Source organism: Actinokineospora enzanensis DSM 44649, assembly GCF_000374445.1.
Taxonomy (GTDB): Bacteria; Actinomycetota; Actinomycetes; order Mycobacteriales; family Pseudonocardiaceae; genus Actinokineospora; species Actinokineospora enzanensis.
In genome coordinates, this window is sequence record NZ_KB894446.1 from 1 (window position 1) to 44,800 (window position 44,800).

At 71.3% G+C, this 44,800-nt stretch carries 44 protein-coding genes and 3 tRNA genes; 23 read left to right on the forward strand and 24 right to left on the reverse strand.

The annotated features are described in order from the left end of the window. Nucleotides 1-557 precede the first annotated feature (557 nt). Nucleotides 558-758, forward strand: coding sequence for a helix-turn-helix domain-containing protein (locus tag C503_RS0133285; protein WP_018683367.1), 201 nt, complete (start codon nucleotides 558-560; stop codon nucleotides 756-758). A gap of 536 nt (nucleotides 759-1,294) precedes the next feature. Further along, nucleotides 1,295-2,614: a tyrosine-type recombinase/integrase gene (locus tag C503_RS0133290; protein ID WP_026316953.1), complete on the forward strand. Its 1,320-nt coding sequence runs from the start codon at nucleotides 1,295-1,297 to the stop codon at nucleotides 2,612-2,614. 68 nt (nucleotides 2,615-2,682) lie between these two features. On the opposite strand, the gene C503_RS0133295 is transcribed toward C503_RS0133290, so the two are convergent. From C503_RS0133295 to C503_RS0133310, 4 genes are all read right to left on the reverse strand, one after another. After that, nucleotides 2,683-2,756 (reverse strand) — tRNA-Phe (locus C503_RS0133295). Between the two features lie 214 nt (nucleotides 2,757-2,970). After that, nucleotides 2,971-3,044, reverse strand: a tRNA-Asp gene (locus C503_RS0133300). A 31-nt stretch (nucleotides 3,045-3,075) separates the two neighbouring features. Then, nucleotides 3,076-3,148, reverse strand: a tRNA-Glu gene (locus tag C503_RS0133305). Nucleotides 3,149-3,597: 449 nt separating this feature from the next. Further along, nucleotides 3,598-3,843: a hypothetical protein gene (locus C503_RS0133310; protein ID WP_018686562.1), complete on the reverse strand. Its 246-nt coding sequence runs from the start codon at nucleotides 3,841-3,843 to the stop codon at nucleotides 3,598-3,600. Nucleotides 3,844-4,080: 237 nt separating this feature from the next. Between C503_RS0133310 and C503_RS0133315 the strand changes: the two genes are divergently transcribed. From C503_RS0133315 to C503_RS0133330, 4 genes are all read left to right on the forward strand, one after another. Beyond that, complete coding sequence (locus C503_RS0133315) at nucleotides 4,081-4,377, forward strand: metal-sensitive transcriptional regulator (protein ID WP_018686563.1); 297 nt, start codon at nucleotides 4,081-4,083, stop codon at nucleotides 4,375-4,377. 91 nt (nucleotides 4,378-4,468) lie between these two features. Then, on the forward strand, nucleotides 4,469-4,678 hold the full coding sequence (locus C503_RS0133320; RefSeq protein ID WP_018686564.1) for a heavy-metal-associated domain-containing protein: 210 nt from the start codon (nucleotides 4,469-4,471) through the stop codon (nucleotides 4,676-4,678). Nucleotide 4,679: 1 nt separating this feature from the next. Then, nucleotides 4,680-6,923 carry a heavy metal translocating P-type ATPase gene (locus C503_RS0133325; protein ID WP_018686565.1) on the forward strand — a complete coding sequence of 748 codons (2,244 nt, stop codon included), beginning with the start codon at nucleotides 4,680-4,682 and terminating at the stop codon, nucleotides 6,921-6,923. A gap of 259 nt (nucleotides 6,924-7,182) precedes the next feature. Continuing rightward, nucleotides 7,183-7,524, forward strand: coding sequence for a hypothetical protein (locus C503_RS0133330; protein WP_018686566.1), 342 nt, complete (start codon nucleotides 7,183-7,185; stop codon nucleotides 7,522-7,524). 85 nt (nucleotides 7,525-7,609) lie between these two features. Here C503_RS0133330 and C503_RS0133335 read toward each other — a convergent pair whose 3' ends face one another. Beyond that, on the reverse strand, nucleotides 7,610-7,813 hold the full coding sequence (locus C503_RS0133335) for a cold-shock protein (RefSeq protein ID WP_018686567.1): 204 nt from the start codon (nucleotides 7,811-7,813) through the stop codon (nucleotides 7,610-7,612). A 395-nt stretch (nucleotides 7,814-8,208) separates the two neighbouring features. Here C503_RS0133335 and C503_RS0133340 point away from each other — a divergent pair, with 395 nt between their 5' ends. Together C503_RS0133340 and C503_RS0133345 are read left to right on the forward strand one after the other, a co-directional pair. Beyond that, entirely contained in the window at nucleotides 8,209-9,432 is a 1,224-nt protein-coding gene (locus C503_RS0133340) for a L,D-transpeptidase (protein ID WP_051115005.1), read from the forward strand. 68 nt (nucleotides 9,433-9,500) lie between these two features. After that, nucleotides 9,501-10,262, forward strand: a complete 762-nt coding sequence (locus C503_RS0133345; protein ID WP_018686569.1) for a helix-turn-helix domain-containing protein — start codon at nucleotides 9,501-9,503, stop codon at nucleotides 10,260-10,262. Here the strand turns inward: C503_RS0133345 and C503_RS0133350 are convergent. From C503_RS0133350 to C503_RS0133370, 5 genes are read right to left on the reverse strand one after another with little or no spacing between them, the layout of a single operon-like run. Beyond that, on the reverse strand, nucleotides 10,259-10,801 hold the full coding sequence (locus C503_RS0133350) for a hypothetical protein (RefSeq protein ID WP_018686570.1): 543 nt from the start codon (nucleotides 10,799-10,801) through the stop codon (nucleotides 10,259-10,261). The two genes, C503_RS0133345 and C503_RS0133350, sit on opposite strands and share 4 nt — an antisense overlap. Beyond that, the gene (locus tag C503_RS0133355; RefSeq protein ID WP_018686571.1) at nucleotides 10,798-11,571 is read right to left on the reverse strand and encodes a spectrin repeat-containing protein; all 774 of its coding nucleotides are present in this window, start codon (nucleotides 11,569-11,571) and stop codon (nucleotides 10,798-10,800) included. The genes C503_RS0133350 and C503_RS0133355 overlap by 4 nt, the downstream gene beginning before the upstream one ends. Nucleotides 11,572-11,618: 47 nt before the next feature. Next, nucleotides 11,619-11,885, reverse strand: coding sequence for a hypothetical protein (locus C503_RS0133360; protein ID WP_018686572.1), 267 nt, complete (start codon nucleotides 11,883-11,885; stop codon nucleotides 11,619-11,621). After that, nucleotides 11,882-13,135 carry a WXG100 family type VII secretion target gene (locus C503_RS43870; protein ID WP_026316954.1) on the reverse strand — a complete coding sequence of 418 codons (1,254 nt, stop codon included), beginning with the start codon at nucleotides 13,133-13,135 and terminating at the stop codon, nucleotides 11,882-11,884. Before C503_RS43870 ends, C503_RS0133360 begins: the two co-directional genes overlap by 4 nt. After that, a complete protein-coding gene (locus C503_RS0133370) occupies nucleotides 13,135-13,590 on the reverse strand; it encodes a hypothetical protein (protein WP_018686573.1) in 456 nt (151 codons plus the stop codon). The genes C503_RS43870 and C503_RS0133370 overlap by 1 nt, the downstream gene beginning before the upstream one ends. Before the next feature lie 158 nt (nucleotides 13,591-13,748). Here C503_RS0133370 and C503_RS41840 point away from each other — a divergent pair, with 158 nt between their 5' ends. The 3 genes from C503_RS41840 to C503_RS0133385 are packed head-to-tail and all read left to right on the forward strand — an operon-like array spanning nucleotide 13,749 to nucleotide 16,924. Continuing rightward, entirely contained in the window at nucleotides 13,749-15,101 is a 1,353-nt protein-coding gene (locus tag C503_RS41840) for an MFS transporter (protein ID WP_245572647.1), read from the forward strand. A gap of 23 nt (nucleotides 15,102-15,124) precedes the next feature. Further along, nucleotides 15,125-15,700 (forward strand): PaaI family thioesterase, encoded by a 576-nt coding sequence (locus C503_RS0133380; protein ID WP_026316955.1) that lies wholly within the window; start codon nucleotides 15,125-15,127, stop codon nucleotides 15,698-15,700. A gap of 27 nt (nucleotides 15,701-15,727) precedes the next feature. Further along, entirely contained in the window at nucleotides 15,728-16,924 is a 1,197-nt protein-coding gene (locus C503_RS0133385) for a metallophosphoesterase (protein ID WP_018686576.1), read from the forward strand. A gap of 19 nt (nucleotides 16,925-16,943) precedes the next feature. Here C503_RS0133385 and C503_RS0133390 read toward each other — a convergent pair whose 3' ends face one another. The 3 genes from C503_RS0133390 to C503_RS0133400 all read right to left on the reverse strand — a co-directional run bounded on the left by C503_RS0133390 (nucleotide 16,944) and on the right by C503_RS0133400 (nucleotide 22,951). Next, nucleotides 16,944-19,322, reverse strand: coding sequence for a serine/threonine-protein kinase (locus tag C503_RS0133390; protein WP_018686577.1), 2,379 nt, complete (start codon nucleotides 19,320-19,322; stop codon nucleotides 16,944-16,946). Between the two features lie 1,299 nt (nucleotides 19,323-20,621). Then, a complete protein-coding gene (locus C503_RS0133395) occupies nucleotides 20,622-21,611 on the reverse strand; it encodes a glutamate ABC transporter substrate-binding protein (protein ID WP_018686578.1) in 990 nt (329 codons plus the stop codon). Then, nucleotides 21,608-22,951 carry a hypothetical protein gene (locus tag C503_RS0133400; protein WP_018686579.1) on the reverse strand — a complete coding sequence of 448 codons (1,344 nt, stop codon included), beginning with the start codon at nucleotides 22,949-22,951 and terminating at the stop codon, nucleotides 21,608-21,610. The genes C503_RS0133395 and C503_RS0133400 overlap by 4 nt, the downstream gene beginning before the upstream one ends. Nucleotides 22,952-23,145: 194 nt before the next feature. On the opposite strand from C503_RS0133400, the gene C503_RS0133405 reads away from it, so the two are divergent. Together C503_RS0133405 and C503_RS43875 are read left to right on the forward strand one after the other, a co-directional pair. Next, nucleotides 23,146-23,364 carry a hypothetical protein gene (locus C503_RS0133405; protein ID WP_018686580.1) on the forward strand — a complete coding sequence of 73 codons (219 nt, stop codon included), beginning with the start codon at nucleotides 23,146-23,148 and terminating at the stop codon, nucleotides 23,362-23,364. Nucleotides 23,365-23,372: 8 nt separating this feature from the next. Continuing rightward, the gene (locus C503_RS43875) at nucleotides 23,373-23,978 is read left to right on the forward strand and encodes a DUF5134 domain-containing protein (protein ID WP_018686581.1); all 606 of its coding nucleotides are present in this window, start codon (nucleotides 23,373-23,375) and stop codon (nucleotides 23,976-23,978) included. On the opposite strand, the gene C503_RS41850 is transcribed toward C503_RS43875, so the two are convergent. Beyond that, nucleotides 23,868-25,094 carry an MFS transporter gene (locus tag C503_RS41850; protein WP_018686582.1) on the reverse strand — a complete coding sequence of 409 codons (1,227 nt, stop codon included), beginning with the start codon at nucleotides 25,092-25,094 and terminating at the stop codon, nucleotides 23,868-23,870. The two genes, C503_RS43875 and C503_RS41850, sit on opposite strands and share 111 nt — an antisense overlap. A 135-nt stretch (nucleotides 25,095-25,229) precedes the next feature. On the opposite strand from C503_RS41850, the gene C503_RS0133420 reads away from it, so the two are divergent. The 4 genes from C503_RS0133420 to C503_RS0133435 are packed head-to-tail and all read left to right on the forward strand — an operon-like array spanning nucleotide 25,230 to nucleotide 27,853. Beyond that, complete coding sequence (locus C503_RS0133420; protein ID WP_018686583.1) at nucleotides 25,230-25,613, forward strand: hypothetical protein; 384 nt, start codon at nucleotides 25,230-25,232, stop codon at nucleotides 25,611-25,613. Beyond that, nucleotides 25,610-25,798 (forward strand): hypothetical protein, encoded by a 189-nt coding sequence (locus C503_RS0133425; RefSeq protein WP_018686584.1) that lies wholly within the window; start codon nucleotides 25,610-25,612, stop codon nucleotides 25,796-25,798. The genes C503_RS0133420 and C503_RS0133425 overlap by 4 nt, the downstream gene beginning before the upstream one ends. Before the next feature lie 16 nt (nucleotides 25,799-25,814). After that, the gene (locus C503_RS0133430) at nucleotides 25,815-26,498 is read left to right on the forward strand and encodes a response regulator transcription factor (RefSeq protein ID WP_018686585.1); all 684 of its coding nucleotides are present in this window, start codon (nucleotides 25,815-25,817) and stop codon (nucleotides 26,496-26,498) included. After that, nucleotides 26,495-27,853, forward strand: a complete 1,359-nt coding sequence (locus tag C503_RS0133435) for a HAMP domain-containing sensor histidine kinase (protein WP_018686586.1) — start codon at nucleotides 26,495-26,497, stop codon at nucleotides 27,851-27,853. The genes C503_RS0133430 and C503_RS0133435 overlap by 4 nt, the downstream gene beginning before the upstream one ends. Before the next feature lie 109 nt (nucleotides 27,854-27,962). On the opposite strand, the gene C503_RS0133440 is transcribed toward C503_RS0133435, so the two are convergent. The 3 genes from C503_RS0133440 to C503_RS0133450 form a co-directional block, all read right to left on the reverse strand. Further along, nucleotides 27,963-28,697 carry a maleylpyruvate isomerase family mycothiol-dependent enzyme gene (locus C503_RS0133440; protein WP_018686587.1) on the reverse strand — a complete coding sequence of 245 codons (735 nt, stop codon included), beginning with the start codon at nucleotides 28,695-28,697 and terminating at the stop codon, nucleotides 27,963-27,965. A gap of 29 nt (nucleotides 28,698-28,726) precedes the next feature. Further along, nucleotides 28,727-29,278: a hypothetical protein gene (locus tag C503_RS0133445; RefSeq protein ID WP_018686588.1), complete on the reverse strand. Its 552-nt coding sequence runs from the start codon at nucleotides 29,276-29,278 to the stop codon at nucleotides 28,727-28,729. Nucleotides 29,279-29,361: 83 nt separating this feature from the next. Continuing rightward, nucleotides 29,362-29,841 carry an Lrp/AsnC family transcriptional regulator gene (locus tag C503_RS0133450; RefSeq protein ID WP_018686589.1) on the reverse strand — a complete coding sequence of 160 codons (480 nt, stop codon included), beginning with the start codon at nucleotides 29,839-29,841 and terminating at the stop codon, nucleotides 29,362-29,364. A 138-nt stretch (nucleotides 29,842-29,979) separates the two neighbouring features. Here C503_RS0133450 and C503_RS0133455 point away from each other — a divergent pair, with 138 nt between their 5' ends. Next, a complete protein-coding gene (locus tag C503_RS0133455) occupies nucleotides 29,980-33,390 on the forward strand; it encodes an indolepyruvate ferredoxin oxidoreductase family protein (RefSeq protein WP_018686590.1) in 3,411 nt (1,136 codons plus the stop codon). On the opposite strand, the gene C503_RS0133460 is transcribed toward C503_RS0133455, so the two are convergent. Next, the gene (locus tag C503_RS0133460; RefSeq protein ID WP_156893689.1) at nucleotides 33,308-34,828 is read right to left on the reverse strand and encodes a hypothetical protein; all 1,521 of its coding nucleotides are present in this window, start codon (nucleotides 34,826-34,828) and stop codon (nucleotides 33,308-33,310) included. The two genes, C503_RS0133455 and C503_RS0133460, sit on opposite strands and share 83 nt — an antisense overlap. Before the next feature lies 1 nt (nucleotide 34,829). Here C503_RS0133460 and C503_RS0133465 point away from each other — a divergent pair, with 1 nt between their 5' ends. Together C503_RS0133465 and C503_RS43880 are read left to right on the forward strand one after the other, a co-directional pair. After that, complete coding sequence (locus C503_RS0133465) at nucleotides 34,830-35,558, forward strand: SMODS-associated NUDIX domain-containing protein (protein WP_018686592.1); 729 nt, start codon at nucleotides 34,830-34,832, stop codon at nucleotides 35,556-35,558. Nucleotides 35,559-35,570: 12 nt separating this feature from the next. Continuing rightward, nucleotides 35,571-36,689, forward strand: a complete 1,119-nt coding sequence (locus C503_RS43880; RefSeq protein WP_018686593.1) for a hypothetical protein — start codon at nucleotides 35,571-35,573, stop codon at nucleotides 36,687-36,689. Between the two features lie 127 nt (nucleotides 36,690-36,816). Here C503_RS43880 and C503_RS0133475 read toward each other — a convergent pair whose 3' ends face one another. From C503_RS0133475 to C503_RS0133485, 3 genes are all read right to left on the reverse strand, one after another. Beyond that, nucleotides 36,817-37,440 carry a hypothetical protein gene (locus tag C503_RS0133475; RefSeq protein WP_156893690.1) on the reverse strand — a complete coding sequence of 208 codons (624 nt, stop codon included), beginning with the start codon at nucleotides 37,438-37,440 and terminating at the stop codon, nucleotides 36,817-36,819. A gap of 55 nt (nucleotides 37,441-37,495) precedes the next feature. Next, a complete protein-coding gene (locus C503_RS41860; RefSeq protein ID WP_018686595.1) occupies nucleotides 37,496-38,215 on the reverse strand; it encodes a Crp/Fnr family transcriptional regulator in 720 nt (239 codons plus the stop codon). Nucleotides 38,216-38,393: 178 nt separating this feature from the next. Further along, nucleotides 38,394-39,257, reverse strand: coding sequence for an exodeoxyribonuclease III (locus C503_RS0133485; protein ID WP_026316959.1), 864 nt, complete (start codon nucleotides 39,255-39,257; stop codon nucleotides 38,394-38,396). Between the two features lie 27 nt (nucleotides 39,258-39,284). Here C503_RS0133485 and C503_RS0133490 point away from each other — a divergent pair, with 27 nt between their 5' ends. Then, on the forward strand, nucleotides 39,285-39,884 hold the full coding sequence (locus C503_RS0133490) for a nitroreductase family protein (protein WP_026316960.1): 600 nt from the start codon (nucleotides 39,285-39,287) through the stop codon (nucleotides 39,882-39,884). Between the two features lie 17 nt (nucleotides 39,885-39,901). Here the strand turns inward: C503_RS0133490 and C503_RS48270 are convergent, their stop codons facing one another. Both C503_RS48270 and C503_RS0133500 read right to left on the reverse strand, forming a co-directional pair. Continuing rightward, complete coding sequence (locus C503_RS48270; RefSeq protein ID WP_018686598.1) at nucleotides 39,902-41,458, reverse strand: methyl-accepting chemotaxis protein; 1,557 nt, start codon at nucleotides 41,456-41,458, stop codon at nucleotides 39,902-39,904. A gap of 92 nt (nucleotides 41,459-41,550) precedes the next feature. Further along, nucleotides 41,551-42,456 carry an NADP-dependent oxidoreductase gene (locus C503_RS0133500; protein ID WP_018686599.1) on the reverse strand — a complete coding sequence of 302 codons (906 nt, stop codon included), beginning with the start codon at nucleotides 42,454-42,456 and terminating at the stop codon, nucleotides 41,551-41,553. Nucleotides 42,457-42,673: 217 nt separating this feature from the next. On the opposite strand from C503_RS0133500, the gene C503_RS41865 reads away from it, so the two are divergent. Further along, nucleotides 42,674-42,937: an AMED_5909 family protein gene (locus C503_RS41865; protein WP_018686600.1), complete on the forward strand. Its 264-nt coding sequence runs from the start codon at nucleotides 42,674-42,676 to the stop codon at nucleotides 42,935-42,937. A gap of 206 nt (nucleotides 42,938-43,143) precedes the next feature. On the opposite strand, the gene C503_RS0133510 is transcribed toward C503_RS41865, so the two are convergent. After that, nucleotides 43,144-43,788, reverse strand: a complete 645-nt coding sequence (locus C503_RS0133510) for an NsdA family TPR-like regulatory protein (protein ID WP_018686601.1) — start codon at nucleotides 43,786-43,788, stop codon at nucleotides 43,144-43,146. A gap of 92 nt (nucleotides 43,789-43,880) precedes the next feature. Here C503_RS0133510 and C503_RS45235 point away from each other — a divergent pair. Beyond that, a protein-coding gene (locus C503_RS45235; RefSeq protein WP_425393540.1) for an IS5 family transposase occupies nucleotides 43,881-44,788 on the forward strand; the annotation gives its coding sequence in 2 pieces (ribosomal slippage) (nucleotides 43,881-44,243 and nucleotides 44,246-44,788; 906 coding nt in all). Nucleotides 44,789-44,800: the final 12 nt, after the last annotated feature.

Here is a 44,800-nt window from a genome sequence, read left to right on the forward strand (position 1 = left end):
CCGGACACGCGGGACCCCGCACGGGACCCCCGCCCCCGGTACGGGACTAGTCCCGCCCCGGTCCCGTACCGGACTCCCGCGCCCCGACCAGCACGAACACCGCCAACGGGACCCACGGGACCCCCTCCCGCCGGCCCGCGAAAACCGCCCCGAACAAGCCCTGGGCACCCCGCCCGACCGCTTCCCGCGCGCGGCTGCGCGTAGAGAACCAGGAGAACCCCGGATGATCTTGTCACGCGACTGTCACGGCACCCCTCACGCGAGTGTCACGTCCCCTGTCACGACCGGTGTCACGCACCTGTCACGACTCGTGACACCGCCCCTGACCTGTCACTCTCCACCCCTACCCCGCCCCCCGCGTGCCGGGCCGGGGAGAGCGCGCAGGAGCCGCTAGACCTAGCGGCCCGCCCCGCTAGACCTAGCACCCCCACTAGCGGCCCGCACCCGCCACCACCAGCGCCCTAGCACCTAGCGGCACCCCGCCGCGTTCCCCGGGCCGCACCACCCGCCGGACCGCTCGACACCCCCGCCCGCACCGACCGGAAGGAATCTCCACAGTGGACACCACTACCCCCGCCGCCCGCGTCCTGCACACCGTCGAAGCGGCCGCCGCGCAACTGTCCATCAGCCGCACCCGCATGTACGCGCTCATCAAGACCGGCGACATCCACACCGTCCGCATCGGACGCCTCCGCCGCGTCCCTCACGACGCCCTCACCACCTTCACCCAACGGCTCAGCCGCCAGCCAGCCGCCTGACACCACCCCGCACACAGCGGGGAAGAACACGGGGAAGCAGGTGGGGAAGCACCCGAACCGGGGGGAAAATCCCCTCCTGCTTCCCCACCCACCTTCCCCGCCCTCACCAGGCACAACACCACCCGGGGAAGATCAACACCATCTCCCCCGCCGCTGGCCGAACCCCCGAAAACCGGGGTTTGCTCCCCCGCCCGCTCCCTCCCCACGCCACCGCAACCGGCCCGCCGAACGCCCCGCACCCCCCAGGGACGTGACAGGGAGACCAGCAGGGAGCCACCAGGCAGACAGGGAGAACTCCCTACCCGCCTCCCTGCCCCTGCCTCCCCACCCTCAACAGCACAAACACCCCCGACAGGGAGGCCAGGGAGGCAGACAGCGCCCCCCGGCCACACAGCCCACCAGCCCGGAAACACGCCCCCATCCCCACTGCCGCGTCCCTCCCCGCCACAGCCGAGCGGACAGGCCCGGGAACGGCCCAAGCCGCTCCATCGCGCCCTCACGACACAGCAACGTCCAGACCAATCGGGAGACATCACATGCCACGCAGCCAGCGGCCAGAGGGGACACGACGTCCTAACGGCGCCTCGTCCATCTACCTAGGCAAAGACGGCAAGTGGCACGGCCGCGTCACCATGGGCCTCAAAGACGATGGCAGCCCCGACCGGCGCCACGTCGAGCGCAAAACCGAAGGTGAGGTGATCAAGGCGGTGCAGGCGTTGGAGCGTCAGCGCGATGACGGGACGGCGACCAAGCCCGGCAGGGACAAACTCGTTGAGGAATGGCTCCTGTACTGGCTTGAGTTCATCGTCAAGCCCTCGGTGAAGTACAAGGCTTACCGGGCCTATCGCACGGCGGTCGTGGTCCACCTCGTCCCGGGCCTGGGCAAGCACCGCATGAAGCGGGCCAGACCGGAGCACTTCGAGAAGCTGTACGCGCGCATGATCGCCAACGGCGCCAAGCCCGCGACCGCCCACCAGGTGCACCGCACGGCGCGTACAGCATTCGGTGAGGCCCACAAGCGCGGCGAGATCCCCCGCAACCCTGTCGAGCTGGCCAAGGCTCCCAGAGTCGAGGACGAGGAGATCGAGCCCTACGAGATCGAGGAGGTGAAGAAGCTCATCGCTGCGGCCCTGGAACGGCGGAACGGTGTCCGGTTCGTCTTGGGGCTGGCCATGGGGACGCGACAGGGCGAGTCCATCGGCTTCAAGTGGGCCCGGTTGAAGAAGTCGACCAAGACGCTCAGGGTGGCCTCGCAGCTGCAACGGCGGACGTGGGAGCACGGCTGTGGGGACCCGCACGCCTGCGGGGAGAGGTACCACAAGGTGAAGCCTTGCAAGGAGGAGTGCAAGCGTCACCAGCGCAAATGCCCTCCTCCTTGCCCGCCGGACTGCACGAGTCACGCTCGGTGGTGCCCGCAGAAGCACGGGGGCGGCCTGGTGGAAGCCGCGGTGAAGTCTCGGGCCGGTGTCCGCGAGTTTGTGCTCCCGGACCAGCTCTTCGACCTCCTGCTAGCGCATGAGGCCAGACAGGCCCAGGAGCGGGAGCTGGCAGGGACGGAGTGGCAGGAAGGCGGGTGGATGTTCGCTCAGCCCAACGGTCGCCCGATCGATCCGACGATGGACCGGAACGAGTGGTACGCGCTCCAGGCCGAAGCGGGCGTCCGGAAGGCGCGCCTACATGACGCGCGTCACACTGCCGCCACGGTAATGCTCATCCTTGGAGTGGACCCGCGCGTGGTCATGGAGCTGATGGGGTGGTCGAACGTGGCCATGCTCAGGCGCTACCAACACGTGCTCAACGTGCTCAAGCAGGGCGTGGCCACGCAGCTTGGAGGGCTGCTCTGGGGGACCAACTGAGACGGGAACTGAGACGCAAAACGCCCGCCCTGATCACCAGGGCGGGCGTTTTGCCTGCTCAACACACGTGGCCAGGGGCGGGGTCGAACCGCCGACCTACCGCTTTTCAGGCGGTCGCTCGTACCAACTGAGCTACCTGGCCAGGCAAAACACAAACAAACAACCAACGACCGGCACCACCAACCTAACCGGCACCAACTACAACGCGACCCCCACCAGTAGCTGGTCCCACCCGACCCAACACCGCTGGATCGAAAGGAGCACGCACCGTGGGGGCCTGGGGGGTCGCCCCCCAGAAACTCCTGCGAGCTTCTCATGCCCGCGCTTTTGCGGGCATGAGAAGTCGAAGAAGCTCGCGACCCTGACGGGACTCGAACCCGCGACCTTCGCCGTGACAGGGCGACGCGCTAACCAACTGCGCCACAGGGCCTTGCTGTCTAACCGTACCGCTTGTCTCTCCGTGCTCCCAACGGGATTCGAACCCGCGCTGCCGCCTTGAAAGGGCGGAGTCCTAGGCCGCTAGACGATGGGAGCCCGACCAATTCCGGGCGAACCGATCGACCGCGCTTCCAGGTCTACCGCCGGGCCGCTCGGGCTCGTCCGCTTCGCTGGGAGCAGGGATAGCTTAGGGCACGCGGCCCCTGTCCTCCAAAACGGCCCCTCCGTTTGTGGATCTACCTGCGGGAACGCCGCTCCCGGGCGGGCCGGGTCCGCGATCTTCGGCGGGTGGGTGGGCGGGCCGGCGGGGCCGACCCATAAAGGAAGCGCTGCGACCCGCGACCCGCGGCACCGGGTCGAAGATCACAGCGCGTGATCGTCATCGTGGAATTGTGGTCAGGTCCGAAAATCGGCTCACCGGTTCGGGACCGGAGCGGGGCGGGGGTCCGGAAATGATCTTCGCGAGATCCGCCTGTGATGTCCGCGGCACCGCTCGGTGATCCGGCCACGCCCTCACGCGCGGCCCGGGGAGCCGGGCGGCCGACTCAGCGGCGGACCGGTGGGACGCCGTCCTCGCCGTCGATGAGGCCGAGCATTTCCAGCAGTTCACGGCAGTCCTCGGGGGACTGGGCGCCCATCGCGACGGCCAGCCGGGCGCGCCGCACCTGGTCGTCGGAGACCCGGGAGGTCTCCCCGGAGCGCGGGGCCGGGACGCCGGTGGAGAACTGCGTCGAGGTCCCGAGGCTGTCTTGCTGAAGAAGAAAACTGCGCACTTCAAGCGACCCACTCATGGCTGCCTCCCCGGCTTTTGTTTTGCGTGAGGCTATGAGACAAGTCCCCGCCCACACAGCCCCCCGCAGAGTGAACCGCACCGCACGCTCGGTAGCCGTCGGTGATCAGTTTTCGGATGCCGGGTAACAGGTTGCCAGGAGTTTACCGATCATGTGCTCACCCGTTCGGAGGGCGCCCGAGAGTGATCGACACAACCTCGCCCGCGAACCCCTACCCCCTAGGGGTATGGTGATGGCATGGAGCACGAGCACGCCCCCGGCTACAGCGCCAAGAAGGACGCCCACCTGCGCCGACTGCGCCGGGTGGAAGGCCAGGTCCGCGGCCTGCAACGGATGGTCGACGAGGACGCCTACTGCATCGACGTCCTCACCCAGGTCTCCGCCGCGACCAAGGCACTGCAGGCGTTCGCGCTGGAGCTGCTTGAGGAGCACATGGCCGGTTGCGTGGTCGCCGCTGCCCGAGAGGGCGACGAGGCGGCCGCGGTGAAGGTCCGCGAGGCCGCGGACGCCATCGCCCGCCTGGTCAAGTCCTAGACCTCGCGGGCTGACTTAAGCGCTCGCGCCCCATATCGAGCCACCCCCGGCCGGGTGCGCCTACACCCGAACCCTGAGAGGAACCAGTTTCGTGTCTTCCCAGACCGTCTACACCGTGTCCGGCATGACCTGCGGGCACTGCGCCGCCTCCGTCACCGAGGAGATCACCGCGCTCGGCGGGGTCTCCGACGTGCGGGTCGACCTGACCAGCGGCGCCGTCACGGTGACCAGTACCGCCGCGCTGGACCGCTCCGCCGTGGCCGCTGCGGTGACCGAGGCCGGATACGAGCTCGCGAGCTGACATGACCACCGTTGAGCGTCCCCCCGACCGGATCGAGCTCGCCATCGGCGGGATGACCTGCGCCTCGTGCGCGGGCCGGATCGAACGCAAGCTCAACAAGCTGGACGGGGTGCGCGCCTCGGTGAACTTCGCCACCGAGCGCGCCACCGTCGAGTTCCCGCCCGGTCTGCCCACCACCACGCTGGTCGACACCGTCGCGCACGCCGGCTACACGGCCAGCCCGGTGCGGCCGGAGGCGCCGGTCGAGGACGACGACCTGTCCGCGGGCGACCTGCGGCTGCGGTTCCTGATCTCGCTGGCGCTGAGCCTGCCGGTGATCGCCGTATCGATGGTCCCGGCGTGGCAGTTCCCCACCTGGCAGTGGGCGGCGTTGGCGTTGTCCTACGTCGTGGTGCTGGTGTGCGCGTGGCCGTTCCACCGCGCGGCCGCGGTGAACCTGCGGCACGGCGCGGCGACCATGGACACGCTGGTGTCGATGGGGGTCACCGTCGCGTTCCTGTGGTCGGTGTACGCGCTGCTGTTCGGCGGCGCGGGCATGATCGGCATGCGGCACGAGTTCAGCCTGCTGCCGCGCGGCGACACCGGCACCGCCGACATCTACTTCGAGGTCGCCGTCGGCGTCACCACCTTCCTGTTGCTGGGGCGGTGGCTGGAGGCCCGGTCGAAGCGGCGGGCGGGCGCGGCGCTGCGGGCGCTGCTCGCCCTGGGCGCCAAGGACGTCGCCGTGTTGCGCGACGGTGTCGAGACCCGGGTGCCGATCGGGCGGCTGGGGGTCGGCGAGCTGTTCGTGGTCCGGCCCGGCGAGAAGATCGCCACCGACGGGGTGGTCACCGAGGGCGCCTCGGCGGTCGACCGGTCGCTGGTGACCGGCGAGTCGGTGCCGGAGGAGGTCGGTCCGGGTTCGGCGGTCGTCGGCGGCACGGTGAACACCAGCGGCAGGCTGGTGGTGCGCGCGAGCCGGGTCGGTGCGGACACGCAGTTGGCGCAGATGGCCCGGATGGTCGAGCGCGCGCAGACCGGCAAGGCCAGGGTGCAGCGGCTGGCCGACCGGGTGTCGTCGGTGTTCGTGCCGGTGGTGCTGGGCATCGCGGTGGTCACCCTGGTGGCCTGGCTGCTCTCCGGTGCCGACGCCGACGCCGCGATCACCGCGGCCGTGGCGGTCCTGGTGATCGCCTGCCCGTGTGCGTTGGGCCTCGCCACACCGACCGCGTTGTTGGTGGGGACCGGCCGCGGCGCGCAGCTGGGGATCCTGGTGAAGGGCCCGGAGGTGCTGGAGTCCACGCGCCGGGTGACCACGGTGGTGCTGGACAAGACCGGGACGGTGACGACCGGTCGGATGTCCGTGGTCGACGTGCTCCCGGCGGCGGGTGTCGACACCGCTCGGCTGCTGCGGCTGGCCGGTGCGGTGGAGTCCGCCTCCGAACACCCGGTCGCCCAGGCGATCGCGGCGCACGCGGGCGCGGACCTCCCCGCTGTCACCGACTTCCGCAACACCGAGGGCCTGGGTGTCACCGGCACCGTCGAGGGTTCGGCGGTGGTCGTCGGGCGGCCGCGGCTGTTGGCCGACCACGGGATCGAGCTGTCGGACGAGCTGGCCGCGGCCCGGCGGGCGGCGGCGGCCAAGGGCCGCACGGTGATCGCGGTCGGTGCCGACGGCGTCGCGCTCGGCCTGGTCGCGGTGGCCGACGCGGTGAAGCCGAGCAGTGCCGAGGCGGTGGCCCGGCTGCGCGGCCTCGGTCTGCGGCCGGTACTGCTGACCGGCGACAACGAGGCGGTGGCCCGCGCCATCGCGGCCGAGGTCGGCATCGACGAGGTGATCGCCGAGGTGCTGCCAGCGGACAAGGTCGCCACGGTCGAGCGGCTGCGGGCCGAGGGGGCCGTGGTGGCGATGGTCGGCGACGGCGTGAACGACGCGCCCGCGCTGGCCGCCGCCGATCTGGGCCTGGCCATGGGCACCGGGGCGGACGCGGCGATCGAGGCAGGCGACCTGACCCTGGTGCGCGGCGATCTCCGGCTGGCCGCGGACGCGATCGCGCTGTCCCGGCGCACGCTCGGGATCATCAAGGGGAACCTGTTCTGGGCGTTCGCCTACAACGTGGCCGGGCTGCCGCTGGCCGCGCTCGGCCTGCTGAACCCGATGATCGCGGGCGCGGCGATGGCGTTGTCGAGCGTGTTCGTGGTCGCCAACAGCCTGCGCCTGCGCGGTTTCCGGCCCGCGGCCGATAGCGGTGGAAAGGCCACATAGCAAGGCGAACATCAGGTGAACATTCTCAGCAATTTTTCCGCCTCGGCCCCTCCCCACAGACGAGTGCACGTGCAACAATCGTCTGGCTGACACACCCCCGGTCAGCGCCTGTGGAGATCCCCTCCGGCCCCCGCGTTCCTCCCCCTGGCGCGGGGGCCTCTCCATATCTCCGCAGGTCAACGGTGGTGGGACGGTCCAGGTTGCTGTGTCACCAGTCACACCCCCTGCGGCCGCGCAACCGAACCGTTATCGTGTCCCGGTGCCTTTTCCCTCTTTCGGACGCAGCCGCACCGACCTCAAGGCGGTCGGCACCAACACGGGGCGCCACCGCACCGTCGGGCGAGAGCAGGCCGAGGACGCCCTGCCGGACCGCGAGCTGGAGTCGTACCTGGCCGCGCTCGCCCCGGAGGCCGACACCGAGACCACCGCGTCGGGCCGCCGTTTCGGTGGTGCCGAGGTCTACCAGCTGCGCCTGTCGCTGATGGCGAACGAGCAGCTGCGCGAGCTGGCCGCGTACCGCCAGACCTCCCCGATGGCACTGGCCCAGGAGTGGGTCATGCAGCGCCTGGAGTGGGAAGCCCAGCAGCTGCAGCGCTCCTGAACCACCCCGACCACCACGAACATCCGACGGACACCAGTGAGCCCCGACCGGCGTGGTCGGGGCTCACTGACGTCTCGACGCGGGATTACAGCGGAATCACGTTCGTGGCCTGTGGGCCCTTCGTGCCCTGACCGACCTCGAACTCGACCCGCTGGTTTTCCTCAAGGGTGCGGAAACCCTTGGACTGGATCTCCGAGTAGTGCACGAAGACATCGGCGCCGCCGTTGTCCTGTGCGATAAAGCCGAAGCCCTTCTCGGAGTTGAACCACTTGACAGTGCCCTGTGCCATAAACCTGCCTCCATCGCAGGAGCATGGGGTTGCACCGTGCAACCCCGGGCCGCCCCCGGGCGATACTTCCGCCCACTGCAGCGGAAAAGCAGCGCGCCCGCGATCGTCGTTCCGCGAGCGTGAAATAGCACGAACACAGAAACCACGGCCTGCAACCGAAAGCGTATCGGCTCACCGCAGGCCGCACTACTGCCTGACGGGCGCTCGGCTAGCCCAAGCGGGTGATCTACTCCGATACGCTCCGAAGCGAACGGGTCGCTCTCCGGATTGCCCCGAAATTCCATCGAAGGTGACATGAGTCACAATAGTTTGGGCCAACGTCACGGGCGGACGCGGCGTCGTTATGGGTGTCGGGACGGTAGGCGGGGATCGGCTTGTGGGGGAAGGGAAGCGGGATGGCGCGACGCGGGCTCAAAGGACGGTGGGGACTGCCGGTGGCGTTGCTGGGCACCGGGTTGGTCACGGTGCTCGCGTTGAGCGGCTGTACCTCCGGGGCGTCCGAGGCGTCCACCAATGACAGCTTGCCCGCCGGGCAGCAGGCGACGACCACCAGCGCGACGCCCGCGGTCCCCACGATGAAGATCGTCGCCACCCCGGCAGCCGACGCCAAGGACGCCAGCCCGGGTGGGCCGATCACGGTCGCGGTCACCGACGGCACGCTCAGCGCGGTCACCCTGACCAACCCGGACGGCAAGCAGGTCAAGGGCGACCTGTCCGCCGACAAGACCACCTGGACCGCGGCCGAGCAGCTCGGCTACGGCAAGACCTACACCTGGGCGGGCAGCGCGGTCGGCGCCGACGGCAAGACCTCGCCCATCGCGGGCGCGTTCACCACGGTCAAGCCCAAGCGCACCGTGCGGGCCAGCCTGAACACCGGCGACGGGGCCACCTACGGCATCGCGATGCCGATCGTGGTGAGCTTCGACTCCCCGGTGAAGGACAAGGTCGCCACGCAGAAGGCGCTGAAGGTGGCCACCACTCCGGAGGCCGAGGGCGCCTGGGCGTGGCTGGACGACAGCACCGCGCACTGGCGGCCCAAGGAGTACTGGAAGCCGGGCACCACGGTCCGGGTCACCGCGGGCGTCTACGGCGTCGACCTGGGCGGCGGCGCGTTCGGCCGGAACGACGTGACCTCGTCGTTCACCATCGGCCGGTCGCAGGTGGTCAAGGCGGACACCCAGACGCACCGGATGGTCGTGGTCACCGACGGGCAGCAGACCCAGGACTTCCCGGCCTCGATGGGCCTGGAGTCGGACCCGGGCCGGGTCACCAAGAGCGGCACGCACGTGGTGATGAACAAGAGCGCCACCTACGCGATGACCAACCCGAAGTACGGCTACGAGAACGTGGTCGTCCCGTGGGCGGTGCGGATCTCCAACAACGGCGAGTTCGTGCACGGCTACGGCCCGTCGATCCCGGCCCAGGGCAAGCGGAACGTCTCGCACGGGTGCATCAACCTCTCCCCGGCGAACGCCAAGATCTACTACGACTCGGTGCTGGTCGGCGACCCGGTGGAGATCACCGGCAGCACCCAGCAGCTGGGCAAGGCCGACGGCGACTACTACGACTGGGCACTGTCCTGGGACGCCTGGAAGGCGATGTCGGCCACCGCGAACTGATCACGTGCTACCCGGAGGGCGGCTCCCAGCAGGGGAGCCGCCCTCCGGCGTGCTTAGAGTGGACGACCATGGGTGAGACCGTGCCGACCGGCTACCTGGTCGTACGCGCGTCCGGCGCGACGGCCGCCCGGCTGGCCATGGACCCCGGCCGATCGCGGGCCGAGCCGGAACAGGTCCAGCTCCTCGCGCGGATGGCCACCCCGGGGCGCGGTGCCGCGCTGACCTTCGGCGAGTGCTCGCTGCGGGTTGGCGAGGACCTGGTGCTGCTGACGGTGTCCACGGCCAAGCTGTCGGTGGGCTTCGGTGAGCTGCGGCCGCTGCTGTTCCAGCCGGTCCCGCTGGCCGACGGGCTGCGGTCCCTGGTCACGGCCTCGGTGGCGCACCTGCTGGCCGTCGCGGACACCCTGGACCCGCACGGCACCCGCGCCTACCTGCTCGGCTTGGCGGAGCTGGTGCTGCGCAGCGCCCTGCGCGCGGAGCTGGACCGCACCGACGCCCTGGCCACCCGCCGCCGCGCCGCCGTCGACTACATCCGTGAGCACCTGGCCGACCCGGCGCTGACCGCCGAACGCATCGCCGACGCCCTGTTCATCTCCCGCCGCCGCCTCTACCAGCTCTTCGACGACGGCGACGGCATCTCCGGCCGCATCCGCGCCATGCGCATCGAACGGGCGAAGGAGCTGTTGGCCGACCCGGCGTTGGGGGTGCGGGCCATCGGGGAGATCTCGCGACAGTGCGGCTTCGCCAACGCGGCCCACTTCTCCCGCACCTTCCGCAAGACAGTGGGCGCCACCCCACGCGAGTACCGCGACCGCGTCCTGACCACCTAGTAGACCGTCGCCCGGAAGTCGATCGTGAAGATCAGTTTGCCGAGCTGTGCGGCCAGTTCCAGCCAGCCTCTGCCGGTGGTGGAGTGCAGCGTGAAGATCGCCAGGCGGCGGCCGTCCGGCTCGATCACGGTGGCCTGGAGCTGGCAGCCCGGGGCGCGGGCGGAGATCCGTTCGGCGATCACCACGGGATAGCCGCGTTCGGTGTGCGACTCGGTCACGTCGTGGATGTCCGGCCCGCGCGCGGTGCGGAGCTCCTGTCCGAGCGCGGCGGCGGTGGTCGATCCGTTCGGGGCGGTGGCCTGGGTGAGCACCACGGTCAGGATCGCCGGGTCGGCATCGGGGTGGGTCACGGCGGCGAGCAGGCCCGCGCCGCTGGCGTGGGCGAGCTCGGCGGCCTCCTGCGCGGCTTGGGCGACACCGGGGTCGTGCACGGCCTCCGGTCCCCGTGCGGCGATCATGAGCGTCCCCAGCTCCAGCGCGGTGTCCTCGACCGACCGCAGGGACACCGGCGTGACCCCCTCGACCGCCGCCAGCCTCACCGGCTCTCACCGATATGGATGGCCTCACCCCGGGTGAACTCCGACGCGCCCGCGCTGGACAACACACTGGCCAACCTGGCTGCCCCACCCGAACCGACGATGCCGGAGGGGGCCCGGGTCACCAGTGCGGCCAGGGTTGCCGAGGTGGTCGAGACGCGGTCGAGCAGGTCGGCGATCGAGCGGGCGGGATTGCTCGCCTGGGTCGGCGCGGCGCCGTGCAGGGAGTCCAGGCGGTCGGCCAGCTCGTCGGCCGCGTGGTTGTGGTCGGCGGCGAGGGTGCGGGCCTGGGCGAGCACGGCCTCCAGCCGGTCCCGGAGATCCGCCAGCGCCGATTCCGCGGCCGCGTGGGGGAGCCCGGCCTGGGCGGCGGCCGATGACGTGGCCGCCAGGTCCAGCTCGCCCCGGCGCTGGTGCAGGTCGTCCTCCGCGTCGGCCACCTGCCTGCGCACCAGCACGGCTTGGCGTTCCAGGTCGTCGGCCGCGCGGCGGGACTCGGCGAGGGTCTGGGCCCAGGAGGCGAGGGCGTCGGCGGCGGCGCGCAGGGCCGTGGCGCGGTCGGCCGGGTTCGCGGGCAGGTCCGCCAGGTGGACGGTGAACGCGGTCGCGGCGGGACCCGTCCAGCCCTCGGTCGCGGCGCGAGCCCGTCGCACGGCGGGGTTCACCTGATCGAGGGCATCGGCAGCCGTCAAATATTCGGCTGCCACCGCCATCGCGGCGTCCGGGGAACCGGGGGCGGGGTCGAATCCGAGGCCGGGGAAAGCGTCAGGCATATCGGCGCCTCCGGTCTCCTCGAATCGGCCCGAAATCCGTTCCCTGGTCAGATCCGGAATCGGCGGGCATTGTCTTCGTCCACTTCGGCGTAATCCACTCCGGCCACCGCAGCCGCCGCGCCGGAAAGTGCCGACGCGGTGGCCGACAGGGCGTTCCCGGCGTCCATTGTGAACGCCGCGACCGCCGCGTCCACACGAGCCGGACCGACCGCCGTGATATCAGCCAATTCCACCGCGGCGACGGTATCGGCGGCGTCGGTCAACACCGCCGCCGCGACCCGCAGCTCGCCGGGGTCGACGGCGTAGCCGCTCACGCGCCGAACACCGACGGATAAGCGGGCGGTAGGTCGTCGAACAGGTCCAGGCCCTCCTCGAACCGGTTCTTGTGCTCCGCGTCCTCCTCGCGCTTCGCCCCAGAACCGTTCATCGGCGGGTACATGCTCCCGTTGGCGCCGCCACGCCCGGCCGCGCCCTCGACCATGCCCGTGCCACCACGCGCGGCCGCACCGGTCCCGGACATGGACCCCGAGCCGCGCCCGGCACCGGGCCCACCCTCCACACCGAACCCACCGCCAGGGCCAAAGCCCGCGCCCGGCCCGAAGCCGCCGCCAGGGCCGAACCCGCCCGACCCGGAACCGGTCCCCACCGGAGCGCCGGTCCCGGTCGGATAACCGGTCGGCAGGCCGGTGGGCCCGGTGTAGGTGGACACCGTGGTCCCACCCGTCTCGGGGCCACCCCCACCGCCGCCGTTACCACCGGGCGGCGGCACCGGTGGCACCGGCGGTACTGGCGGATGCGGGGGTCTGGGCGGCTGTGGGGGTTGCGGCGGCACGGGAGTCCCCCCGCCGCCGCCCGGGTCGGCCACGTCGACCTTGGGCGGAGCGGATGTCGTCGTCTGCGGCGGTGCCTCGGGCAGGTCCGGCAGGGAGATCCCCTCGGCGGTCCCGCCATGTTGCTGCATCACGCGGACCGCCTCGGCCCAGGCGTTGTTCCGTTCCTCCAGCTTGGGTCGCTGGTCGTCGGTCAGCTGCTTGAGCAGGACCCGCCCGCTGGGGTCGTCGGTGACCTCGACGTCGTAGCCCGCCATGAAGTTCTCTTCGGCGAAGTAGTAGACCGGCTCCGGCATCCGGGACTGCGCGTGCACGACCGCGTCCGTGTAGGTGGACAGGCCCTCGCCGATCTGTCCCGCGCGGTAGGCGGCGTCGCCCGCCCACTCGGTGAGCCGGGTGTTGGACTCGGCCGCGCGCACCGCCGCCGGTCCTCGCCAGCTGCCGAGCACGTCCCGCAGCGTGCTCTGCACCTCGTCGGTGACCTGGGTGATCTCGCCCGCGAGCTTGGCCCAGCCGCGCGCCTTGGTGTCCATGTCCTCGGGATGCGCGGTCATGATCATGTTGTAGAGCGTGGGGTGGTCGTAGCCCGCCCAGTTGATCTGCGAGAACGTCCGCGCGTCGCGGTTCTCCGCCCGGATCTCGGCGCGGTGCCGGGCGCGCGCCTGCCCCTCGGCCGACAGTGCGTGCCGGTCGGAGCGGTACTGGCCATTGCGATCGGCGTTGTAGTCCTGCATCAGGCCACACCGTCCACGTGCTGTACCGCCGCCTTCGCCTGCTCGTCCACGTCCTGGTACGCGGCCAGCGTCGCGCCGATGCTCGCCCGCACCGCGCCCAGCTCGGCCAGGTAGTCACGCAGCACCGCGCGCACACCGCGGTCGTTGTCGGCGCGGTCCAGGAACGCCTGCGCCATCGGCCCGGCGACCGGCCCGGTGCCGTTGCGCAGCGGCTCGGCCAGGTGCTCCGCGTCGCGCAGCCGATCCTCCAGCTGGGTCTGCAGGCGGGCCAACCGCTCATCGGCCGCGTGCAGCGCCGGGTAGTCGGCCTCGACGGCACCCGCGTTCTCGCCCACCAGCGGTCCATAGTCGACTCGTGGCCCGGCCTGCACATTCGAATCCACCCGGTGCAGTTCCAGCGGCGAGCGTTTGGCGAGTAGTGCCTCTGCCTGCCGCATGTCGTGAACCCGCGTCATGTTTCGTCTCCCGCTCCGGTTGCCGTACCAGGGTGACCCACCGTGACCCCGACCTCCAGCCCTACCCCGCGCTTGTGCACAACTGGGCACGTCGCGCGCTCACCTGAGCAACAACGCGTTCATCAGCGACGGTAAATCACCGACGTTACCCTCCTCAAGTGAGTGAATCGGCGACTTCGACTGGCCATGACCGAGACCGGGCCGAGCAACGCACCGTCCACCGCGCGGTGGCGGCATCGGCCATGGGCAACTGCATCGAGTGGTACGACTTCGGGGTCTTCGGGTTCATGCCCGCGGTCCTCGGCGCGGTGTTCTTCGACGCGGCCACCCCGACCGAGAACGTGCTGGGCACCTTCGCGGTGCTGGCGGTGGCGTTCATCGCCCGCCCGTTCGGCGGGTTCGTCTTCGGCCCGCTCGGCGACCGGGTGGGCAGGCGCAAGGTACTGGCCACCACGATCATCCTGATGTCCGGCTCGACGTTCGCGATCGGACTGTTCCCCTCGTTCGCGGCGGTTGGCTGGCTCGCCCCCATCCTGGTGCTGCTCGCCCGGCTGGTCCAGGGGTTCTCCGCGGGCGGCGAGTACGGCGGGGCGGCGACGTTCATCGCCGAGTACGCCCCGGACCGCAGGCGCGGCTTCCTCGGCAGCTGGCTGGAGTTCGGCACCCTGACCGGGTTCCTGCTGGGGGCCGGGGTGGTCACGGTCTGCACGATCGGGCTGGGCGACGCGGCCATGGCCGACTGGGGCTGGCGGATCCCGTTCCTGGTGGCGGGCCCGCTCGGCCTGATCGGCTTCTACCTGCGGACCCGACTGGAGGACACTCCGCTGTTCCGCGAGGCCGCGAGCCGGGAGCGGTTGGAGTCCTCGCCGCTGCGCACGGTCCTGCGCACCCAGTGGCGCGGGATCCTGCACCTGATCGGCTACATCGTGCTGCTCAACATCGCCGACTACGTGATGTTGACCTACATGGAGTCGTACCTGACGAACACGCTCGGCCTGACCGGGCGCACACCGCTGCTGGTCATCATGGTGGTGATCGCGGCGATGATGGTGGTGATCACGCCGGTGGGCGCGCTGACCGACCGGATCGGCCGCAAGCCGCTGCTCTACGCGGCCTGCCTGGGTTTCCTGGTGCTGCCGATCCCGGCGTTCCGGCTGATGGCCGAGGGGAACACGGTCACGCTGGCCATCGGGCTGGCGGTGATCGCGCTGCTGCTGACGTTCCTGCTGGCCACCATCCCGTCCGTGCTGCCCGCGATGTTCCCCACCGCGGTCCGCTACTGCTCCTTCGCGATCGGCTACAACCTGTCCACGGCCCTGTTCGCGGGCACCGCGCCGTACCTCGTGACCAAGCTGGTGGAGGGCACCGGCGACCAGCTGATCCCGGCGTACTACCTGATGGGGGCGGCGGTGATCGCCGCGGTGCCGATCTTCCTGCTGCCCGAGACCGCGGGCCGCTCGCTGCGCGGGGTGACCTCAAGCACGAAGCAGCCGGAGGCGGCGCTGGGGTGACCGACCCCGGTTACTCTTCGGTAATGAGCCGTACGACCGCCCCGTGGCCGCCGGTGGAGACCGAGGCCGCGCAGCCGCACCCGGACGCGCCCACGCCCGGCACCGACCTGCCGCCGCACTACGCCTACTGCTTCGGCTGCGGCGACCAGCAGGCCAACGGGCTGCACCTGCGGGCGTCGGCGTGCGCGGGCGGGGTGATCCGGTCGCGGTTCACCGTCACCGAGGGCCATCAGGGCGCTCCCGGCTTGGCCCACGGCGGCCTGCTGGCCTGCGCCTTCGACGAGGCGCTCGGCACCGCCGTCGGACACCTGCTGCGCAAGCCGACCGTGACCGGACGGCTGGAGACGGACTTCGTCCTGCCGGTCCCGGTCGGCACCACCCTGGTCATCGACGCCCGCGTCGACGGCGTCGCGGGCCGCAAGATCTATGTGAGCGCGGACGGCACCCTCGGCGAGGACGGGCCGGTGGCGGTGCGCGCACGGGCGCTGTTCGTGCTGGTCGACATCCAGCACTTCCTCGACCACGGGCGCGAGGAGGAGCTGCGGGCCGTGGTCGCCGACCCGGGTCTGCTGACGAGCCAGGTGGACCTGAACCCCTGACCACTGTGGACTCCGTAGGCTGACGGCATGTTCATGGTCGTGGTCGGCCTCGGCGTGCTGGCGCTGCACCTGTACCTGTGGCTGCGGCTGGTGCGGGACACGACCCGGACCCGGCGCGGCCGCAGGGTCGGCACGGTGCTGCTGGCGACGATGGCCGTGGTGTCGGTGGCGGCGCTGGTGCTGCCGTCGCGGGTGGGGGTGCGGGTCGCGGAGTACCTGGGGTGGCCGGGGTACCTGTGGCTGGCGTTGTTCTCCTACCTGCTGCTGATCCTCGCGGTCCTGGAGCTTCCCCGGCTGGCGCTGCGAAAGTGGATGCGCGGACCTGCGGTGGCTGACGTGGCCACGGAAGACGAGCCCATCGACGTTCAGACCACCGGGACCGCGCCGGACCAGAACCGGCGCCTGTTCCTCTCACGCGCGGCCGCGGTGGTGGCGGGCGCGGCATCCACCGGCATCGTCGGTTCGGGCCTGGTGTCGGCGTTGAGCCCGCCGCAGGTCAAGCGGGTCAGCGTGCCGTTGAACGGCCTGGGCGCGGGGATGAACGGCTTCCGCGTCGCGGTGGTAAGCGACATCCACCTCGGTCCGCTGCTCGGCCGCGCGCACACCGAGCGGATCGTCCGCATCATCAACGAGACCCAGCCGGACATGGTCGCCATGGTCGGCGACCTCGCCGACGGCACCGTCGCCGAGCTCGGCGAGGCGGCGTCCCCGTTGCGGGACCTGCATTCCCCGTTCGGCACGTACTTCGTCACCGGCAATCACGAGTACTACTCCGGCTACCAGCAGTGGGTGACCGAGCTGGAGGGGTGGGGCCTGCACTACCTGCACAACGAACACACCGTGATCACCCGTGACGGCAACGGTTTCACCCTCGCGGGCGTCACCGACCTCAACGGCAAGTCCGTCGGTGACGGCCCCGACATGGACCGCGCCCTCTACGGCCGCTCCCCGGGCAAGCCCACTGTTCTCCTTGCCCACCAACCGGTCCAGGTCCGCCAGGCCGCCACCCGGGACGTCGACCTCCAGCTCTCCGGCCACACCCACGGCGGCCAACTCTGGCCCTTCCACGCGGTCGTCCGCCTCGCCCAGCCTGCCGTCTCCGGATTATCCAAAGTGGACAAGACCTGGCTCTATGTCACCAACGGCGCGGGCTCCTGGGGCCCACCGGTCCGCGTCGGCGCCGCACCGGACATCACCGTGGTGGAACTGAGCCAGGGCGGCTGAGGCTGGTTCCGTCGGCACGTCAGGTCAGGGTGCGGGGGCGGATGGCGTTCGCCTTGTCCACCAACGCATGCCGCTGTTCCGGTGTGCTCGCCAGCCGTGCCAGGGCTCGGTAGCAGCGCTCCAGCCCGAAGCGCAGTTCCCGTTCCGACAGCTCGCAGCCCAGCACGGTCCGCTGCGGGTGGGTCGGGTTCGCGCCCGGCTTGCCCGCCTTGACCCAGCCGTACGCGGCCTCCAGTACCTCCGCCGACAGCTGCGTGCGCCGTTCCGCGTCCAGGGCGAGCCGTTCCAGCCGCTTGGCCGCGTCGTGCAGCTCCTGTTCGACGACCCGTTCGACCTCGTGTGCCCGCGCCTTGACCTTGATCGCGGCGACCTGGGCGGACACGTGGTGGCTGGAGGTGTCCGGCACCGCTTCCAGCACCTCGATCGCCCCCGCCCGCGCGCCCTGGGCCAGGTACACCCTGGCCAGGCCGAACGCGGCACTCACGTAGGAGTGGTCGGTGCGCCAGACCAGTTCGTAGAAGCGGGCGGCGGCGAAGTGGTCGCCGGACAGTTCGTGGCTGACCGCCAGGGCCAGTTTGGGGCCGATCTCGCCGGGGACCGCCTCGTAGACCCGGTCGAAGGCCTCACGGGCGATCCGCGGGGCGCGGTTGGCCAGCGCTAGCAGGCCGTGGAACCACTCCGGGCGCCAGTCCGCCGGGTTGGCGGCCAGCCTGCGCGCGGCCTCCAGCTCGGCGCCCGCCGCGCGCAGGTCGCCCTGTTCCATCCTGGCCTTCACCAGCCGCAGCCGGACCTCGATGGAGTCCTGCGGGGCGGCGGCCAGGGCGGCCACCAGCTCGGCCGGTTCGGTGGCGGTGATGCTGGCCAGCGCGGCGGCGGCGTGGTCGTCGGTGTCCACCAGCGGCAGCGGCAGCACCGAGGCGACCTCGGCCGGGTCCGGGGTGGGCAGCGAGTCGGACACCACCAGGCCCGCGCCGAACGTGCGGGTCTCCGGGCCGAACACGGTGGAGATGCCCGGCCTTGGCCGGTTCGTGCCCAGCGCCATGACCTCGCGCAGCACGCCGGTGAGCTGGTCGGCCATCTCCTCCGCGGAGGCGAACCGACGCGCCGGGTCGGCGTGCGTCGCCCGCTTGAGGGTGCGGTAGTAGCTGCCGAACAGCGCGAACAGCGGCTCGGCGTCCGGGCCGGGCAGGGTGTGCTTGTAGCGGGTGGTGTAGCCGGCGAACTCGATGGACAGCACGGCCAGGGTGCGGCCGACGGTGTAGATGTCGGAGGCGACCGTGGCGCCCTCGGTGGCCAGCTCGGGGGCGGCGTACCCGGCGGTGAAGAACAGCGGGCTCTCGTAGTCGTCCAGCTTGCGGACCGCGCCCAGGTCGATCAGCTTGAGCTGCTCGCCCGCCTGGATCACGTTGTCCGGCTTGAGGTCGCAGTAGAGCATGTCGACGCTGTGCAGGTAGCCGATCGCGGGCAGGATCTCCAGCCCGTAGGCGATCACCTGCCCGATCGGCAGCGGCTCCGCCCGCCCGGCCTCGCGGTGGTGCTCCAGCGCCAGCTGCCGCAGCGACTGGCCGCCGACGTACTCCATCACGATGTAGCCGACCAGCGAGCCGGTCTTCGGGTCCGGGTGCTGCACGAAGTTGTAGATCTTGACCACGTTCGGGTGCTCGACCTCGGCCAGGAACCGCCGCTCGGCCACCACCGAGGCCATCGAGGTGGCGTCGCCGGTGTCGATCATGCCCTTGAGCACCACCCAGCGATCGCTGACGTTGTGGTCCTTGGCCAGGTAGATCCAGCCGAGACCGCCGTAGGCGATGCTGCCGAGCACCTCGTACTGGCCGCCGACCAGGTCGCCGCGGAACAGCCGCGGCCGGAAGTTGAACTCCTGCCCGCAGCTCGGGCACTCGCCCTCGGCCTCGCCCGGCTCGCCGTCCACGCCGCGGCCGACCTCGGCCCCGCAGTTGTTGCAGAACCGCTTGTTCTCCGCGACGACCGGGTCGTCCAGTACCGCGCTGGCCGGGTCCTTGACCGGCACGACCGGCACCTCGACCAGCCCGGCGCCGAGCCTGCCCCGCCCGGAGGCCCGCGACCCGGTCCGCCTGCCGGTGCCGGGGAACGCGCCGGAACCGGTGCCCGGCCCGCTGTCGGTCCGGCTGACCAGCTGCGTCTCCGGCTCGCCATCCTCGGGCTGCGGCGGCACGATGCTCTGGGTCAGCGTGGTCTCGTTGAGCACGCTGGTGGGCTGCGGATCGTCCTCGGACAGCGCGGTATCCGGCAGCACCCCGGGCTGCCGCGGCGCCACCGGCGGGTACTCGACCGGCGCGATCCGCATCGTGCCCTCGTCCCGTGGCACCGGGCTCGGCGGGAACGGCCGCGGCCGCTCGCCCTGTCCGAACGGGACCATCCCGGGATTCGACTGCGTCGGCCCGGTCCGCGGCGCGTTCTGCTGTGGCGCGTTCTGCTGTGGCGCACTCGGTTGCGGTGTATTTGGTTGTGGTGCGTTCGGTTGTGGCGCACCGGGGAACGGCCGCGGCGGCGCGAACCCACCGGTCTGCGACTGCGGCGGCCCCGGCCGCCGATTCGGCCCGGTCCCGGGCGGCGGCATGGGGAACTGCCCCGTCCCTTGCGGCGCCGTGGGCTGCGGCACCGGATGCTGCCCGGTGCCCTGCGGATGTCCCATCGGCGCGGGCATCTGGGTCGTACCCGGCGGTACGGGGTGGCTCCCCGTCGCGGTGGGCGTGAACGGCTGGGCACCTTGCGGCGGAGGCAGTTGAGTCGTCTGCGGCAGCGGGAGGCTACCGGTCGCCGTAGGCGCGAAGGGCCTGCCACCTTGCGAGGACTGACCGGGACCCTGCGGCAGCGAGAACTGCCCGGTTCCCTGCGGTCGACCAGTACCGGGAGCGCCCTGGGGCTGACCCGGTCGACCAGCTCCCTGGGGTGGTGCCAACTGCCCAGGAGCGGGGAACTGACCTGGTGGGTTCGTGTGCGGTCCGCTGTTCAGACCTGGGCGCGGTGGCGCCGGGAACTGACCTGTTCCCGGTGGCAGCGGGTGCGGTCCACTGGACTGCCTGCCGCCTGCCGGTGGAGCCTGTACCGGGGGGAACTGCCCAGTCTGTACCGCGTGCCGTCCCCGCGGCTTCATCTGCTGCGTGGGCGGGTTCTGTTGCACGGCGGGCCCTTGCTGTGGTTCGACCGGACCCGGCTGCCCGCCGGACTCGACCGGGCTTTGCTGTCCGGCCTGCCCCGGCTGATCACCCGGTGCCTGATCGACCGCCGGTGGCCCGGCCGGGTTCGGCCCGCCCGGCTGTGGCGTCTGCGGCGGCGGCCCCGCGTTGGCCATCGGCGCCCACGGCGACTGCGGCGCGAACGGCGGCGGACCGCCGGGCCCGCCCGGCCCATCAAGTCCGCTTTGGCCGCCAGGCCCACCCTGCGCGCTCGGTCCGGCCTGCCCGCCGGATCCACCCGGGCGCGGGTGCGGCGACGGCTTACCGGGTTCCACCGGTACCACCGGCATCCGCCGCGACGCCAGGCCGGGGGAGTCCGATGTGGACTCCACGGCCGCGGCCTCCGAGATGGACTCCTCGGACACCGGCGGCGGGGGCGAGTCGAAGTTCCAGCGCGCGGGCTTGGGTGGGAAGCGCTCGTCCGGATCGGGCTCGGCGGGGTTCTCCCCCGGTGGGGTCCAGTGCGTCATCACGCCACCTCAATCCCGGTACCGGGGCGCGGGTGGTGCGGCGGGCTCGGTTGCCTGGCCGAGCCAGCGGTTGTAGCTGGCCGTCCAGGTGCCGCTCGCGATGGAGCGTTCGAGTACGCCGTTGACGAACCGCACCATGTCCTCGCTCTGCTTGGGGATGCCGATGCCGTACGGCTCCTCGGTGAACCGCGGGCCGACCAGTTTCACGTTGGGGTCCTGGGCGACCATGCCCGCCAGGATCGTGTCGTCGGTGGACACCGCGACGACCTGGCCCTGCTGGAGCATCACCAGGCAGTCCGACCAGTTGTCCACCGCGACCACCTCGGGCGGCGCGGGCGACTCGCGCAGCTTCATGATCGAGGTCGAGCCCTTCGCCGCGCACACCCGCTTGCCGCCGAGCTGGTCAACGCCGGTGATCTGGGACGCGCGGTCGACCACGATCCGCTGCCCGGCGACGTAGTAGGTGGCCGAGAAGTTGATGTCTACCCAGCGCGCGCAGGTGGCCGTCATGGTGCGGACCACGATGTCGACCTCGCCCTTCTTCAGCGCGTCGATGCGCTCCGCCGAGGTGATCACCTTGTACTGCACCTTGTTCGGGTCGCCGAAGATGGCCTCCGCGATCTCCCGGACCCGGTCGATGTCGAAGCCCTCCAGGGCGTTGCTGGTCGGGTTGCGGAAGCCGAACAGGAACGTGTTCTGGTCGACGCCCGCGATGAGCCTGCCCCGGTCCTGGATGGCCTTCATGGTGGACCCGGCGGGCATCTGGCCCGCGGGCGGCAGCGGCCCGGGGCGCAGGCTGGCGTTGGGGTCGCACGGCGGCACCGGGGCCGCGGTGCCGGTGCTGCTGCCCGGGTTGACCTCGACGCCCGCGGGCTGCGGCCGTTCGACCGAGGTCACGGTGGCCAGGTCGACCGGGGAGCCGGTGGCCGAGCAGGCCGTGCACAGGGCGGCCGCGGCCGCGAGCAGCCCGGCCAGGCGCCACTTCCGACGGTGGCTCATCGGTACTCCCGCAGTCGTTCCCGGATGCCGAGGGTGATGCCCGCGGCGGCGATCAGGGCCAGCACGGCCACCCCGGGCACCAGTCCGGTGAGCGCCTTGCCCGCGCCGCTGGTCTGGGTGAAGAACTCGGTCCGGCCCGCGTTCAGCGCGGCGATCATGTTCTGGTCCAGCTTGGCGAACGCGGTGGCGGCGCTGTCCGGGGCGTCGCCGATGGCGGCCTTGACCGCGTCCTCGTACTGGCCGCCGTCGTCCAGCTCGCGGATCTTGCGGTGCGCGGCGACCCAGGCGGCGGCGTTGTCCACCGCCTGTTGCAGCTGGTCGGCGGTCGCGCCACCGGCGGCCAGGGCCTTGGCCTGGCGGAGCAGGTTGTCCGGGCCGTCGCCGACGAGCGTGGTGGACAGCTGCTTCCACTCCTGCTCGTAGCCGGGGCCGTCGCCGCGGGCGACCAGGGTGAGGGTCTCGTCGGCGCGGGCCTTGAGCGCGTTGATCCTGGCCCGGACCAGCACGTCGACCTGCTGGGAGCCGTTGCGTTCGGCGTCGCCGACGTGCGCCGACATGACCAGCAGCGCGGCCGAGCTCCAGACCAGCGCGACGACCAGCGCGGCCGAGGCGGTGACCAGGCCGATGTTGAGCAGCCGGTTGGTCTTGCGGGTCAGGTAGCGCTGGGTCAGCACGAGCGCCGCGGCGAGCACCACGAACAGCACGATCGCCGCCCACGGTATCGACCGCGCGTCCTCCTGCTCGGCCTGCAACCGGTCGTAGTCGATCTCGTACAGCTTCTCCGCGGCGGGCAGCAGCTTGGCGCGCATCAGCGTGGACGCCTCGCGCAGGTAGGCCGCGCCCGCCGGGAAGCCCTGCCGGTTGTTGGCCCGCGCGGTCTCCACCAGGCCCGAGTAGACCGGCAGCTGCTGGGACAGGATGGCCACCTGGTCGCCAGCCAGGCTGTCGCCGCCGACGTCGGAGGACGCCTTGCCCAGCGCGGCGCCCGCCTGGGCCAGGTCGAGCTCGTAGCGGTCGCGCAGGGCCTGCGGCTCGACGCCGCCGGACAGGAACGCGCTGGCCGCGGTGGCGTCCGCGTCGGAGAGCGAGCGGAAGATCTGCTGCGCGGCCGCGGCCAGCGGCTCGCGGTGCTCGACCAGGTCGTCCAGGGTGTCCTGCTTGGCCTGCAGGGTCAGCGCGGCGACGATGCCGGTGACCGCGGTGACCACCAGCAGCGCCACCGCCATGATCGTCAGTCGGCCCGGGGTGGTGGTCGTCGACCGGGCCACCCTGGTCACCGAGCTCGTCTCCCCCCGGTCCGTGCCCGGACCGGTCCGCGGCCGCGGCGCGGCCGTCACCACGGGGTCCCACCCAACCGCACTTACCCGCCCGCCTTCCCCCGCTGCCGCCTGGTCGGACCTGAACTTAGTGGAGTACTTTCGCCCGAGCCACCATGTCCGACACAGCCGGTCACCAGCACTGTCCCACTTGTGCGCGGTGTAGTCGCCTGGTTGCTGTCTGGTTCCGCCCAACCCCGGGTGGGACCGTGGAGGGCATGAACGGTGAGCACAGCATGCAGCGGATAGCCACGTTCTGCGGACAGTGCGACTGCGGCTGTCCGGAACTGTGGGTCGACCAGGACGCGCCCGAGGAGCGCCGGGTGGTCATCACCGACGACTTCGGGCAGCGCGTGCAGCTGAGCCTCGGCCAGCTCGCCGACCTGGTCGCCGATGTCAAGGGCGGCGTCCTCGACGGACTGCTGGCGAGCCGGTAGCGAGCGCGGTGGCGGGTCCGGCATGGCTCGGGTGGGTGCTCACCACGGCGTTCCTCGGGATCGCCGGGTACGGCGTCGCCCGGCTCGTCATCGCCGCCCGCCCCGGCACCCCGGTCCCGGCCGGTTACTCGGGCCGCCAGCGCGCGGCGGACGTGGCGCATGTGGCGATGGCGTTCGGCATGGCGGTGATGTGCTCGCCGGTCGGCGGGCCGCTGCCGCCCGCGGGCTGGCAGACGGTGTTCGCGGTGGTGACGGCGTGGTTCCTGGGTGCCGCCGTGCTCGGCCGCGGGCGGGGTGGGCACCTGCCGGGCTGGCACGGGGGTGACTGGCAGCACGCCGTGGCCGGGCTGGCGATGCTGTACATGCTGACGGCCGTGCCGCATTCCGCGCACTCGATGTCGGCGGCGTGGACGATGCCGCACGCGGGCGAGGCCGCGCTGCCGGTTCTGGGCTGGTTGTTCGTGGCGTTCTTCGCGGCGCAGGCGGTGGGCCTGGGCATGGTGCTACGCCGGGCTGGTTCCGGGGGCGGGCTCCTGGCCGATGGCCGGGTCGCCGCGCTGTGCCAGCTGGTCATGGCCGTCGGCACCGGCTACCTGCTCCTGGTCACGCTGTAGCCGGGTGCCCAGCCAGGCCGCGCCGAGGCCGAGCGCGGCGAACAGCGTGAACGCGAGCGCGGGCGCGGGCAGCAGGTAGCCCGCGACGAACGAGACCACGACGCCGCCCGCGTTGCCGGTCATCCAGATCAACGAGGTGATCGGGCCCGCGGCCGGTGAGTCGTCACGTTCGACCCAGGCCAGCGCGACCGGCAAAGCCGAGAGCAGCATGAACCCGATGGGCACGCTCGCCACGAACCCGGTGGCCAGCGGCAGGAAGCCGAGCAGCAGACAGGCCAGCGCGGTGACCACGCCGGTGAGCCGCAGCGCCCCGAACTCCCAGCCCCGGCGCACCGCCAGCGGCGGCACGATGATCGAGCCGACCACCCCGGCGACCAGCATGACCAGCAGCAACAGTCCGGTGGTGTCGGCGGTCAGGCCCGCCGGGGCGAGCAGTGGCTCCAGCCAGGTGGCCAGCGCGACGAAGATCCCCATGCCGAGGAACACGATCCCGGACAGCACCGGCACGCCGGGCAGCCGCCACACCTCGCGCACGGTCGGCAGCGCCGTGCCGTCATGCCGGTGCGGCGGTCGTACGCGCAGCGCGAGCAGTGCGGCGATGGCGGTGACCACCGAGATCCCGGTGCCGATCGCCACGACCGTGCGCACGTCCCCGGCGACGGTGCCGATCGCGGTCGCGGCGATCATGCCCAGGTAGGTGGCACCCGCGCCGACGGCGATGCCCAACGGCCGGTCGGCCGGGTCGAGGTAGGTGGCCGCGATCCGGGTGATGGCGTTGGCCAGGATCGGCTGCGCGACGGCGGCCAGCGTCTGGCCGACCAGTGCGGCCCAGTAGGCGTCGTCGACCAGCCGGATCGCCGCGCCGACCGCGATCAGCAGCGCGCCGACGGCCAGCGTCGGGCGCTGCCACCGGTCCAGCGCCAGCCCGGTCGGCACGGCCAGCGCCACGAACAGCAGCGGGAACAGGTTCGCGAGCCAGCCGACGGCCTGCTCGTCGACGCCGAAATGCTGCGCGGTCGCGGTGGTGATGGCGGTGTACGTCAGCCAGCAGACCTGCGTCGACACGCCAAGCGCGGCGAACGCGGCGACCACCGGCCAGCGGCTCGACGAAGACATACCGGCCAGTATCAAATCCATTTCACGTTCAAGTCAACGACCGGCTTACACAACCCGAACGTTGTCCTGGCCGGGCTTTTACCCCGACCCGCCAAGGTTGACCCGGTAAGCATCCGAGACAGAGGGAGGATCCACATGCGAGCCAGGTCGGCGTTGATCGTCGGTGCCCTGGTGACGGGCATGGGGGTGATCGGTGCCGGGGTCGCGGCCGCCGCCCCGAGCACCCCGGTCACCATCACGCTCAGCCCGGAGCAGGTGGGCAAGATCTGCGACCAGCGCATCCCCAAGATCGAGGCCAGGGTGGACCGCCTGGTCACCCGGATCAACGGCGGCGCCGAGGTCAAGGGCTCCAGCGCCTGGTTGAAGGCACGCGCCGACAAGGAGCGCGCGGCAGGCCGGGAGGCGAGCGCGAACCTGCTGCAGGAGCGTGCCGATCGGCGCGCGGGCCGGATCGACCAGCTGAACAAGGCGAAGCAGCGGGCCGAGGACTTCAAGACCAAGTACTGCGGGTCGAAGTGACCCGGATCCGCTCGTTCGCCATCGCCGCGCTGCTCCTGGGGTGCCTCGCCGGTACCGCCGCCTGTCAGGGCAGTGGTACCAGCGAGTCCCCTTCGTCGGGGGGCGGCGCGTCGGTGGAGCAGGAGATCGGCCAGATCGAGTCCACTCTGGACAACGTGGAGTCGGAGGTGGACGGGGACCGGTGACGGGTACCGTGCGCGCATGACCTCCGCGGACCGCGGCCTGGTGCTCCTGGCCGAGGACGACCGCGCCATCGCCGAGCTGGTCACCCTGTACCTGCGCCGCGAGGGCTTCGGCGTGCACGTCGAGACCGACGGGCAGGCCGCCCTCGCGGCGCTGCGGCGGGTGCGGCCGGTGGCGGTGGTGCTGGACATCGGGCTGCCGCTGCTGGACGGCACCGAGGTCTGCCGCCGCATGCGCGCCGCCGACGACTGGACGCCGGTGCTGTTCGTGACGGCCCGGGACGACGAGATCGACCGGATCCTGGGCCTGGAGCTGGGCGCGGACGACTACATCACCAAGCCGTTCAGCCCACGCGAACTGGTTGCCCGCGTCCGCACAGTCCTGCGGCGGGCGAACGGCCCAGGCCCGAGCGAGGTCCTGCGGGCGGGGGGCATCCGCCTCGATCTGGGCCAGCGTCGGGTCTGGGCCGGACCCGACGAGGTGTCGTTGACCTCGACGGAGTTCGACCTGCTTGCCTGTCTGATGCGGCGCCCCGGCCAGGTTTTCGACCGGGCGCAGCTGCTGAGCGCAGTGTGGGGCTACGAGGCGGCGGCAGGCACCAGGACCGTGGACGTGCACATCGCCCAGCTGCGCGCGAAACTCGGCCCGTCAAGTCCGATTAGGACAGTCCGGGGCGTCGGCTACGCGGCGGACCGGACGTGAACCGCCGCCCGTCGCTGGCCGTCCGCGTCACCGCCCTGTGCCTGGCGGTGGCCGGATTGGTCGCGGTGGTCGGCGGTGTCGTTTCGGCCAGGCTGGTGGTCACAACGGCCCGCCAGGTCACCCAGCAAACCCTCTCCGACCAGGCCGATGTGTTCGCGGGCCAGTTCGCCGACGCCCGCCTGGGCCTGCGCCGGATGATCGAGGTCCTGCACGGCCAGGGCGTCGCGGTCGTCGTCGCCCGCCCCAACGGCACGGTCGTCACCGGAGACGCGACGGCGGAGCGAGCGGCCCGGCAGGCAGGCCTGCTGGACGTCACCGCCCCCGCACACAAGGTGGTCACGGTCGGCGACCGCACGCTGCTGGTGGAACTCCGCCCGGCCGACGAACGCGGCGCGATCGCCCTGGTCCGCGAGTCGGAGACGGCCAAGGGGATCGGCCGCAAGCTGATCGGCAACATCGTCCTGGCACTCGGCATCGGCCTGCTGATCGCGGCCATCGCGGGCTGGTTCCTCGCCCGCCTGCTCTCCCGCCCGCTGCGCCGCACCGCCACGGTCGCCTACTCGATGACCCACGGCCGCCGCGACCTACGCGCCCCGGTGACCGGCCCGCGCGAGGTGGCCGAGGTCGCGACCGCGGTGAACGACCTGTCCGACGCCCTACACCGCAGCGAGTCCCGCCAACGCGACTTCCTGCTGTCGGTCTCGCACGAGCTGCGCACCCCGCTGACCGCCGTCAAGGGCTTCGCCGAGTCCCTGGCCGACGGCGTCCTCACCGCCGACGCCGTCCCCGCCGCGGGCCGCACCATCGAGCAGGAAGCCGACCGCCTCGACCGCCTGGTCACGGATCTACTCGACCTGGCCCGCCTGGGCGCCGACGACTTCCGCCTCGACCTGATCCCCACCGACGTGGTCGCCCTGACCCACGACTGCGCCCAGGTCTGGTCGAACCGCTGCACAGCCGCAGGCGTCCGCTTCGCACTTGAGGCCCCACCCGGCCCCGTCATGACCCTGGCCGACCCCCGACGGTTGCGTCAGGTGGTGGATGGCCTGCTGGAGAACGCTTTGCGGGTGACTCCGACTGGGCGTCCGTTGGTGCTGTCCGCGTCGGCCCAGGGTGGTGCGGCGGTGTTGCAGGTGCGGGATGGGGGGCCGGGGTTGGCGCCGGAGGAGTACAAGATCGCCTTCGAACGCGGCCTGCTCAACGCCCGGTACGCGGGTCAGCGGCCGGTCGGCATCGGCATCGGGCTGGCGCTGGTCCACGGCCTGGTCACCCGCATGAACGGCACCATCACCGCGGGCCCGGCCCCCGAGGGCGGCGCCGCCTTCACGGTCCGGCTACCCGCGGGACAAGGGTGAAAACGCTGCACCTCAGCACGCAGCACGACCAGCCATCCCCGACCGACCTCATCGAATTGATCGCTCGCGACCTGTTGCGCAAACGGACGTTGGTCCGTCGGCCTCTGACCTACTGCGTCGCCGTCTTCAGCAGCCCGTACAGGGTGTGGACCAGCTCAGCATCCCCATCGATGGCGACCACCGAGTCATCCGCCCGCCGCCACAACCACCGCAGCACGTCCCCGGGCTCCCCCCGAACCACCGCGTCCGACGTCCCGCCTGCCGACACCGTGATCGTCGGCGACAATGTCACGTACCAGGACGAAGGCCCCGCCTCCACCCGCACGACCCGCCCGTCCAAGCCGTCCAAAGCCCCCGAGAACGCCTGCGGGAAGGCAGTGGAGGCGAAGGACAGGAAGCACGTCAGCACCTCGTCCACCCCGTCCAGTGCCAACTCCACCGGAATCTCCGCCGACGGCAGCCCGGCCGCCGACTCCGCGTCGATCCGGTGGATCACCGCCTCCTGCGCCATCCGCCGCGCCCAGAAGCCCACCGTCTGGTCGGCCGGGTACCAGGTCAGCGTGGAGTCGGCGAACGGTCGCGGTTCAAGTTGCCCGATCAGTTCCGCGTAGGCGGCATCGAACGTCTCCACCGGGTCCGCCCCGGTGAAGTCCGGTGGCCACGGCTGCGGCCACTCCCCGGCCGCCATCGTCCGGGCCTTGTGCAGGTACACCTCGGCCACGTGCAGCAACAGATCAGCACCAGTCCACCCAGGGCAGGTCGGCACCTGCTCGTCCAATGCCCCAGCGGCAGCGGCGCGGAGCCTGCCGGACTCGGCGGCGAGGTGTTCGAGGTAAGCGACCATGGCCGAACCCAACCACGCGGCACCGACATTCAGCGCGCGGTTATCCAGAAGAACCGTCCCACCCGGTCGTAGTCACCGACCACGGCCGCGCTCCCGGCCCGAAGCGGCCGGTCGCCCTCCTGGCGGACCTGCACCACCACATGCGTCCCGTCCATGTCGACCTCTGCCTCCCCGAACGACCGGTCCACCCGTCCGGTCCGCACCACGCACGGCCGTCCCGTCAGGTCCGGCGACTCGGGGAACAACCTGGACAACAGTCCGATCGACAGCCGCGTCCCGATCGACGCGACCAGCAGCGCCACCACCAGGAGCACCACCCCGGGCAGCGCGGGCGACGGGCTGTTGTCCCCGAACAGCACGTCCCCCGCCAGGCACACCGTCCACGCCAGCGCCGTGGCGACCGACAGTGCCACGCTCAGCGGGACCCGCCCCAGCCCGAACGCCTCCGGGTCCGCCGCGCCCACGGCGTCCACATCGGACACTCCAAGCGCGACCAACACCCAGTAGCCAAGTACGACCACGAGCAGAAACGTGAAAACCACTGCGGGAAACCCGAACGTGGCGACCAGCAAACGGTCCAAGGAACCCCCTTCCACCAGGGGTCGCAAGGTACTCCACGGCAGGCCGGGAAAACAGCGGTTCCCCGGATATTCCACTGTGGACGTCAGGGTTCCAGGTCGTGCTCCACCGCGGCCAGCAGCGGGCCGATCCGGAACGGCACCTGCTCGGTCATCGCGACCGCGGTGGTGCTGCGGATGACGCCCCGGCAGGACAGCACCGAGTTGATCACCTCGTGCAGGTGCCTGGTGTTCCGCGCGACCACCCGGACCAGCAGGTCCCCGTCGCCCGCGATGCCGTGCGCCTCCAGTACGAAGGGCACCGCGGTCAGGTCCTCGACGGCCGAGGCGAGCCTGCCCTGGGCGACCTGCACGGTGACGAACGCGGTCACCTCCACGCCGATCGCCGCCTGGTCCACCGCCCGCCCGCGCCCGGCGACCACACCGTGCCGCTCCAGCCTGCCGACCCGGGCGTGCGCGGTGTTGCGCGCGATGCCCAGCCGTTCGGCCAGCTCGGTGATGCCGATCCGTGGGGTGGCGACCAGTTCGCGCAGGATACGCAGGTCGAGCCGGTTGACTATGCCCACAACGCGCAGCCTCCCCCGGACAGGTACGGTGATTTTGAGCATTCTGCTTAAAGATCTAGCCGAAGTCTTGCACAGCGCTCACCTGGAGACGTCTCCTTCCTGTCGGCGCGCAGGGCGCACGAGAGGGTGTGAGCCGCGGTGACCGAGCTGTGGAGCGACTACCGACCGGCGGACGTGGTTCGCCGGGACAGCGGCCCCGGCGCGCTCACCGGTGTGCAGGCACTCGGCAAACTACTCGTCGACCAGCACCGCGCCGACCGCGCCCGGGGCTGGCGCACCGCGGGCCTGGTCTCCGGCTACCGCGGCTCCCCGCTGGCCGGGCTGGACATCGTGCTGGCGCGCAACGCCGACCTGCTGGCCGAGCACGACATCGAGTTCATCCCCGGGGTAAACGAGGAGCTGGGCGCCACCGTCGTCTACGGCTCGCAGCTGGCCCCGCAGCTGCCCGGCGCGCGCTTCGACGGCGTGTTCGGCCTCTGGTACGGCAAGGCCCCCGGCGTCGACCGGTCGACCGACGCGATCAAGCACGGCACCTGGATGGGCACCACGCCACGCGGCGGGGTGCTGGTGGTGGCCGGGGACGACCCGGCGAGCAAGTCGTCCTCGCTGCCGTCGAACTCGACCATGGCGCTGGCCGAGGCGTACCTGCCGGTGCTGGCCCCGGTGGACGTGGCGGACGTGCTGCGGCTTGGCCGGTTCGGCTTCGAGATGTCCAGGTTCAGCGGGTCGTGGACCGGGTTCACCGTGGTCACGGCGGTGGGCGACGCCTACGAGGTGGTCGACCTCGGCGCGACGCCGGACATCGTGGTGCCGCCGTTCGAGTGGGACGGCAAGCCGTGGCAGTCCACCCGCAACCCGGGCGTGGACATCCCGCGGGCGCTGGCGATGGAGCGCGAGGTGCTGGAGGGCCGGTTCGCCGCCGCGTCCGCGTTCGCCGCCGCCAACGGCGTCAACCGGATCGAGGGCGCGACCGGGGACGCCCGGATCGGCATCATCTCCGCCGGACACACCTACGCCTGCCTGCGCGACGCGCTCGGCCGCCTCGGGCTCACCGACGGCGAGCTGGCCCGCCGCGGCGTGCGGCTGCTCCGGCTCGGCATGGTCTACCCGATCGAGCCGGGCATCCTCGACCGGTTCGTCGACGGCCTGGCCGAGGTGCTGGTCGTCGAGGACAAGCGGGCGTTCGTCGAGTCCCAGGTCAAGGAGGCCCTGTTCGACCGGGCCGTGCGCCCCCGGGTCTTCGGCAAGCGCGGCCCGGACGGCAGGCCGCTGGTCCCGGTCACCGGCGCGCTGGAGGCCGACCGCCTGGTCACCGCCCTGGCCCCCTACCTGGTCGACCGGCTGGGCGCCGAGCACGTCAGCGTGCCCCGCCCCGCGAACCGGCCCAGGATCGGGTTGCCGCTGGTCAACCGCACCGCGTTCTTCTGCTCCGGCTGCCCGCACAACCGCTCCACGGTGGTCCCCGACGGCTCGCTGGCCAGCGCGGGCATCGGCTGCCACGCGATGACCACGTTCATGGACCGCAGTGTCGGCTTCACCCAGATGGGCGGCGAGGGGGTCAGCTGGGTGGGCGCGGCCCCGTTCAGCGAGACCCCGCACTTCTTCCAGAACCTGGGCGACGGCACGTTCTTCCACTCCGGCAGCCTCGCCGTGCGGCAGGCGGTCGCGGCGGGCACGAACATCACCTTCAAGCTGCTCTACAACGCGGCCGTGGCGATGACCGGCGGCCAGCACGCGGACGGCTCGGTCGGCCCGGTCGAGGTCACGCACATGCTGCACGCCGAGGGCGTGGCGCGCACGGTCGTGGTCACCGACGAGCCGGGCAAGTACGGCCGACGCCCGCGCTGGGCCCCGGGCGTGCGGGTACGGCACCGCGACGACATGGACGCCGTGCAGCGGGAGCTGCGCGACACCGCGGGCGTGACGGTGATCCTCTACGACCAGGAGTGCGCGGCGGAGAAGCGGCGCAAGCGCAAGCGCGGCCTGGTGCCCGACCCGGCCACCCGGGTGCTGATCAACGAGGCGGTGTGCGAGGGCTGCGGCGACTGCGGCCGCAAGTCCAACTGCCTGAGCGTGGAGCCGGTCGACACCGAGTTCGGCCGCAAGACGCAGATCGACCAGACGTCCTGCAACAAGGACTATTCGTGCCTGCTCGGTGACTGTCCGTCGTTCGTCACCGTGGTGCCTGGTCCGGGCCGGAAGCGGATCGACCGCGCTGAGCTGCCCGCCGACCTGCCGGAGCCCGCGTCCCGCCCGGAGTCGGCGGCGCTGGTGATGGTCGGCATCGGCGGCACCGGCGTGGTCACCGCGAACCAGGTGCTGGCGACCGCGGCCCTGCTCAGCGGCCTGGACGCGCGGGCGCTGGACCAGACCGGGCTGAGCCAGAAGGCGGGCGCGGTGGTGTCGCACCTGCGTCTCAGCCCGAACCGGGGCGAACTGCCGGGCCTGGTTCCTGCCGGTACCGCTACCGCCTACCTGGCCTTCGACGCGCTCGCCGCGACCACCGAGCCGAACCTGTCCCGCTGCTCGGACACACACACCGTGGCAGTGGTGTCCACCTCCGAGGTGCCGACCGGCCGCATGGTCGTGGACACCGCGGTCACCTACCCGAACGGCGCCGAGCTACTCGACCGCATCCGCGCCCGCACGGCGGATTTACGCGCCTTCGACGCCCTGGACCTGGCCGAACGCCTCTTCGACAGCACCGCAGCGGCGAACTTCCTGGTGATCGGCGCCGCCTACCAGCTCGGCCTGCTGCCGGTCTCGGCCGCCGCGATCGAGCGCGCCATCGAGCTCAACGGCGTCGGCGTGGCCAGCACCGTCCAGGCGTTCCGCGCGGGTCGCCAGGCGATCCTGGACCCGGCCTGGCTGGCGGGCGACGCCCCGGAGGTCGTGGCGCCGTCCCCGCTGGCCGACGGCTTCACCGGGGAGCTCCGGCGGCTGTTGGACATCCGCCTGCCCGAGCTGGTCGCGTACCAGGACGAGGCCTACGCCCACCGCTACCTGGCCGCGGTGCGCCGGGTGCACGCCGCCGAGCAGGAGGCGGGGCTGCCGGGCACGCTGTCGGAGACAGTGGCGCGCAACCTGTTCAAGCTCATGGCGTACAAGGACGAGTACGAGGTGGCGCGGCTGCACCGCGGCATGCAGGCCGAGGCGGAGGCGAAGTTCGGTCCCGGCACGAAGATCGGCTACCAGCTGCACCCGCCGATGCTGCGGGCCATGGGCATGCGCCGGAAGCTCACTCTCAAGCGCACCGCCCGCCCCGCGTTCGCCGTCCTCTACGCGATGCGCAGGCTGCGCGGCACGGCCATCGACCCGTTCGGCCACGCCCGGCTGCGCAAGCTGGAACGCGCGCTGGTGACCGAGTACGAGGCGCTGGTCGAGACCCTGGTGGCCAATCTGGACCGATACGACGTGGCAGTCCACATCGCGGGCCTGCCGGACCTCGTCCGCGGCTACGAGGACATCAAGACCGCCGCGATCGAGGACTACCGCGCCAGGCTGGCCGACCTGCTGTCCGAGCTCCAGCGGGAGCGCCAGCCAGTCTGATCTGGATCCACCGCGCGAGCACGTCCCGCGCGTCGCACAGGTACCGCAGGTCGGCGGGATCCCAGTAGCGGAACGGGTTCCCGCCGTCCAGCCACTCCATGGCCGTGCCCGCCACGACCGAGGACAACCGCAACGCGACGGAGGTCTGGACCGGCTCGTGCCACTTCATCGTGCGGTGCGCGGCCAACAGCAGGCTCCGCTGGTACTCGTCCACCCACCGCTGCCCCGCGCGCGGCGGGTGGCAGCCGAGCCCGGCCGCGCGGATCGTGAGCAGCGTTCGGAAAGCCACTCCCAGCTCCGTCAACGGTTCGCACCGCGCGCGTACCGAGTCCACGTCGAGCCCCAGATCCAGCCCGATAGACGCCACTGCCAACGCGCGCTGCAACCGCAGCACGGCAACCGGGTCCTGGTCGTACAACACATCCCGGACGAACCCGATCTCCAGCCAGCAGAAGTCCGACTGCTGCGCCGCGTCCTCCGTTGTCCGCGCGTAGTCGATCAGGTGCGGCATAGTCCCGGCGAGGACGATGTTCCTGGGGTTGAGGTCTCCATGCGCCATACTGCGCACCCGTCCTGGTAGTTCCTCCAGCAGGATCCGGGACAGACCGTCGAACGGGTCCGCGTGTTCCGGCAACGGGTCTGGCCCGTAAGCCTTCCGCACGCGGTCACGCGTATCAGCCCCACGCACACCGATGACACGCCCGGTCATCCGGCCAAAGTCGGTCACCCGCCCGCCAACGAGCTCGACCCGGAAATCCCGCCCGACCAACACCCCTGGCCGCGTCGACACGTGCAACGGCCCGAACGTGACCATCGCGCCCGAGTCGAAGTCACCCGCACCCCCACACGAGCGCCGCACCACCTCCTCGTCCGATACGAGCACCCCCTCTCCCGGTCCCGCGCACACAGTCAGGCTCGGCCCCAGTCCCGAGTTGGCCTCCCGCAACGACGATGGCTGTTCCACCACCCGCGCACGCCGGTGGAACACCTCGATCGCGCCCTGCAACACCTCTGCAACAGCACCGCACACCGCATCGGCCGAACCAGTGCGCATTGCCTCCGCGAAGACCTCCTGCACCACGCGCACCTCGCCGCCCACTCCGGAGAAATGGCCGACATCGGCGTAAACCACCGCCGCCGACTCCTCCTCCCAGCCGGTGGTGGCCACGATCGGGACACAGCAAGCGTTCGCCTGCGGGGCGACCACGCGCCTATAGGCCTCCCACTCGCGCCGCAGCACCCGAGAAGAGTCGACTTTCACCACCCGGTCGACCTGCCCCACCCGCGCCTGCACGACGAGCGCGCCGCTGTGCCCGCCGGTGAGCACACGCACGAACTCGATTCGCGTAACCGGTTCCGGCCACCGCACTTGCCGCACCACGGCGGCCAGCCGGTCCGGGTCCGGGATGGCCAATCGGCCCAGGTTCACCTCAGGCACCATGGCGATCCCCCGGATCGGGTGGCTCGCCGGACCCGGCTGTGCCACGCTGTTCGCCGTGTCCGGTTCCGATCCACGGCGGCAGGTCCGGGTGTCGCTGAGCATGCTGTTGCGGATCCGCGAGGACGAGCGGTTCGTGCTCTTCCACTCCATCAACCGCCCCGGTCTGTACGGTCCGCCCAGCGGCGTGGTCAAGTACTTCCCGCCCGCGGTGCCCGTGCTGGAAGAAGTCGGGTTCCGGCCGGAACGCACCGGCCCGAACACGCTGCAATGGGCGGACCTGCGTGGTTTCCTGCCCGACCACGGCCTGCGCGACTTCCTGCGCTGGTTCGAATCCGGCGCCTACCGGGAGAGTTCGCGCGAGTGCCTGGTGCGCGAGTTCACCGAGGAGCTCGGCGAGGTGGGACTGCCGCACCTGGCCGCGGACATGGGCGAGCTGGACCACCGGCTGGTGCGGACGGTCTCGGAGGGACCGCACGACGTGCCGGGCAAGCAGTACAAGCAGTTCCGCCGGTTCGAGGTGTACGACCTGCTCACCCCGAACACCGCGACGCTGCGCCTGGTGCGCGAGCTGGTCGCGGCCGGTGCCGACCAGGCCCGGCCGCTGGTGGTCAACGCGCACCCGGAGGACATCGCGCACGGTCGACACGGGAGGGTGCTGATCGCCCCGCAGACCGCGCTGCTGTTGGGGGACCGGCGCGTCCTGCCGGACGTGCCGCCGATGCGCTGAGGGGAGCGGGGCATGGTGGACCTGGGGTCGCCGCGGCCGATCGGGGACGTGGCGTACGCGCCGCCGGAGGTCTCGGTGGTGCCGGACGCGCGGCCGGCCGCGGCCGGGCACGGCCTGGTGCGGGTGTGCTTCCGGCTGCGATTGGACGGCGGCGCGCGCCGCGTCCGGTTCATCGCCTGTTACCTGCGGGTGGCGTTCGACGACCCGGCCGTGTGCGCGACCGAGCTGTGGGCGGGCACCGCGCCCGACCTCGGCGTGCCCACCTCGGTGTCCACCCTGCCCACCGGCGCGGTCGGCTGGCTGGTCGGCGACCCGGTGGGCACCGACCCGATCCCGGAGGACTGCCTCGCGCACGCGGTGGTGCAGCTGCCCACGACAGCCACCACGCTGGCCGGGACGCTGCGCGCGGACGCCTCCGCGATCGTGCCCGCGCGGGTCGGAAACCGCCGCGACCACGCCAGTTCGGTGCGCGCGCACCGGTTCGCGGTTCCCCTGCCCACCGGCTGGTCCGAGATCGTGCGGCCGATCTCGCTGACGGCGCCGGTGCCGACCAACGCGCGTCCCGCCGCGGTGCGGCTGTGCTACGCCGCCGACATCGAGAAGTTCCGCCGGTTCGAGGGCGCCGCCGCGCAGCGCGCGCAGACCCGGTTCTTCGACGTGCTGGCCGCGGCCCGGCGACGCACCGGGGTGTCCGATCACGACGTGGAGCTGCAGCACGCGGGTGACGGGCAGTTCGCGGTGCTGCCCTCCGGGGTGGACGAGTCCACCGTGGTGCCCGCGTTCATCGAGGGATTGCGGTCGGCGCTGCGCGAGACCAACGCCGATCTCAACGAGCACGCCCGGCTGCGGCTGCGGGTCGCCCTGCACCGCGGCCACGTCGCGCCCGGCGACGGCGGCGCGTCCGGCGAGATCCCGGTCGCGGTGCACCGCCTGCTCGACAGCCGCGAGCTGCGCACGGCGCTGGCCGATGGCACCGACTCGGATCTCGCGCTGATCGTCCCGGACGTGCTCTACCAGGAGATCGTGCGTCACCGGTACGGCAACCTGGACCCGGACGGGTTCACCGCGACGCAGGCGACCCTGCCCGACAAGGATTTCACCGCGCATGCCTGGATCCACCTGTCGCGCTGATTCTTCTCGGTCTCCTCGGTCCTCAGTGGACGAAACACCCGCCGCACCCCAGTGTGCGGGGTACGAGCGGCGAATCACCCGCCGAGCCGGGAATTGACCAGTAACTGTCCTCAGGCGCCCGCCTGGTTCAGGCGCCACGGTCCGGGGTGGACCCTGCCACCACCGGGTACCACCCCGGCGTCCACAGCCAGGCCCGGTCACAGCAGTCCGGCGCGCCGCCGAGCACGTCCCCGCGCCGGGCGTGCGGCCCGACCCTGGGTCTGCCCGCCCACAGCGGCACCTCGCGGAACTCCTCCAGCCACCACGGACAGGTCGGCACCCGGTCGGACAGCAGCAGCGCCAGCGCGCTGTCCGGTGCCTCGTCCAGCGCGTCCCGCAGGTCGTGCTGGTCCAGCAGCCGCACCGCCTGGTCGACCGCGGGCCCGGCGCACCCGGCGTCGTCCAGCAGGCCGAAGTGCAGCACGACCCGCAGCCGCAGCCGGGGCCGCCCGACGGTGGTGTTGTGCAGGCCGAGGGTCACGTCCAAGGCCCGGGTGAACCGGTCGATGGACACCGCCACCAGGTCCGGCACGGCGATCGCGGCGACCGGGACGGCGGCCGCCGCCCACTCCCGCCACACCGGTCTGTCCAGCCCGGCGCGCAGCGCGGCCTCGTCGAGCACCTCTACGAGCGGGTCCCGAAGGTCCGTACCGGGGCCGTGCGCGGCCGCGGCAACGCAGAGCCGGGGCGGCGCTGCGCCGTTCGGTGCCATCTACTGCGCCTTTCGTGTCGCCCAGGGTGTGATCGACACTCTCCGACACTTCGGCTCAGGGCACTACGCATGGCGGCGGATTCTCGCCCCACCCGGCGATGTGCCGCAGCCGCGCCATGTCCACGATGCGGATCCGGCGGTAGCTCTTGCTGATGGCGCCCTCCGACTCCAGGTCGTGCAGCGCCTTCTCCACGGTGCGGTTGGCCAGGCCCGCCATGTAGCCGAGCTCGTGCTGGGTGAGCGGGACACGCAGCTCCCAGTGGTCGCCGACGCGTTCGCCGTAGTGCGCGGCCACCTCGACCAGCAGCCTGCTCAGCTTCACCCGGCCGTCCTTGATGGTCGCGTCCACCCGCCGCCGGTTCGCCCACCGCAGCCGGGCGCTGATCATCCGGTTGACCTCCAGCGCCAGCTCCGGGTACTCCACCATGAGCTGGCGCAGCCGGGTCCGGTGCAGCGACCGCACCACGACCGGGGTGGAGGCCTGCACGGTGGCCGACCGCCGCGCCTCCGGGTCAAGCGCGCCCATCTCGCCGACCATCTCCCCGGCCAGCCGGATGCCGAGCAGGCTCTTGGTGCCCGAGGCCGTCTCCACGAACACCTTCACCGCCCCGTCCATGATCAGGTAGGCGATATCGCCCTCCTCGTCCTGGCGCAGCAGGTAGTGGTTCTTGTCGTAGCGGATCTCGGCGCCCGCCGCGAGCAGGGCCGCCCGGGTCTTCTCGCCGAGCCTGCCGAGCAGGCTGGTACCGGGCCACTCCGCTTCAGCGCTGGTCACATCGCTCCTCCGCTAGGTCGGGCGAACGCGATTCAGCCTGCCGCCCGGGTGGGCACACGGATCGGCCCCCGGCGGCCGAATCACCCCGATGCCGACGGGATGCCCCGGATCAGACCACAACACCACCGCCACCCGGACCTACCGCGCGTAGTCCACTGGCCCCATCGGGCGATCCTGTTCACCGGGACTGCGGCAGCTTCCCGGTCTTCCCCCGGACCGACGGCGGGGGTACCACCGGCCCGATGTCCCCGTCCGGCGCGGTGTCCAGATCGATCACGACCGGCGCGTGGTCACTCGGCCCGGTCCCCTTCCGCGCCTTCCGGTCCACCCACGCCGCCGCGACCCGACCCGTCACCGGGGCGCCCGCGAGGACGAGGTCGATCCGCATGCCGAGATCCTGGTGGAACATCCCGGCCCGGTAGTCCCAGTAGCTGAACACCCGCTCACCGGGCCACCGCTCCCGCACGACGTCGTGCAGCCCCAGGTCGAACAGGCCCTGCAAGGCGGCCCGCTCACTTGGCGTGACATGCGTGTGGCCCACGAACGCGGCCGGGTCGAACACGTCGGCGTCGGTGGGCGCGATGTTGACGTCCCCGCAGACCATGACCTCGCCCGGCCCGGCCGCGACGGTGTCCCGCAGCGCGGCCAGCCAGTCCAGCTTGTACCGGTAGTGGTCGGAGTCCGGCTCCCGCCCGTTCGGCACGTACACGGAGTGCACCCGCACCCCACCGCAGGTGGCAGACACCGCCCGCGCCTCCTGGTGCGGGAACCCGGGCCCGCCCGGAATCCCCCGCACGACGTCGTCGAGGCCCACCCGGGACAGGATCGCCACCCCGTTCCACTGCACCTCGCCATTGAGGGCCACCTCGTAGCCACGCCCGGCCAACTCGTCCCCGAGCAGCTTCCCGAACGCCTCATCGGCCAGCTTGGTCTCCTGCAGACAAACCACATCGGGCGCCCGCTCGTCCAGCCACGGCAACAACCGGGGCAACCGCTGCTTCACGGAGTTCACGTTCCAGGTGACAACACGCACTCGCCCCACGGTAGCCCTGCCCAGTAACTTCGCCCCATGGAGTTCTCCGAGGTAGTCCGCCGCAGGCGAATGGTGCGCCACTACACGGACCAGCCCCTGCCCCCGGGCGCCGTCGACCGGATCCTCGCCAACGCCCTGCGCGCCCCCTCCGCGGGCTTCTCCCAGGGCTGGTCCTTCCTGGCCCTGACCGACGCCACCGACCGCGCCCGCTTCTGGCCGTTCGTGCCGACCCGGGTGCAGGACACGCCGACCATGCAGGACGCACCGCTGGTGGTGGTCCCGTTGGCGCACAAGAGGACTTACCTGGAGCGGTACGCGGAACCGGACAAGGGCTGGGAGGACCGCGCGGAAAGCCGCTGGCCCGCGCCGTACTGGTTCATCGACACCGGCATGGCCGCCCTGCTCATGCTCCTCACCGCCATCGACGAGGGCCTGGACGCCTGCCTGTTCGGCATCGCCCCCGAACACATCCCGGGCTTCCGCACCGAGTTCGCCATCCCCGACGACTACGCCCCCATCGGCGGCATCACGGTCGGCTACCGCTCCCCGGACATCCCGCCGATGGGCACCCGCTTCAAGGACCGCCGCCGCGATCCCGCCGACGTGATCCACCGGGGGCAGTGGGGCGACAAATAGCTCCGTACCCCTGGTGATCAGTAGCGGAAGGTGGCGATCAGGTCGTTCACCCCACGCGCCGTCGCCGTGAGGGTGGCGGCCGAGCGTTGGGTGGCGGTGGCGCCGTCCGCGGTGGCGGCGGCGGAGGTGGAGATGCCCGCCAGGCTGTCCCGGATCTGGGTCGTGGTGTGGCTGACCTCGCTGACGCCCGAGGTGATCGCGGAGGTGGTGCGGGTCTGTTCGTCCACGGCCGACGAGATGTGCTGCTGGCCGTCGTTGATCTGGGTGATCACCGTGCGGATGCCGTCGATCGAGGTGACCGCCTCGTCGGTCATCGTCTGGATGACCCCGATCTTCTCCTTGACGTTCTCCGTCGCTCGCGCCGTCTCCTGGGCCAGGTCCTTCACCTCGCTGGCCACGACCGCGAACCCTCGCCCGGCGGCCCCCGCGCGAGCCGCCTCGATGGTGGCGTTGAGGGCGAGCAGGTTGGTCTGCTCGGCGATGCTGGTGATCGTCCGGACGATCTCGTCGATCTCCCGGCTCGCGGCGTGCAGCCGCTGGACGCCCGCGGTGGTGGTCTCGGCGGCGTGCGCGGCCTCGGCGGCGACGGACGTTGCGGCCGAACTGGCCTCGGACACGCTGTGCACGGAGGCGCCGATCTGGCGGGAAGCGGCGGAGATCGTGGCGATGGTGTCGGTGACCACGCCAGCCGACTCGGCGACCTCGCCCGCCCGCGCCTGGGTGTCCGCGGCGGCCGAGCCCAGCCTGCCGGAGACCTCGTCCAGGTCGGCACCCTCGGCGAGCAGGGTCGCGGTGCCCTGGCCCATGGAGGTGAGCACGCCGGACATGGACTCGGCGGTGGCGTTGATCGCGGCGGCCATGTCGCCGAGCTCGTCCCGGCGGTCCAGATGGACCCGGGTGGTCAGGTCGCGGGCGGCCATCGCCTGCAGGCCGCGGACCATGGCCAGCAGCGGCGCCCGGATGGCGCGGATGGTCCACAGCGCGATGCCGAGGAACGCCGCGGCCGCGATCAGTCCACAGAGGATGATCAGGGTCAGGTTGTCGCCACCGATGCCGTCGGCGTCCGCGCGCTGTTGTTCCACGGCCGCGGACAGGTGGTCGTCGAGGGCGCCGAGACGCTCCTCCAGCTGGTTGAACGCGGCCATGAAGTCGGCGATCTGGGCGCGTGCGGCGTCCGGGTCGGTGCCGACCAGCCTGGTGGCCTTGTCGACGTAGGCGAGCACCGCGGGCCGGGTGTCGGCGAACTCCGCCTGGATCGCGGCGGGCGCGCCCGCCGCGGCAGAGTCGAACTTGGCCACCATGGTCTGGGCGTGCTCGGCCGCCTCATCGAGGCCGAACGCCGCACGCTCGTCCGCGGTGCGCGCGCTGATCGCCGCCAGCACGTCACCACGGATGGCGTCGTGCATCATGTCGGCGTTCCACTGCTCGCTCATCGCCGCGCTGACCCGCGCGAGCCCACCGGTGGCGTCGGTCTGGGCACTGCTGGCGTACGCGGCGACCCCGCTCATGACGCCGAGCGCGACGACCCCGACACCGGCCAACATCAGCAGCCGAACCCGCGTGCTCAACGCCATCCGCCACCTCCTGGGACACCGCCCTTTACCGGGCACATTGGCACCCCGGGCGGGAACCTGAGCGGCTTTGCCCACGCTCCCCCGGACGAGGGTCAGCCGATGGTGAGCACGACCTTGCCCCGCCCATGCCCGGCCTCGACGTCCCGGTGCGCGTCGGCCGCGCGTTCCAGCGGATATGTACTCCGGACGTGGAACCGCAACTCGCCTCGCGCGTAGAGGTCGGCAAGTTCGGCGAGCCGTTCGGCCGACCGCAGGTTGGGCGTGACCCGGATGCCAAGTTCGGGCGCTTTGTCGTGATCGACCAAGGTCAAGATCCGACCCCGGTCCTCAACCAGCGCCAGCGACACGGCCAACGCCTCCCCACCGACCGCGACGAGCGCCGCGTCCACACCGCCGGGCGCGAGCTCCCGCACCCTGTCCATCAGCCCGTCCCCGTACTCCACCGGCGTCGCACCGAGTGAGCGCAGGTAGTCGTGGTTCTCCGCCCGCGCGGTACCGATCACCCTGGCACCCCACCGAGCCGCCAACTGCACGGCCATTGACCCGACGCCCCCGGCCGCCGCATGCACGATCAGTGTGTCCCCCTCTCCGACCCCCAACTCCCGCAACGCGATATGCGCGGTCTGGGCACCGGCGGTGAACCCACCCGCCACCTCCCACGGCATCCCGGCGGGCTTCGCGGTCACCTGGTCGGCGGGCACCACCACGTGCTCGGCATAGCAGCCGAGCCGCCCGAACCCGAGCACCTCGGGCAGCACCTCACCGACCCCGGCCCCGACCTGGTCCACCACCCCGGCGAACTCGTTCCCCGGCACCCGCGGAAACCCACCCACCACCCCCGGCGGCGTCCACCCCGACCGCACCGCCACATCAAACGGCTGCACCCCGGCCGCCTTGACCCGCACCCGAACCTCCCCCGGCCCAGCCACCGGCGTCGCCACCTCGACCACCCGCAGCACGTCCGGCCCACCGAACTCGAAGAACCCCGCCGCCTTCATCCACGCCCCAATGTCGTCGCAACCACTCGGGACCGAGTCTTAAACCTCCACATTACTGGAGGTCAAGCGCGTTGGGGACACCGTTCACGTGTTCGTGCCCACTCGCCCGCCCCAACGAGCGAGAGCGCTCCCCCTTTCCACCCGGCCACCGCTCAGACCAGGCAGCCGTTCCCCACCGCCGTAGTCCGACACGTGCCCCAACCGGAAAGGCCGAGCGATGCCCCGCCCGAACCCCAAGATCCCCTGCAGCCTGCACGCCGCCCGCGAACTGATCCGCGCCAACCGCCCCACCGCCAAAGCCCCCCGCCAACAGTGGATCGACTACTACACAACCTGCGCCAACATCTTCCAACGTGTAGCCACCACCGACCCCCACCACCACCACGAAGCCCTCGGCGAAGCCGCCACCGCCCGGGAGTGGGGCACGAAACTGACCACCGGCACCGAATCGGTGGACCCAGACCGGTACTACGCCCCCTGATCCCTGAAACACACATGCTGCCTGGCCACGGACGTGACCAGGCAGCACGGTGGGCCGCCTGGGGCTCGAACCCAGAACCTACGGTTCGCGTGTCGACCCCTTTTGGTGTCTGCTGTAGACGGTCGACGCCTGGCTTCACCTGCACAGATGACGTGCTTAGTGCGCGTGGCGTAGTCGATAAGATGGCAGTCTCAACCGATGCCGTTTTACAAGCGAGTAGCCAGTTCTGTGATGTCGCTGCCAGCAACCTGCACGTGAACCGCTGCCCGCAGAATCTTCAAGTGCTCGGCCAGGCGCTCCGAGCGCATATGAGCGGCCATATCCATGACTTGGTGGCCAATGTGAATGCCTGTCTCGCGGTCTCCGCCGTAAAGGTGAGCAGCGGCGAGTTCGGTGAGACGGAAGACCAAGCGCTTGACATGGAGAGTGTTTGACGGAGTGGTGCTAGCCGTAAGAGTGGTAATGGCCTGGTCGACGAATCGGGTGTCGTGGCTGGTCAGTGTTGCGTAGAGGCGGCCGTAGTCGCTGGTTAGGCGAGCTTGGTTGAAGGTCCGGGGTTCGGGGAGGGTGGTTTCAGTGGGTTGGGTGAGGGCTTCTTCGGCGCGGGTCATGCAGTCGAGGGCTCGGAGGGGTTGTTTGGTTTCGGCGTAGGTGCGAGCCTGTCCGGAGAGAAGCATGGCTTCTGCTTCGCCGGAGTGGGCGCGTTCGGCGGTGAGGGTGCCGACGGTGAAGATTTCTCGGGCGTCGGTGTACTGCTTTTGGTGGAGGTAGACGCGGCCAATTTGCTCTAGGGCTAGGGCGCAGCGGAGAGGATCGTTGGCGTCGCGGGCTACGGCTAGGCCGTGTTTCAAATGTGGATCTTGGGTGTGTCGGTGTCTGAGACGGGGCGAGGTCTCCGGTAGACGGGTTAACGACCAAGAAAACCTGTCCGACCGGAGACCTCGTGGCCAGCGTAGCGGCGACGGGCCGGGGTGATCTGACCGACGCGCAGTGGGCCGTGTTGCGCCCGTTGTTGCCTGTGGGTCGTAAGCCTGGCCGTCCACCGAAGTGGAGCAAGCGTCGGTTGATCGATGGGATCCGGTGGCGGGTTCGAGTGGGTGCGCCGTGGCGGGATGTCCCGCCGGTGTATGGGCCGTGGCAGACCGTGTACGGGTTGTTCCGTCGATGGCAGCGGGCCGGGGTGTGGCGACGGATCCTGACCGCGTTGCAGGTCCGCGCCGATGCCGGCGGGCAGGTGGTGTGGGATGTCAGTGTGGACTCCACGATCTCGCGGGCGCATCATCATGCCGCCGGGGCGAGGAAAAGGGGGATCTCCAGGTCGAACCACCCGACACGATCGCCGGTGGGGTCGAGCCTCGTGACCACGCCCTGGGGCGTTCGCGGGGCGGGTGGACCACGAAGCTGCATCTGGCCTGTGAGCAGGGCCGCAAACCGTTGTCACTGCTGGTCACTGCCGGGCAGCGTGGTGACAGCCCCCGGTTCACGGCGGTGATCGAGGCGATCCGGGTGCCCAGGGCCGGTGCCGGTCGAGCCAGGACCCGCCCGGACCGTGTGCTGGCGGACAAGGCCTACTCCTCGCGGGCCAACCGGGCCTACCTGCGTCGACGCGGGATCAAGGCCACCATCGCACAACCCCGTGACCAAGCCGCCCACCGCAAGAACAAAGGCTCCCACGGCGGACGGCCACCCGCGTTCGACACCGAGATCTACAAGCAGCGCCACGCCGTGGAATGCGGCATCAACCTGCTCAAACAACACCGCGCAGTAGCTACCCGCTACGACAAACTCGCCCTGCGCTACACCGCCACCATCACCATCGCCAGCATCAACATCTGGCTCCGCCACATCTGAAACACGGCCTAG

What these genes read in the sequence shown, in the direction of transcription:
- C503_RS0133385 (WP_018686576.1), top strand. Translation starts at nt 15,728, where the DNA reads ATGTTCATGGTCGTGGTCGGCCTCGGCGTGCTGGCGCTGCACCTGTAC.
- C503_RS0133500 (WP_018686599.1), bottom strand. Translation starts at nt 42,456, where the DNA reads ATGAAGGCGGCGGGGTTCTTCGAGTTCGGTGGGCCGGACGTGCTGCGG.
- C503_RS0133465 (WP_018686592.1), top strand. Translation starts at nt 34,830, where the DNA reads ATGGCGATCCCCCGGATCGGGTGGCTCGCCGGACCCGGCTGTGCCACG.
- C503_RS0133440 (WP_018686587.1), bottom strand. Translation starts at nt 28,697, where the DNA reads ATGGTCGCTTACCTCGAACACCTCGCCGCCGAGTCCGGCAGGCTCCGC.
- C503_RS0133290 (WP_026316953.1), top strand. Translation starts at nt 1,295, where the DNA reads ATGCCACGCAGCCAGCGGCCAGAGGGGACACGACGTCCTAACGGCGCC.
- C503_RS0133395 (WP_018686578.1), bottom strand. Translation starts at nt 21,611, where the DNA reads ATGAGCCACCGTCGGAAGTGGCGCCTGGCCGGGCTGCTCGCGGCCGCG.
- C503_RS41850 (WP_018686582.1), bottom strand. Translation starts at nt 25,094, where the DNA reads ATGTCTTCGTCGAGCCGCTGGCCGGTGGTCGCCGCGTTCGCCGCGCTT.
- C503_RS0133345 (WP_018686569.1), top strand. Translation starts at nt 9,501, where the DNA reads ATGGGTGAGACCGTGCCGACCGGCTACCTGGTCGTACGCGCGTCCGGC.
- C503_RS0133390 (WP_018686577.1), bottom strand. Translation starts at nt 19,322, where the DNA reads ATGGTCCCGTTCGGACAGGGCGAGCGGCCGCGGCCGTTCCCGCCGAGC.
- C503_RS0133420 (WP_018686583.1), top strand. Translation starts at nt 25,230, where the DNA reads ATGCGAGCCAGGTCGGCGTTGATCGTCGGTGCCCTGGTGACGGGCATG.
- C503_RS0133370 (WP_018686573.1), bottom strand. Translation starts at nt 13,590, where the DNA reads ATGACGCGGGTTCACGACATGCGGCAGGCAGAGGCACTACTCGCCAAA.
- C503_RS0133340 (WP_051115005.1), top strand. Translation starts at nt 8,209, where the DNA reads ATGGCGCGACGCGGGCTCAAAGGACGGTGGGGACTGCCGGTGGCGTTG.
- C503_RS41865 (WP_018686600.1), top strand. Translation starts at nt 42,674, where the DNA reads ATGCCCCGCCCGAACCCCAAGATCCCCTGCAGCCTGCACGCCGCCCGC.
- C503_RS0133430 (WP_018686585.1), top strand. Translation starts at nt 25,815, where the DNA reads ATGACCTCCGCGGACCGCGGCCTGGTGCTCCTGGCCGAGGACGACCGC.
- C503_RS0133475 (WP_156893690.1), bottom strand. Translation starts at nt 37,440, where the DNA reads ATGGCACCGAACGGCGCAGCGCCGCCCCGGCTCTGCGTTGCCGCGGCC.
- C503_RS0133310 (WP_018686562.1), bottom strand. Translation starts at nt 3,843, where the DNA reads ATGAGTGGGTCGCTTGAAGTGCGCAGTTTTCTTCTTCAGCAAGACAGC.
- C503_RS0133405 (WP_018686580.1), top strand. Translation starts at nt 23,146, where the DNA reads ATGAACGGTGAGCACAGCATGCAGCGGATAGCCACGTTCTGCGGACAG.
- C503_RS0133315 (WP_018686563.1), top strand. Translation starts at nt 4,081, where the DNA reads ATGGAGCACGAGCACGCCCCCGGCTACAGCGCCAAGAAGGACGCCCAC.
- C503_RS43870 (WP_026316954.1), bottom strand. Translation starts at nt 13,135, where the DNA reads ATGCAGGACTACAACGCCGATCGCAATGGCCAGTACCGCTCCGACCGG.
- C503_RS43880 (WP_018686593.1), top strand. Translation starts at nt 35,571, where the DNA reads ATGGTGGACCTGGGGTCGCCGCGGCCGATCGGGGACGTGGCGTACGCG.
- C503_RS0133380 (WP_026316955.1), top strand. Translation starts at nt 15,125, where the DNA reads ATGAGCCGTACGACCGCCCCGTGGCCGCCGGTGGAGACCGAGGCCGCG.
- C503_RS0133325 (WP_018686565.1), top strand. Translation starts at nt 4,680, where the DNA reads ATGACCACCGTTGAGCGTCCCCCCGACCGGATCGAGCTCGCCATCGGC.
- C503_RS0133355 (WP_018686571.1), bottom strand. Translation starts at nt 11,571, where the DNA reads ATGCCTGACGCTTTCCCCGGCCTCGGATTCGACCCCGCCCCCGGTTCC.
- C503_RS48270 (WP_018686598.1), bottom strand. Translation starts at nt 41,458, where the DNA reads ATGGCGTTGAGCACGCGGGTTCGGCTGCTGATGTTGGCCGGTGTCGGG.
- C503_RS0133490 (WP_026316960.1), top strand. Translation starts at nt 39,285, where the DNA reads ATGGAGTTCTCCGAGGTAGTCCGCCGCAGGCGAATGGTGCGCCACTAC.
- C503_RS0133335 (WP_018686567.1), bottom strand. Translation starts at nt 7,813, where the DNA reads ATGGCACAGGGCACTGTCAAGTGGTTCAACTCCGAGAAGGGCTTCGGC.